Origin of the sequence: Paraburkholderia sp. 35.1 (genome assembly GCF_050436525.1) — a bacterium.
Classification (GTDB): domain Bacteria; phylum Pseudomonadota; class Gammaproteobacteria; order Burkholderiales; family Burkholderiaceae; genus Paraburkholderia; species Paraburkholderia tuberum.
In genome coordinates, this window is sequence record NZ_JBNDMJ010000002.1 from 402123 (window position 1) to 458841 (window position 56719).

A 56719-nucleotide genomic window follows, 5' to 3' on the forward strand; every position below is an offset into this window, starting at 1 on the left:
ACCGGATGCGACACGGCTTCGTCGTGTACGTTCACGGTGCCGTCGTTGAGTGTGAAACGTTTGATCGCGACGTCGAACGGCGGGGCCGCCTTTTCGGCGGCGGCGGTTTTGGCGTTGGCATTCGCGTCCGCGGTTTCCTTTGCCGTGGTTTTTTCCGGCGCGGGCGCGAACATATGCTCGACGCTCAATACGCCGTCCTTGTCGCGCGCGAGGCTCGCGCTCGGCGCGTCGATGCGGATATCGTCGAAGTGATAGATGCTCTTCAACGGTTCGAGCGATGCCGCCGCCACATGCACGGCGCGCGCCGCGAAAAACGGCGCCTTGCCCTGATCCTGCACGTTGACGTCGTTCAGATCGACGGTGCCGGCGACGCGCAGCGACGGCGTGTCGTTCGACATCTCGAAGTTCAGCTTCAGGTCGGTGGACAGCTTGCCCGACTGCACGATCACCGGCAGCTTCGACGGCGCGTAAGACACCAGCTTCGGCACGTCGAGCTCGCTGAAGCGCAGCGACACTTCCGACTCGCGCGATGCCGCGAACGGCTTGGTCCTGCCGTCGATCGCGAGCTGACTGTCGCCGTCGATGCGCGCGCGCAGCAACGGCTCGACGAAGATATCGGTCTTCGACGGCAGCGTCGCGATGAACGGAATGCCCAGCTTCCATTGATCGATCACGTGGCTCGTGCCGAGCAGCCGGTCGTCGAACCTGATCTGGCCGTTTTCGACACGAATGTTGGAGACGGAGAACTGCGTCGGCTTGCTATTCGGTTTTGCCGGCTGATTCGCGAATTTCTCGATCAGGTCGCTGAAATTGAAGTGCTGCGCATCGAGGCGAACGATATGAAAGCGCGGCGAATCGACCTGCACTTCGTCGACGATGGGCGCGCCGCGAAACAGCGAACTCCACGACGGCTTCACGATGAGCCGCGAAATATCGACGAAGTCGCCCGCGCCGCCGCGCTCGCCGATATGCACGTTGTCGGCCTCGAAACGCAGTGTGTACGGATTGAGCGCGATGCGGCCGATCGACGCCGGCCGGTCGAGCTGCTTGCTCAGTTGCTGGCTGGCGATGTGGCGAATCAGCGGCGGCGCCGCGAAAAAACCGAGCAGGCCGAACAGGACGACGAAGATCAGCAGACCGACGAGAATCCGTCGCGTACGGCGCGACTGCGCGACTGCGCGCACGGTCTGTATGGAGAAGGCTAACGATGCTTTATTGAGGCTTGCCATGCTCGATGTGGAGGAATGCGGCGGCAAGCCCGCCGCGAAAAACAGAGATCCCGCAAGCGGCAGTATAAGGCGTGAATCAATGGTTAGACAGGAATGTCAGGCCCGCCTTGACGATTCGTGCTGCTGACTGACTGGCTTTCCCGCGAACGAGATTTTCGCGAGCGTCAGATAACGAAACCGGCCGGCGCGCGGTTTGCCCGCGCGCCGTTCACATCATTGCCGCACGACCGGCGGCGGCTGCCAGCTGCCGTCGGTGGCTTGCGGCTTCGGCGCATACAGGCGTAGCACCAGCTGCATGTCCGCGCGCGGTGCGGGCAGCCAGTTACCGGTCCGGCTGCGCGTCGACGACACGACCACGTCGAGCGAACCATCGCGATTGCGGCGCGCGCCATTGCGATCGCCAACCGCGAGCCGCGCCGGCGCGTTCTCGCTCAGCGCGCCATCCTTCGTATACGCGGTGATCGTCCAGAAACCGCGCACGGGCGGCAGCTGGTTCGCCGCGAAGTGGATCACATAGCGATTCGCGCCGTTCAGCGTGTTGCCGTCGCTGTCCTGCGTGACGAACGCGCGTACTTCGTCGTCCTTCGTACCGAGGCCCAACTGTGTGCTCGCCGCATACGCGCGCAACCCATAGTCGGGACCGTAGTTGCCGACGGTATCGCCGAACCAGCTCCAGCCGTTCGCGCTCAGCAGATTCGACGGCGGCGTCGCGACGCGATCGCGACCGTCGGCGAGACCGGCCGCGAGCGCATCGGATGACTTCGGCAGCTTCACAGGATCGCCCGGCGTCACGCCGAGATCGGCGAGAAATTTGAGCGCGTGCGGATCGGCCGGTGTCGGCGGATTGTCAGGCAACGCGTCGGCGAGACGGCCGAAGAAGCCGCTCGCGTCGAGCGCGGCGACCTGCTGCGCCGGCGTGCCGCTCGGGCCCGCGACGCCGCTTGCGTACCCGCGCGGCGGCACCGCCGGCTCCGCGTCGCCGACGAACACGCTCAGCGGCTCCAGACGGATCGCGTGCTGCAGCTTGCGCACCGCGTTCAGATCGTGCGCGCCGTTCGACTGGATGCGCACGCTGATCCATGCGTTGCGCGTCGGCACTTCGACGCGCTTTGCGCCCTTCGGCAGCTCGCCCTTCCAGCCCGGTGCGACGAACGCGATCGTCTGCGCGCGCAAGCCCTTCACGGTGCCCGTGCCCGCGGCGAACTGCGGCCCGGTCGACCACGCGACGTTGGTCCACATGTCGAGCACGCGCGCATCGACATAACGGCCATGCGAATCAGGTAGCGCCAGGATCACCGGCTCGGCGGCAAGGTCGAGCCAGCCGGTCGAGTCGAGCGTGTCGAGGCTCGGCTGCGGCGGATTGGTCGCGCCGATCGGCGGCAGCGCCTGCGCGTGACGCAGCGTGTTGAACGGCGCCTGACCCGGCTCGGTGCCGACCGCCGCATCGCGCGCGGCGCTCATCAGCACGAGCGGATAGCCGAATACGTAGGAGTCGGCGACTTCGTCCTTGATCCAGCCGGTGCGTTGTTGCGTCGCGATGGGGGTCGACGCACAGCTGGCCAGCAGTGCCAGACCCGCGAGCGACGCGCAGGTTCGTTGAAGCAAAAACAGTTCTCGGAGATTTTTTATCATTCGTTCAGAGTGCGGAACGTGCAGTCCTATGGGGGATGCCGGTGTGCAGCGCCTGGTGCATGCGCGGTTCTCCCGAAACACTGCGCAGCGAGTCCGCGGATTGCGATTCCGACAACATCGCGTTGTATCGTATCCTTGCTAGTCAGGCAAGCACAAAGCAGGGAATTGTGGCTGACAGCGCGCAGGCGCGTCACCGATGTGACAATCGGCGTCGCTGTCACATTATGTTCCCGCGCCAACGGCTCGCGCGAGCGCGCCATGCTTTTTTGATTCGCGCATTCGTCGATCCGCCAGCCTGGCCGTTCGCCTCCACTCTTTCGTCCTCCTGCATTCGGAATACTTCAATGTACATGCCCGCCCATTTCGAAGAGAACCGTCCAGGGGTTCTTCATCGCCTGATCGCCGAGCACCCGTTCGGCGCGCTGATTACGCACGGCCCCAACGGGCTCGATGCGAATCATCTGCCGTTCGAGGCGCAGGCGGATGCGGCGGATTCGTCACGTCTGGTGCTGCGCGCGCACGTCGCGCGGGCGAACCCCGTCTGGCAGGAAGCCGCGACCCATCCCGAAGCGCTCGTGATCTTCCAGGGGCCGGCCGCCTATATTTCCCCGAGCTGGTATCCGAGCAAACACGAAACGCACAAGCAGGTGCCGACCTACAACTATATGGTCGTGCATGCACATGGCAGGATCGTGGTGCATGACGATGAATCGTTCGTGCGCGGTCTCGTCGCGCGACTCACGCGCGAGATGGAAGCCGGCGAGCCGGTGCCATGGAAGATGGGCGACGCGCCCGCCGACTACATCGCGCAGATGCTCGGCGCGATCGTCGGTATGGAGATCGAGGTAACGCGGCTCGTCGGCAAATGGAAGCTCGGGCAGAACAAGGCGGCCGAAGACCGGCGCGGCGCCGCGCAAACGCTGCTCGCGCGCGACGGCGATCAACAGAAGGCGGTGGGACAGGCGATGCTCGATGCGCCGCCGGCGTTCTGACGGCGGCCGCATAATCAGCCTTGACCTTCCCGTCATGGGAAGGTCGATACTGGATTCACGATGCGGCCCAATGCCGCCACGAGCCTCGCCTGCCATGACCGCACTTGCCAACCCGCAGCGTCCCGCCGACGCTGCCGCTTCTTCTTCGCCCACGCGCGTCGTCGAACTCGACATCGGCGGGATGACTTGCGCGTCGTGCGCGAGCCGCGTCGAAAAAGCACTGACCAGGCTGCCGGGAGTGGCGCGCGCGTCGGTGAATCTCGCGACCGAGCGCGCCCGCGTGGAAAGCGACGCGACGCTCGGGCCTCAGCAACTGGCCGATGCCGTGCGCAAGGCCGGATACGAAGCGACGCCGGTCGCGAACGCCGAGCTTGCCGCGCCAAGCGCGACGCAAACCGCGACACCCGCCGCGACGCCGGGAACCATTGAACTGGAGATTGGCGGCATGAGCTGCGCAGCCTGCGCGTTGCGCGTCGAAAAAGCGCTCGCGAAGGTGCCTGGGGTCGCGCGCGCGTCGGTCAATCTGGCGACCGAAACCGCCACCGCTCATCCGCAAGGCACCGCATCCGCCGATAGCGGCGCGCTGATCGCCGCCGTCAGGAAAGCCGGCTACGAAGCGACGCTGAGCGCGCCGCCCGCTGCAGCCGCTCCAGCCGAGACAACGGCCGCTATCGCCGCGTCCGGCGACGAAAGCGACATCCTCGACACGACCCACGCCCCCGTCGTCGACCGCAAACGGATTCAAACCCGCCGCGACCTCGCGAGCGTCGTTGCGTCCGCGCTGCTGACGCTGCCGCTCGTCGCACCGATGTTCGGCGAATGGTTCGGCCTCCACGCGATGCTGCCAGCCTGGCTGCAATTCGTGCTCGCGTCGATCGTGCAGTTCATATTCGGCGCGCGCTTCTATCGCGCAGCCTGGCGCGCGGTGCGCGCCGGCGCGGGCAACATGGACCTGCTGGTCGCGCTCGGCACATCGGCGGCGTACGGCATCAGCGTCTACGAACTCGCGATGCATCCGGCCGACACGATGCATCTGTACTTCGAGGCATCGGCGGTCGTGATCACGCTGGTGCGCTTCGGCAAGTGGCTCGAGGCGCGCGCCAAGCGCCAGACCACCGACGCGATCCGCGCGCTCAACGCGCTGCGCCCCGAGCGCGCGCGCATCCGCGACGGCGCCGGCGAACGTGAGGTGCCGCTCGCGCAGGTGCGGGTCGGCACCGTCGTGATCGTGCGGCCGGGCGAGCGCGTACCGGTCGACGGCGCGGTGCTCGAAGGCCGCACGCATATCGACGAAGCGCTGATCACCGGCGAAAGCCTACCGGTGCCGAAACAGACCGGCGACGCCGTCACGGCCGGCTCGATCAACGGCGAAGGCGCGCTCGTGGTGACGACCACCGCGATCGGCGCGGAGACCACACTGGCGCGCATCATCCGGCTCGTCGAAAGCGCGCAGGCCGAGAAGGCGCCGATCCAGCGGCTCGTCGACCGCGTCAGCGAAGTCTTCGTGCCGACGATTCTCGCGCTCGCCGCGCTGACGCTGATCGGCTGGCTGCTCGCCGCCGCGGGCGCGCAAACCGCGATCCTGAACGCGGTCGCGGTGTTGGTGATCGCCTGCCCGTGCGCGCTCGGCCTCGCGACGCCCGCCGCGATCATGGCCGGCACCGGCGTCGCCGCGCGCCACGGCGTGCTGATCAAGGACGCGGAAGCGCTGGAAATCGCGCATCGCGTGTCGATTGTCGCGTTCGACAAAACCGGCACGCTGACGCTCGGCCAACCATCGGTAACGGCGTTCGAGCCGATCGGCGGCTTGAGCCGCGACCAAGCGCTCGCGCTCGCGGCGGCGGTGCAGCAGCATAGCGATCATCCGCTCGCGCGAGCGGTGATGCGCGCGCACGAGGCTCAGCTCGGGCAAATGGCCGGCGAACACAAGGGCGGGCCAAGCGCCACCGCCGCTCGCGCCGTCGCTGGCCGGGGCGTCGAAGCCGACGTCGACGGCCGCACGCTCGCCCTCGGCAGCACGCGCTGGCTGCGCGAGCTCGACCTCGCGCTGCCGACCGCGCTTGCCGCGCGCGCGCAGGCACTCGAAGCGGCGGGCAACACGGTGTCGTGGCTGATGACGCGCGCGCCTCACGCCCCCGAAGCGCTCGCGCTGATCGCGTTCGCGCGACACGGTGAAGCCGACCGCGCGCGCGGCCGTCGCGCGGCTCGCGCAGATGGGCATCCGCAGCGTGCTCGTGACTGGCGACAACCGCGGCAGTGCGGCGAGCGTCGCGCGGGCGCTCGGCATCGACGAATTCCACGCCGAGGTGCTGCCCGACGACAAGGCCCGCGTGATCCGCGACCTGAAGATGCGCCACGCCGGCATCGTCGCGATGGCGGGCGACGGCATCAACGACGCGCCCGCGCTCGCCGCCGCCGACATCGGCATCGCGATGGCCAGCGGCACCGACGTCGCCATGCACGCCGCCGGCATCACGCTGATGCGCGGCGACCCGGCGCTCGTCGCCGACGCGATCGACATCTCCCGCAGAACCTGGCGCAAGATCCAGCAGAACCTGTTCTGGGCATTCGTCTACAACCTGATCGGCATTCCGCTGGCCGCGTTCGGCTTGCTGAATCCGATGCTCGCGGGCGCGGCGATGGCGATTTCGAGCGTCAGCGTCGTCACCAATGCGTTGTTACTGCGGACGTGGCGAAGCGCGCCCGGCCGAACCGTCGATCCGGTGCGCTGAGCAACGCAGCAACACCTTTCGCATTCCGCCTCGTCCTTCTTTCGGGGGCCCGTTGTGGCCCCTTTCATCCCATTACGGGCGGCTTTCAGTCGCCCTAAAGCCGCCGTCTCCCGAGCCGTAAACCAGTAAATCGATGCCGTTCGCGGCCATGCCCGCCCCGCGCGTCGCCTGTCCCCTTTTCGCGCCTGCCCATGAACTCTCTCTTCTTGCGCCGCGCCAGCGTCGGCGCGCGGCTTGCCGTGCTCTCGTGCGTGCTGGTCGCGTTGATTTTCAGCACCTTCGCGTGGGCGTTCGCGCGCGCCGCCGGCGACCAGGTGCGCGACCAGGTGCTCGCCCGCATCGCCGAAAAAGACCGCTCGATCGCCGCGATGATCGAGCTGTTCGACAAGGCGCTGTCGGCCGAAGTCGATCGGTCGATGGCGCTGTTCGCGAGCTTCCTGCCCACCGACTTCTCGCTCGACGACACGCAGAAAGTCGACATCGGGAGCACCGCGACGCCGACTTTCAAGGCCGGCGGCAAGGTGCTGAATCTCGACTTCACGATTCCCGACCAGTTCCTCGAACGCAGCGGCGCGGTCGCGACCGTGTTTGCGCGCAGCGGCGACGACTTCGTGCGCGTGACCACCTCGCTGAAGAAGCAGGACGGCACCCGAGCGGTCGGCACGCTGCTCGACCGCAAGGGGCCGGCGTATGCGCCGCTGCTCGCGAACCGCTCATACACCGGCCTCGCCATGCTGTTCGGCAAGCGCATGATCACGCAGTACCGGCCGATCGCCGACGCGAGCGGCCGCGTGATCGGCGCGCTGTTCGTCGGCGTCGACGTGGACAAGGAGATCCAGTCGGTCCAGGACGGCATTCACGCGCTGAAGATCGGCGCGGGCGGCTATTACTTCGTGCTCGACGCGTCGAGCGGCGCGGAGCGCGGCAAGCTGCTCGTGCATCCGGCCGCCGCGGGCCAGAAAGCCGACGACGCCAACGCGCCGTATCAGCGCATGCTCGACATGAAGCAGGGCGAGCTCGACTACCGCTCGGCCGACTCGACGCTCGGCGAGAGCGACGCCCGCGACAAGTTCGTGTCGTTCGTCACGGTGCCGGAGTGGCAGTGGCTCGTCGGCGGCGTCGCGCCGCGCGACGAAGTGATGGCCGAGGTCGTGCGCACCCGCAACGCCTTCCTGCTGCTCGGCCTCGCGCTGGTCGGCCTGTTCGCGATCGTGTTCCTCGTCGCGGTGCGGCGGCTCGTCAGCCGTCCGCTCGACGAAGCCGCGCGTGCGTCGGAGCGTCTCGCCGCGGGCGATCTGAGCGTGCGCGTCGCGCAGCACGGCCGCGCGCGCGCCGACGAGATCGGCCGCCTGATGCTGGCGATCGACGGCATCGGCGAAGGCCTCGCGCGCATCGTCGCGCAGGTGCGCAACGCGTCGGCCGACATGTCGGCGGGCACCGAGAAGATCGCCACCGGCAGCGGCGACATCGCGATGCGCATCGCGACCCAGGCGAGCAGCCTCGAAGAAACCGCGGCGAGCATGGAGCAGATCACGTCGACCGTGCAGCAGAATGCCGATCACGCGACCGAAGCGAACACCCTCGTCACCCACGCCGCCGACGCCGCGCTCGAAGGCGGCCGCGCGGTCGAGCGCGTGGTGTCGACGATGGGCGAGATCGGCCGCTCGTCGCAGAAGATCGCCGAGATCACGACGGTGATCGAGGGCATCGCCTTCCAGACCAACATCCTCGCGTTGAACGCGGCCGTCGAAGCGGCGCGCGCGGGCGAGCACGGCAAGGGCTTCGCGGTCGTCGCGTCGGAAGTGCGCGCGCTCGCGCAGCGCAGCGCGGCGGCGGTGAAGGAGATCGAGGGGGTGATCGCGGCGTCGAGCGCGAACGTCGACAGCGGTTTTCGCATTGCCGAAGAAGCGAGCGCGACGATGCAGGGAATCGTCACTCAGGTCGGTCAGGTCCGCGCGATCATGAGCGAGATCAATGTCGCGTCGCGCGAGCAGTCGGGCGGCATCGAGCAGGTCAACCTGGCGGTCACGCAGATCGGCGAGGCGACGCAGCAGAATGCGACGATCGTCGTCGATGCGCAAGCCGCGGCGGCCGAGTTGCGCGAGCAAGCTGCGCGGCTCGCGCAGCTGGTCAGCGTGTTCAAGCTCGAAGGCGAGCGCGGCTGACGGATCTGCTTAATGTGGACGGCGGCGGACGGCGGCCGCCGCGCTCAGAACTCGACGTCCAGTTCATCGATCTCCTCGACCTCCTGACGCGCGAGCGCGATCCACTCGCGCATTTCGGGCAGCGCCATGATGCGCTGCCCGTATTCGACCATATCCGGATCGAGTTGCACGTCATAGGTCACGAAACGCGTAACCACCGGTGCGTACATCGCGTCCGCGGCGGTCCGCTCGCCGAACAGGAACGGGCCGCCGTACTCCTTCAGACATTCACGCCAGATCGTCACGATCCGCTCGATATCCGATTGCGCGCGCGCCCATACCTTGAAGCCCGGGAAATGCGCCTTCAGGTTCATCGGCAGCGCCGAACGCAACGACGCAAACCCCGAATGCATCTCGCCGCAGATAGAGCGGCAATGCGCGCGGGCGCGGATCTCGTGCGGCAACAGCGCGGCTTGCGGCTTCAGCTCGTGCAGATATTCGGCGATCGACAGCGTGTCCCAAACCTTGACGCCGTCGTGTACGAGGCATGGCACCAGAATCGACGGCGACAGCAGCAGTAGTTCGGCGCGCGTCGCGGGGTCGTCGATCGGCACCACGATTTCTTCGAACGGCAAGCCGCTGAACTTCGTCAGCAGCCAGCCGCGCAGCGACCACGACGAATAATTCCTGCTGCTTATCGTGAGCGTAGTATTTCCCATACGTGTGTCCTCCAGATCGGGCATCGCGCCGCGCGTGCCTGCACCCATGCACGCCGCGGTGCGCGCGCGCACCAAAACGCGGCAAGGCCGGCCCATTTCGCCTACGCATGCAAGTGATATGCCGACCCACGCAGATATGACGCGATACAGGGCAACGCGCGCCAGCGCCTGGCGCACCACTTGCTTTTATTCGAGTTCCTGTCTTTCTGGCGCATTCGAGTGAAAGTATGAATCTGTTCGCCTATCCTGCCTATCAGGCCTGCGCCGACCTGCTGCTACCGCTGCGGCACGGCGCGGCGCTGGCGAACCGTTCGCTCGATGCATGGTCCGCATTCGCCGCTACGCCGCACGGACGCTCGCTGCGCGCGACGTGCGAACTTCTGATGCTCGGCGGACTCACGCCGAAACGGCCGCCGTTCGGCATCGATAGCGTCGTCACCGAAGGCGAGCCGGTCGCGGTGGTCGAGGAAGTCGTCGCGCGCACGCCGTTCTGCTCGCTGCTGCATTTTCGCAAGGACGCCGTGCTTTCAACGCCGCAGCCGCGCGTGCTGATGATCGCGCCAATGTCGGGCCACTTCGCGACGCTGCTGCGCGCAACCGTGCGCACGATGCTGACCGAGCACGACGTCTATATCACCGACTGGCACAACCCGCGCGACGTACCGCTCGGCGAAGGCCGCTTCGGCTTCGACGAATTCGTGCGCCACGTGATCGACTTCACCGCGACGATCGGGTCCGGCACGCATCTGCTCGCGGTCTGTCAACCGACCGTCGCGGCGCTCGCCGCCGTCGCGCTGATGGCCGCCGACGACCATCCCGCGCAGCCGGCCAGCATGACGCTGATGGCCGGCCCGATCGACACGCGCATCAATCCAACGCGCGTCAACGAACTGGCCAGGAGCCGGCCGATCGAGTGGTTCGAGCGCAATCTGATCAGCGCGGTGCCGTTCGGGTTTGCCGGCGCGCAGCGTCGCGTGTATCCGGGTTTCGTGCAGCTGGCCGCGTTCATGGCGATGAATCCGAGCCGCCACGCCGACTCGTTCGAAACGATGTACTACGAGCGCGGCAAGGGCGATCCGCAGAAAGCCGACACGATTCGCACGTTCTACGAAGAGTACTTCGCGACGATGGATCTGACCGCCGACTTCTATCTGGAGACCGTCGACACCGTGTTCCAGCAGCATGCGCTGCCGTTACGCGCGCTCGAAGTCGAGGGGCGTCTGGTGGAGCCGTCGAAGATTCGCCGCACCGCATTGCTGACCGTGGAAGGTGAAAAGGACGATATCTGCGCGGTCGGTCAGACGCTCGCCGCGCAGGACATGTGCGATCGTCTGCGGCCGTATCTGAAGACGCATCACGTGCAAACGGGCGTCGGCCACTACGGCGTGTTCAGCGGACGTCGCTGGGAGCGGGAGATTTATCCGCGCGTGCGGGCCGTGATTTACGACAATGAACCGCGCGCGGTGCTCGTCAGCTCGCGTGCGCGCCCGATCCAGCCGGTGCCCGCGGCGATTGCGGCGGAAGTCACGGCGGCCGCGCCGGTCGCGGCTGCGGTCGTCGAGGTTGAAGTGGATGCGCCCGTGGGCGGGAGCGGCAACAGTGACTCCGCGGCAATAACGTCCGCGCAGTCCCCACGCAAGCCGCCGCCGGTGACACCCTGAGCGATCCGCTACTCAGCGGAAGCCGCTGAGGGCCAGTTCAGGCCGTTGGCCGGATCATCTGGAACATCTCGCCGATCTGCGCATAGTCGGCGCGATAACCCGCGCGCATGATCGGCTGCGCGGCGTGCGTATCGAACAGGCCGTCCTTCAGATACGCGCCGTCGATATGCACGCCGACCACCTGGCCGAGCGACAGATAGTTGTCCATCGGCTTGCCGTCGACATCATGCAGACGCACGATCTGCAGCAGCTTGCATTCGAGCGCCGCCGGCGATTCGGCCACGTGCGGCACCGCCACGTTGCGGCCCGGCGCCGGCGTGAGCCCGGCCAATGCGAACTCGTCGACCTGCGGCGCGACCGGCGCCGACGAGCGGTTCATCTGCTCCGCGAGCGGCCGGGTGGCGAGATTCCAAACGAATTCGCCGGTCGCCTCGATGTTGGCGAGGCTGTCCTTGCGGCCCTCGCTGCTAAAACCGATGATCGGCGGAAAGGTCGCGAACGCGCCGAAAAAGCTGTATGGCGCGAGATTGAGCGTGCCTTCGGCATCGCGCGACGAAATCCAGCCGATCAGCCGCGGCGCGACGATCGCCTTGAAAGGATCGTGCGGCAGGCCGTGACCGGCGGCGGGATCGTAGAAGTAGTGAGGCATGAAGTGGCTTGGGGTTGGCTTGGAGTTGATTTAGGTTCGCTTGCGACGCGTGTGGCAGTTAGCGCGAAAAGCGGCGGAGTACCAGGCACGGAACGGCTATTTATACCGCACTAGCCGCGCCCGATCACGCACTTGCGCCCTTCCTTTACCCGCGCGATGCGCGCTTCATCCCAGTCATGAAACCCCGCGCCGCTGCGCACGCCGACACGCCCCGCGTCGACCTGCGCGCGCAGCAGATCGATCACGTCCTCGTCTTTCGCGAGTTTCGGCATCAGATGCGACGCGATGTCGACGAACGTGTCGAGTCCGCCCATGTCCGCGCCCTCGAATGGTCCGACGATGCCCCAGCGACGTCCCAGCGAAGCTTTCATCACGCGATCGACGACCTCGGGCGTCGCTGCCCCCGAACGCACGATGTGCAACGCCTCGCGCAGTACCGCGAACTGCAGCCGATTACCGACGAAGCCCGGAATCGCCTTCGCGAGCACGACCGGCTCCATGCCGATCGCGCTCATCAGTCCGGCGGTTTGCCGCACGACTTCGGGCGCGGTCTCGGTGCCCGGCACGACCTCGACGAGCGGAATCATGTGCGGCGGGTTCCAGAAATGCGCGATCACGAAGCGTTCTTTCGCGCGCAGCGGGGTGGCAAGCTGGTCGGGCGGGAAGCCGCTGGTGTTGCTCGCGAGGATCGCATCATCGGCGAGCAGGCTGGTCAGCGTCGCGTAGAGGCGGTGTTTGAGTTCGAGCACTTCGGGAATCGCCTCGATCACGAAGCGCGCTTGCCCGATCGCATCGAGTTGGGCATTGGTTTCGATGCGCGCGAGCGCCGCCTGTTTGGCAGCATCGTCGATACGGCCCGCGTCGATCAGTTCGTCGAGCACGGCTTGCGCTTTCGGCGCGACGCTCGCGAGTCGCGCTGGATCAACGTCGTGAACGATCGTCCGGTATCCATGCAACGCGGCCTGCGTCGCAATGCCGACGCCCATCAGTCCCGTGCCCACCACCCCTATCGCTACATCCTGTGTCGTCTTGTCCACACGCGCTCCCGCTGCCGTCGATGAAAGCCCCGAAGCATAGCGCAGCACGCGCAATACCACGGTCGGACTCGCACGCCCAAATGCGACGAAGCCGGCCTTCCCCTCGAGGGAAGACCGGCTTCGTGGACTTACGCCGCCTGTTGCGACGCCATCAGGCGCGCTTTAGTAGCGCGGGGGCGGGGTGCGGTGATCGTCGCCGCGGTGGTGCGGATCGTAGTCGTGCGGATGATGGCGCATCCACTCGTCGTGCTCCCAGTAGCGGTGGCCGTCCCAGTAACGATCGCCGTGCCAGCCGATGTTGATCGACACGCCCACCGGCATCATATGCGGTTGGCCGTACACGACTGGTGCCGGACCGTGTTCGACGATCACGCGGTCTTGCGCGAATGCGCTACCAGCCGCGACGAGTGCGCCGCCCGCGAGCAGCGTTGCGATCAGCGAGCGCGATGCCTTGCCAAAGTTTTTCATAATGACCTCCCGTCAAAGTTTTATTCCAGGCCAGCGTCCGTGTTTGCTCGGATCGTGCGATTCGCTTCGCTTGTGAGCCGAACCAGACGCCGTACGCTTGAGACTCACTTTAGCGGCCCGAATCGCGCGAAGACGTTAGCACTTGTAAGCGAGCATTTCATAGATGGGGCCTGTTGATGGAAGCGCGGTGTCGCTTTCGCGCTTCATTCAACAAAGGTTTACGGGCAATGCCTTCATTCGACTCGCTGAATCAGCGTGAAAGCCGGTTACATTCATTTCGGCCCCGAAATAATTCGCAAGGAGTCGGACAGACACTGGAGGCCTGGCGCTGGTACGTCTGTCTCGTCGCGCAATGGTGCATTGCGACAAGAGAGCCCCGAAAAACAAAAAGCCACGATCCGCATTTCGCGAATAGTGGCTCAATGAGAAGCGCACTCGAGGTGCGCGCCCCGGCGCGTTGTCGCGCGCTCGGGAGGTGCGGCTGGTTTTTAGTCCGTCAGCTTGATGCCGAACAGCGTGGCCTGCGCGCGGCGCAGACGCTCTGCTTCACGGGCGCGCGCTGCGTACGAGTAGTCCGAATCCAGCGGCAGATGGGGCGACGCAAAGAGGTCGCTGACCTGTTGGAACAGTGCAAAGATGTAGCTCATGGCGACTCCCGGTTAGTGACTGCGTTGCTAGGGTTTTCCCTTAGTTGTGATTATAGGGGTTTTCCCTAGAGAAAAGCTAGTGCACTGCAGCAAATTTTCGCTGCGGCGGGTTGCCGCGATGTCATTGGGCCGGGAGGCGTTGCATCGCGACAACGTCCCCGATTTAGTGACTCGGCGGCCGCCGGTGCGAAGCGGGAGCGTGCCTCGCGCGCGTCGGCGTCGCGCTGGGCTGTAGGGGCGCGGCGGGGGGCGCTGCGGTGGGGGTCGTGGCGGCGGGCGCCGAGGCGGCGTTCGCTGTCGCCGTATGCACGTCGAGCAGGCTCACCATCGCCGCTTGCTGGTTCTGCATCATCTGTTCGATGCGGTGTTGCTGCGCCGTCGTCTCGCGCGTGAGGCGCATCAGCAGCAGCGTCTGCGCGATGCCGATCGCCACTGTCACCAGCAGCGCACCGACCACGATCGACAGCATCCATTTCACGCGCCGCGAATGATCGGTCGCGGCGCGGCGTTGATCGGCGATCACGCCATAGAGCGCATCGACCGTATCGGCGAACGCGGTGGCACGCGCGCGGTCGAGTTCCGGCTCCGAGCGTAGCGCGGCGGCGGCCGCGTCGGTGCGGCGCGCGTCACGCGAGGAAGTGGCGAATCCGGCGTGGTTGTCTGCGGACGAGGACCGGGGTGTCGTCAGCAGCGCGGTGGCGGAGAGCTTGTCGTCCTGTTTCGTGGTCACGGCCTCTGGCGAGGCGGATTGCGTACGCGTCGCGGGCTCGTCGGCGGACTGGCTCATGCTACTGCCGTCGGTCGCAGCGGACGTTGCAAGGGAAGCCGGGGCGGTAGCCGCTGCGGCATCGCGCGATGCCGTCGCGGCTTTCGCGAACGTCGCGGCGAAACGCTGCTGTGGCTTGCCCGCGCCCGCCGTCGCAGCCGACTCCGCTTCGGCCGCCTGGCGCAACGCGGTCACGCTGCGCGCGACGGTCGCGGCGGCCATCGCCGAACTGGGCGGCGCGGATGGCTCACGCGACGTTGCCGCGGGCTTGTGGTCGGTGTTTGCTGCGGCGTTCGGCGCTGAGCCGTCGGGGGCGCCGTTCGCGGGCTCGTTTGCGGGCTTGTTTGCAGACGCATCCGCAACCGCCATCACCGGCTCGACGTCAAACCCGCTCAACTGCCCGTTCACCGGCATCGGCGCATCCAGCTTCGCCGCACGCGGTGCGCGGCGCGCAGTTTTGTCGAGCAACCCGTGTTCATCGAATACGCCGACCGCCTGCAGCACCACGTCCGGCAGTTCGAAGCCGTGCAGCGTGCCTTGGCGGACGTCGATGTTCATCGCCTCGAGCGTCGCGCGGGTCGGATCGTCGGGGAACAGGTCGAGCGTGCTGTCGTCGCGCGCGACGCCGCTCAGTTGCGCGAGGCGTTGCGCCGAGCGCGCCGCGCGCGCCAGCTTGTTTTCGGTTTCGGTGGAGACGGCGCCCTGGCGCTGCTTCTTCGAAGCGACGCGCGGGGGCATGGACTGCGGGGATGCTACGGAATCTGCCATAGAGGAAAAAGCGGTCGTCGCCAGGAACGGGGCGCCGGATGCCGCTTGTCATTGCCATTGGAATATTTAGAGCCGGCATTGTCGCATGGCGCTCCGCCCGTGCCGAAGCCATTCCCCGTCGATTTGCGCCCTTTCGCGCGCCTCGCGCCTTTCACGACCTCGCGTCGTCGCCCTGGAATTCCCGGACGCCCTGCCATTGCCGAAGCCGAGCGCAGGTCGACTCGCATTGCGCATTCGACACGCGATGCAGCGTGATGATCACTTCGTCGCACTCGTTCACATCGTCGCTTTGCTGCATCACGAATTACGCGGACACGATCATGATGAGCGCCGAGCCCACGCAGACCAACATGTGCGTGCGCAAGCCCGCCGCCCACGACAACCGCTCCCGCTCGTAGCCGATCACGCTGCCGAGCATCGCGGCCAGCACGAGACGGGAAATGAGTTCGAGATTACCGGGCATCGTTGTTCCTCCTTATCCGAAATGAGCGGCGGAGGCAGCTCAGTGCGCCTCGCGTTGCGCATTCCATGCGGCTCGTGCATCTGTCGCGCCTGATGCGTCTGTCGCCCCGCGTCGGCGTCGAGCATTTCGGATGCTTGACCCAAGCTGTCAGCGCGAGGCGTTTGCTTTATGCTAGGCCGCACACCGCAGCAGTCTCGGCGAGCGGAATCCTGAACCGCCGCCCTGAACGCTGCCTCGACACACTGCGCGCGTTGCGCGCCCGAACCAACCGACGATGCCAAGCACGCCCCCTCCCCCTGCTTCGACGACCACCGCCGCGACCGCGCTGCGCGAGCACTTCGCGAACGTGGTGCTGCCGATGTGGCGCGGACCCGGCTTCAATCACGCGTTGCAGCTGCCCTACGAAGCGCTCGACGCCACCGGAGGCGAGCCGCTGCCCGCGCAACGCTATCGGGCGATGGCATGCGCGCGGCAGCTGTTCACGTTTGCACAAGCGGGCGACATGGAACACGCGCGCGTGCTGTTCGATTCGCTGACCCGCTCCTTTCGGGACGCCGACCACGGCGGATGGTTCTACAGCGTCGACGCGCTCGGCCTGCCGCTCGACACCACCAAGGACCTCTATACGCACGCGTTCGTCGTGTTCGCGTGCGCGGAATACGCGCGGCGCTCCGACGACCTCGACGCGCTGAAGCTCGTGCACAGCACGACCGCGCTGATCCAGTCGAACTTCGCGGCCGACGGCGATCTGTTCAACGCCGCGCTCAACCTCGACTTTTCGAAGGTCACCGCCACGCCGTTGCAGAATCCGCTGATGCACCTGACCGAAGCGTGGCTCGCCGCCTGCGAGGCGACGCGCGACAACGTCTTCGGCGCCGCGTTGCGCCGCCTCGCTGGCGCGGTCGCGCGACACTTCGTGCATGCGCCGAGCGGCTGTATCGCCGAATTGCCGATCGGCGCGAGCGGCAACCGCCTGGAGCCGGGACATCAGTTCGAGTGGTACTGGTTGGTCAGGCAGGCGGGCGCGCTGCTCGACGGCACGGGGCTAACCGACGCGCTGGCGCGCGCCTTCACCTTCGCGCAGCAGCATGGTGTGGACCCGGACAACGGCGGCGTGTGCGCATCGCTCGACGAGGCTGGCAAGGTCAGCGACGCGACCCAGCGGATCTGGGCGCAGACGGAATATCTGCGCGCGCTCGCCAGTCACGACGATCCGGTTGTGCGCGCGGCGCTGCCGCAACAGATCGCACGTTTTCAGCGATGCTTTTTGCATGAACACGGCTGGTTCGAATGCAAGACATCGAGCGGCGAAATTGCACGTACGGACATGCCGTCAACGACGCCTTATCATCTGGCCACCGCCTACGCGGCGCTGCCTGTGGACGCCGGATTTCGAGCGGGAACTTAGCCGAATTTGGCCAGTGATAGATGAAGTTCCACGCTTGATCGCCTCAACAAAGTGCGGCACGCACGGACGAATGTCCGCCGCCGGGTCGCGAGAGAAATTTGATGTTGCTGGTAAACCCTGGCGCAAAAAAGTTCTCGTCAGACGTTCTCAAAGCGCGCAAAAACATCAAAACCGGGGAATACCCGGACGCAGGTTGATTGGCGTCTGTCATAAAGACGTGATACAACTCTCCCCTCGCGCTCGCTCTCGCATTGGTGCGATCGCGGTCGCGATGCAATACACAACATTTATTTGGATCAAAAATGGCAACAGGTACTGTTAAGTGGTTTAACGATGCAAAGGGCTTTGGCTTCATCACCCCGGACGACGGCGGCGAAGACCTGTTTGCACACTTCTCGGAAATCCAGTCTTCGGGCTTCAAGTCCTTGCAGGAAAACCAGAAAGTGTCGTTCGAAGTCAAGCAAGGCCCGAAGGGCAAGCAGGCTGCAAACATCCAGCCGGTCTAAGTTCCTTCGGGTACTTTGAGACAGACTTGGACGTCACGATAGGCGCCTCTACAGGCGCTTGCGTCTAATGCAAAATGGCTCGCTTTACGCGGGCCATTTTCTATTTCTGCGTCCGTTTTCAAGCGTCGCCGCTTTAAAGCGCATGCATTCCGGTTAATGCGAATTCTGCGTTTGCGACGGACAGTGCTCCGCGCTGTTGCGTACGCAACACACTTTCAGAAATTTCGAACACGGAAACGGCCTGTTTCAATTGCTTGGTTTGCTGATGTAGCGAAGCCGCCGCCGCCGCGGCCTGCTCGACGAGCGCCGCGTTCTGCTGCGTCATCTCGTCCATCTGCACGACCGCCTGATTCACCTGCTCGATGCCGGTGCTCTGCTCGAGCGACGACGCGCTGATTTCGGCCATCATCTGCGTGACGCGCGAGATCGACGCCGACACATGACTCATCGCTTCGCCGGCGCGCTCGACGAGCGTCGAGCCGCCCTGAATCTCCGCGACCGATTCGCTGATCAGCGTCTTGATTTCCTTCGCCGACTGCGCGCTGCGTTGCGCGAGGCCGCGCACTTCGCCGGCCACGACCGCGAAGCCGCGGCCCTGCTCGCCCGCGCGCGCCGCCTCGACGGCGGCATTCAGCGCGAGGATGTTGGTTTGGAACGCGATGCCGTCGATCACAGAGATGATCTCGGCGATCTTGTCGGAGCTCTGCGCGATGCCGCGCATCTTGTCGACCACCTGATTGACGACTTCGCTGCCGCGCGACGTCGCGTCAAGCGCGGTCTCGGCGAGCGCATTGGCTTCGCGCGCATGATCGGCGTTCTGGCGCACGGTCGCTGTGAGTTCCTCCATGCTCGATGCCGTTTCCTCGAGCGATGCCGCCTGGTTTTCGGTGCGCGCCGACAGATCGGCGTTGCCGGTCGCGATCTCGTTGGCGCCAAGATGGATCGAGTCGGCCGATTCGCGCACGCTCTTGACGGTGCGTGCGACGCTTGCCTGCATCGTCGCGAGGCCCGAGAACAGACGGCCGATTTCGTTGCTGCCGCGTGCGGCGATCGGTTGATCGAGATGGCCTTGGGCGATGCGCTCGAAGTGGCGGCCCGCTTCCTCGAGCGGTGCCACGACGCCGCGGCGCAGCGCCGTATAGACGGCGAGCGTGCCGGCGACGAGCACGAGCAAAATCACCACGCTGACGATGCGAAACGCCGCCACGCGCGCATCGATCGAATCGAGCGACGCGCGGCTCGCGGCGTCGCCGAATTGCCCAAAGTTGTGCACTTCCGCCAGATAGGCGTCCTGAAACGACTGCGTCGGCTGATCGAGGAAGGCCTGGATGTTGTTCGAGTCGAGATACTGCGCGAGCTCCGCGAGCGCGCCATGCAGCGTCTTGTAGCGTTCGGCGAGCGCGGCGGCGCGCGCGCTGTTTTCGTCGCTGGTCTTCTGCGCGCTCATGAAGGCCGCGAAAGACTGATCGGCGGCGGCGAGCTGTTCGCGAGCGTGCTGCACGATGTCCGTGGGCTCGGTGCCCCCGCGCACCATGCGCGTGCCGGCACGCGACAGGTTGATGCGCGCGTCCATCAGGCGCTGCGTCGTCTGGTTGACCGCGTCGACCTGCTTCAGCGCGATGTTCGACAGATCGCCGACGTCGTCGTGCGTGCGCGTCAGTGACCAGAAGCCCAACCCTACCGTGACGAGCTGGAAGACGCAGAACGCGGCCAGAACACATAGCAGGCCGGATGCGACCTTGATCTTGCTGAACATCGTGGACACCTGGGAACAAAGGATAACGGAGGTAAATCAGGGTTAACGGCAGGCCGATTGGCGGCTTGAGGCCAATTCCCGCAAAAAGCGCTCTACGTGCAGGTTTCATCGTCGATCGTCGCGATTGCGGTTGTTTTGCGCAACAATGCGCCGGTGGTCGCGACGAATCACCTTGCGCAGCGCAGCGGCACTTCCTAGAGTGGGTAGGGACCGCATGGCACGCGCCGCGCGGATGTTTTGTTGCACCGATGCACTACCCAGACCCTGCACGAAGGAACCACGATGACCGACCTACTCGACCGGGCGCGCGGCGCACTGCACGCCCAGCCGTTCAGCATGCTGCTAGGCGCGGAGCTGATGCACGCCGGCAGCGACGAGCTCACCCTATGTCTGCCGATTCGGGATGAACTGCGGCAGCAGCATGGCTTCGTGCATGGCGGCGTCATCAGCTATCTCGCCGACAACGCGCTGACTTTCGCGGGCGCGCTGTCGCTGGGTCCGAGAGTCGTGACCGGTGAGTACAAGATCAATTATCTGCGCCCGGCAGTGAAGGGCACGCTGATCGCGCGCGCCAGTGTGGTCTATGCGGGCAGGCATCAGGCGACCTGCCAGTGCAGCGTGTTCGTGATGGAGGGGAATCGCGAGAAGCTGGTGGCGGTCGCGCAGGGGACCGTGAATCGGATTGGAGAGAACGGGGAGCAGGAGGCGGGGGCTTAAAGCCGGGACGCCATGAAAAAAGCCGCTCCTGCGCAAAACAGGAACGGCCTTTCATTTCACAGCGATATGACGGAAAGAGAAAGCGCGTTACTCCGCCGCGTAAGTCTTCTGCGTCTGCTCGCCCAGCCCTTCGATACCCAGACGCACCGTCTGCCCCGGCTTCAGAAACACCGGGTTCGGCTTCACACCCATGCCCACGCCCGGCGGCGTGCCGGTCGAGATAACGTCGCCCGGCTGCAGGCTCATGCACTGCGACACATACGACACCAGCTTCGCGACACTGAAGATCATCGTCTTCGTGCTGCCGTTCTGGTAGCGATGGCCGTCCACTTCGAGCCACAGGCTCAGGTTCTGGGGATCGGCGACTTCGTCGCGCGTGACGACCCACGGGCCGATCGGGCCGAACGTGTCGAAGCCCTTGCCCTTGTCCCACGTGCCGCCGCGCTCGATCTGCCATTCGCGCTCCGACACGTCGTTGACGACGCAGTAGCCGGCCACATGCTCGAGCGCGTTTGCTTCGTCGACATACTTCGCCGCCTTGCCGATCACGACGCCGAGTTCCACTTCCCAGTCGGTCTTCTTCGAACCGCGCGGGATTTCGATGTCGTCGTTCGGGCCGCTGATCGCGCTCGTCCACTTGTTGAAGATGACCGGTTCCGCCGGTACCGGCAGATTCGATTCCGCCGCGTGATCCGCATAGTTCAGGCCGATGCAGATGAACTTGCCGATCTTGCCGACGCACGGTCCAACGCGCGGATTACCTTCGACGACCGGGAGCGTTGCCGGATCGAGCGCGCGCAGTTTCGCGAGACTTTCATCGCCGAGCACAGCGCCGTCGATATCGCCCACTACCTTCGACAAATCGCGAATCTTGCCTTGCGCGTCGAGCAGGCCCGGCTTTTCCTGGCCTTTCGGCCCATAACGAAGCAGTTTCATCGTTGCACTTCCCTTTACGTTCAGTAGTGTTCGGTTCGTCAGTCAATCAGAATCAGTTCGACCATCCGCCGTCGATTACATGGAGTTGGCCCGTCGTGAACGACGACTCGTCGGACGCGAGATACAGCGCGAGCGCGGCGATCTCCTCCGGCTTGCCGATGCGGCCCATCGGCTGACGCGCGACGAAGGCGGCCTGCACCGCATCGAGCGACGCGCCCTGCGCCTGAGCCTGCGCGGCGATTCGCTGTTCGAGCGACGGCGAGGACACCGTGCCCGGGCAAATCGCGTTACAGCGTACACCACGCGTGACGAAATCCGCAGCGACGGACTTCGTCAGCCCGACCACCGCGGCCTTCGACGCGCCGTACGCGAAGCGATTCGGCACGCCCTTCACGCTCGACGCCGCCGACGACATGTTGATGATCGAGCCGCCGCCTTTCTCCAGCATGGCCGGCAAGAACGCGCGAATCATACGGTACATGGCCTTCGCGTTGAGGTCGAAGGCGAAATCCCAGTCCTCTTCGCTGCATTCGAGGATATTGCCCGAGTGTACGAAGCCCGCGCAGTTGAACAGCACGTCGATCGTGCCGACTTCCGCGGCGAGCGCCTTGATCGCCGCGCCATCGAGCACGTCGAGCTTGCGCGCCTCGACCGGCTTGCCGGCGAGTCCGTCGATGCGGATATCGGTGGCGATCACGCGCGCGCCTTCGCGCGCGAACAGTTCGGCGGTGGCGAGACCGATACCTTGTCCCGCTGCGGTGATCAGGGCCGTTTTGCCGGCCAGTCTTTGTGTCATCTACGACTCCAGTTGAATGGGCTGCTAACGAAATCAAAGCCGATAAAACGCGGCGGCGTTCTCGCCGAACACGGCGTCGCGCTCGGCGTCGCTCAACGACGCGACGAGCGTGGTCGCCACCGAATGCCAGAGCAAATAGTCGCCGTTCAGTTCGAGCACCGGCCAGTCGCTGCCCCACATCAGCCGCGCGGGACCGAACGTGTTCAGCAGATGCTCGACGTAGGGCCGTAGCGTGTCCTCGGTCCAGCCGGGCGAGGCCTCGGTCGCGAGACCCGACAGCTTGCAGTGCACCTGCGGCAGCGCGGCGAGCCGCGTGATCGCGTCGCGCCATACCGGGTAGCCCGCCTGGCCGTAGCGGATCGGCGGCTTCGCGCCATGATCGACCACCATGCGCAGCGCCGGAAAACGCTGCGCGAAGATCTCGACGTATTGCACGTGACGCGCGTAGATCAGCGCATCGAACGCGAGATCGTGCGCGATCAGCGCCTCGATCGCCGGCGCGAGATCGGGGTTGGCGATCCAGCCGTCGTCGGGCAGATCCTGAAGCATCGGCCGCACGCCCTTGAACTTCGGCTCGCGCGCGAGCACCTCGATCAGATCAGGCGCGTTCGGCAACAACAGCGGCACCCAGCCGACCACGCCCGCGATCGACGGCTCGTGCCGCGCGATGTCGAGCAGGTAGCGGGTTTCGTCGAGCGTCGGCGCGGCCTGCACGACCACGGTCCGCTCGATGCCGGCCTGTTCGCGCAACGGCTTCAGATCATCAGGCCCGAACGGCCGGTAGAGGATTTTCAGTTCCGGCGTCAGCCACTCGTAGTCACCCCGCGCGGGGTCCCAGTAGTGCTGGTGAGCGTCGATCGGCATGGTCGGATCAGTCCTCGGGCGCGGGCGCACGGGGGTCGAGCAGGCCCGCGTCGCGCAGTGCGGACCACAAGGCCGCGGGGATCGGCAGCTCGAACGACGCGACGTTCTCGCGTAATTCGTCGGCGCTACGCGCGCCGGTCAGCACGGTGGCGACCGCCGGGTGCGCATACGGAAACTGCAACGCGGCGGCGGCGAGCGGCACGTCATGCGCGCGGCATACCGCCTCCAGACGCGCGACGCGCTCGATCACCTCGGGCGGCGCGGCGCCGTAATTGAACTTCAGATCGCCTTCGACGCCCCGCGCCAGAATGCCCGAATTGAACGCGCCGCCGAGCAGGATGCTGACGCCGCGCGCCTCGCAGGCGGGCAGCAGGTCGTCGAGGGTGGTCTGCTCGAGCAGCGTATAACGGCCCGCGAGCAACGCGCAATCGATATCGCACTCGGCCATCGCGTCGAGGATCACCGCGCCCTCGTTGACGCCGAGGCCGAGCGCCTTGATTGCGCCCGTCGAGCGCAGGCGCTCGAGCGCACGGAAGCCGCCCCCTTCGGTCAGTTGCCGCCAGTAGTGCGGATGCTGGTCGCCGTGCGTGACGCGACCGATGTCATGCACGAGCAGGACGTCGATATCGATGATGCCGAGGCGCTGCTGGCTGTCCTCGAACGAACGCAGAATGCCGTCGTGCGTGTAGTCGTAGATCGCTTCGAACGGCAGCGGATTCTGCCAGCCTTCGCGGTCGTCGAATGGCGACGTGCGCGGCACGAAGCGGCGGCCGACCTTGGTCGACAGCACATACTCGCCGCGCGGATAGTGGCGCAGCGCGGCGCCGAGCCGATGCTCGGCCTTGGTGTTGCCGTAGTGCGGCGCGGTGTCGAAGTAGCGCACCCCCGCGTCCCAGGCGGCGGCGATCGTCGCTTGGGCCTCCTCGTCGGACAGGTCGCGGTACAGGCCGCCGAGCGGCGCCGTGCCGAGCCCCAGTCCGCTCACCTGCAACGAGCCGCGGCCGATACGGCGCCGCTGCCCGATTTTCGATACGATCGATGCCGACATGAGCGTGTCTCCAGATTTGTGGTCTTTTTACCATGCGGCGGCGAGGGTGCAGCGGTCACACTCCGCGCACCGCTTGGGAAGTGCATTCATTCACCAATAAACGTATTATTCATATTCGAATTTTTCCAAGTCAAGAAAACTACGCGGCGCGGATGCCTGGGTTTTCCCTGGACAAAGGCCATCCAGTTCGCGAAATGCTACGCACTCGCCCGCGCACACCAGATAATCAGAACTCCACACGGAATTCCCGGACCCTCACGATGGACGCCGAAGACAAGGACGACGACCGCTATCGCGCCCCCGCGCTGGATAAAGGCCTCGACATTCTCGAGCTACTGTCCGAGCAGAAGGAAGGACTCACGCGCGCCGAAATCACGCGGCAGTTGGGCCGCAACGCGAGCGAGATGTACCGGATGCTCGAACGCCTCGTCGCGCGCCAATACGTGGTGCGCTCGGCGGCCGGCGACCGCTACTCGCTGAGCCTGAAGCTGTTCGCGCTCGCGCACCGTCATCCGCCAATGAACCGGCTGATCGCAGAAGCGCTGCCGCTGATGCAGCGTTTCGCCGACGCGGCCGAGCAGTCTTGCCACCTCGTCGTCTACGACCGCGGCAACCTGCTGGTGATTGCGCAAGTCGACGGACCGGGCACATGGGGCATGTCAGTGCGGCTCGGTTCGCGGGTCGGCCTGATCGACACCGGTTCGGGGCGCGTGATGCTCGCGTTCCAGAGCGTCGAGCAGCGCCAGCAGATGCTGGCGGAGCACACGAAGGTGAAGGGCGAAGTGACGCTCGATCTCGACGCGCTGGAGGAGGCCTGCGAGCGCATCCGCGCGGCGGGCTTCTGGCAGAAGGACAGCCAGCAGACCTTCGGCGTCACCGACGTGACGTTCCCGATACTCGCGCCGTCGGGACAGGCGAGCGCGGTGCTGACCTGCCCGTATCTGCGGCGGATCGACGAATACGTCGCGCCGACGCTCGAAGCGGCCACCACGCTGCTGCGCGACACGGTGCAGGCGCTGTCGATGTTCCGCGAGCAGGCCGCGTGACAGGTAAGTTGCGCGGTAAGTTGCGCGGCGGCGTGCACGCGCACATGGTTTAGAATGGCGGCCCTTCCAAAATAACGCCGCATGACGGGCTCATGCGCGCGCATCGATTGAGCAATGGCCAAACTTCTGACCGATTCCGAATTCCAGCGTTTTTCCGAACTCCAGCAGAAGCAGTCGAGCTTCACGATCTCCGCCGAAGAAGCCGACGAGCTGCGCGACATCGTCGCCCACGCGCAGAAGCGCCGCGACGACCGCGCCGCCGCGATGCAAAGCATCGAGACCTTCATCCAGCAGTTCCACATCACGCCCGACGAGCTGTTTTCGCCCGAGCAGATCGGCGAAGCGGCGCGCACCTACGGCCTGATTCCGGCCGCGCGCAAGGAGCGCGTACTGCCGCCGTCGCTGACGTTCAACGGCAAGCCGTACCAATGGACCACCCGTGCGCTGCCCGACGAAATTCGCGTGCCGCTGTTCGACGCGTTCAAGGGCGGTGAGTCGGTGAAAGCGTTCATTTCGACGCTGAAGGACGCGAACCGCTGCGCCGCGACGATCGCGCGGCTCGAACGCGAAACCGGCGCCGTGTATGCGCAGGCATGGCTCGACGAGCTGTCGGTCACGCGCGCGCAGGTCGATGAGGCGGCACAGAAGCTGGCGGCGTGAGGCGGTGAAGCCATGCGTTGAGCGGCTCGCGACGTCAGCCGCTCAACGCGCCGGCTGGTTCTGCGCGGCGGACTTCGGGTCCGCCCCCGCCGTTTCGTCGAGCGCCATCCGCAAGCCGACCACACCGGGGTCATCGGTCCGCGTGATCGTGAAGCCGCTGGCCTTCGCGAGCGCGATCATCGCGGTGTTCTCGCGCAACGCTTCACCGATCAGCCAGTGCGTGTCGCGCGCCCGCGCGTACGCGATGATCCGCTGCATCAGCAACTGGCCGAGACGCCGCCCTTTCTGATCCGAGCGCACGGTCACCGCGAATTCGGCCGTCTCGTTGTCGGGATCGGCCACCGCACGCACCACGCCGAGCGTCTGCGCGACGCCGTCTTGGTTGTCTACCGTCGCGATCAGCGCCATTTCCCGGTCGTAGTCGATCTGCGTCATGCGCGCGAGTTGCGAGTGGTCGAACGCGCCGACCGAAGCGAAAAAACGCAGCCGCAAATCTTCCGGCGTCATCGCCTGCACGAACTCGCGATGCGCGTTTTCGTCTTCGGGGCGAATCGGCCGAACCGTTACACGCATCCCCTGCCAGTCGATCGTTTCCTCGAAGCGGCGCGGATACGGCACGATCGCGAGACGGCTGCGCTGCGCGCCGAGCCGCAACACGGGATCGACCACCGTCACGCGGTCCCGGTAGACCCTGAGCTTCAACGACAGGCCGACGATCTCGCGCACGTCGCAAACCGCTTGCGACACCGCCGTCAACGCCGCGAGCGTCGGCTCCGGCGCGACCAGCCTCGCGTAGTGCGAACGCATGACGATATCGCGCGCGAGCATCGGATTGAGCGGCGGCAGGCCGTACACGTGCAACCCGCTGGAAACGCCGTCGATCGGCGGTGCGGCGAAGCGGAACACGGGGCCGAAGTTGTCGTCGTCGTGCAGTTCGACGGCGACGTCGACGATGGGTTTTGCGGCGCCGTCGGCATCGGCGCCCGGCGCATCGGAGCCCGACGCATCGGAGCCCGACGCGTGGGCGCCCCCTCCTTGCGCACCCTCCACCCGCAACCCGAACCGCGACAGAAACCGCGCCGCCGCCGCCCCGGCCAGCTCGCTCGCGCCCGCCGCCAACGCTTCGCGAGCCTGCGCCAGAGCGGCGTCGATCGACTCGGGAATCTGCGCAGGCAGGCCTTCCGGCGTTTGCATCAGCAGTTCGCGGCCCAGCCGGTAATCGACCAGACGGGCGAAGGCGCGCGCGAGCCGCTGCGGCGTCGTGTGCACCGGGATGCCCTGCGCATGCAGCGCGTCGCGCCTCGTCGCATCGACACCGCCGAAAAAGCACGCGAGCAGCCCGCGATACGCAAAGCGCTGATGCTCGATCAGCGCCTGCGCGACGTCGTCGACGGGCGCGCCATGCGTCGATGCGTGCACCACGACGGCGGTGCCGGTCTCGCGATACTCGCCGAGCAGCTTCAGCGCGGTGCCGAAGTGCTCAGGACGCGCGCCGTCGCCGAGCAGCAGCGGATTGCCGCCGACCGCGAGCGGCAGCGCCTCGCGCAGCGCGTCCGACGCCGCGGCCGGCCACGGCGCGAGCAGGCCGCCGGCGGCGGTGAACGCGTCGCGCGCGAGCGTCGCGAGACCGCGGTCGCTGGTGATCAGCGTGGCGGTGGCGCCCGCCGCCACGCGGCCGACGCCGAGCGTTTCGATTTCGTCGAGCAGATCGTCGAGCGCGTCGACGCGCACAAGGCCCGCGCGCCGGAACGCCGCTGTGTAGAGCCCGTCGGCGGGATCGTCGCGGCCGGAGCGCAGCGCGAGCACCGGCTTGTTGCGCGCCGCCGCGCGCGCGGCCGACATGAACTTGCGCGCCGCCCGCACGCTGTCGAGTTCGAGCAGGATCGCGCGGGTGCCGGGGTCGCTCGCGAGGTAATCGAGCACGTCGCCGGCATCGACGTCGGCCTCCGCTCCGAGCGCCACCGCGTGCGAAAAACCGAGCCCGCGCGCTCGTGCCCAGCCGAGCACTGCGTTGGTCAGCGCATTCGACTGCGACACCCACGCGACGCCGCCCGCCTTGACCGTGCATGACGGCGCGCCCAGATGCGCGCCGAGCGCCGGCGACACCACGCCGAGACTGCCGGGTCCGACGATGCGCAACAGATGCGGCCGCGCCGCCGACAGCGCGTGCCGCAGTTCGAGCCGGTCTTCATCGCTGCGCACCTCGCCGACGATGATTACGGCGCGCGTGCCCATGCCACCGAGCTTATGGATCAGCGAGGGCCACGTCGCGGGTGGCGTGCAGATCACCGCGACGGTGGGCGCCTGCGGCAGATCGCCGACGTCGGGAATCACCGGGTGGACGCCGAGCGTCGCGTGCTTCGGATTGACCGGCCACAGCGGGCCGTCGAAGCCGCCTTCCAGCACACGCGCCCAGACCATCGCGCCGGTGCTGCCCGGCCGCTCGGACGCGCCGATCACGGCGACGGATTTCGGGCGAAACAAGGCGTCGAGGTTGCGAACGGTCACGGGCGCTCCATGCGGTTGGACAGGAATTGGAGCCGGCTTCGCGGCGAGGCGGGTGGTTCCGTCAGCATAGGCGAAGTCGCGCGCTAGCGCGGGACGTTGTTGCGGCGGAAAAGTAAAAAGCCGCGTCGAACGACGCGGCTTTTTTGCTTCGAAACCAGCGGACTCGCGGTTTTACATCGCCTTTCTGAACGGCGCCCCCGAGTGCTCGCGCAACTCGTTGAACACGATCTTCGGCCACGCCTTCTGCGCGACTTCGATCTCCGATACGTGCGAGGCCAGATAGGTCGGCGCATCGGACGCATCGAGCGCGATCCGCGCCGAGTACGAGTCGGTGAAGCGGCGCAGTTCGGCCGCATCGTCGCAGGTCACCCAGCGCGACAGCCGGTAACGCGCCGGCGCCATGCGCACGACGACCTTGTATTCCGTCGACAGACGGTGCGACACCACTTCGAACTGCAGCTGCCCGACCGCGCCGAGAATCATCAGACCGCCGGCTTCGGGACGGAACACCTGGATCGCGCCTTCCTCGCCGAGCTGCTTCAGCGCTTCGCCGAGCTGCTTCGCGCGCATCGGATCGACCACTTCGACGGTCTGGAAAATTTCCGGCGCGAAGAACGGCAGGCCGACGAACTGCAGCTGCTCGCCTTCGGTCAGCGTATCGCCGAGACTCAGCGTGCCATGGTTCGGAATACCGATGATGTCGCCCGGATACGCCTCGCTCACCGTCTCGCGACGCTGCGACAGGAACGTAACCACGTTGTTTGCGCGGAACGTCTTGTTCGAGCGCGTGACCTTCACCGCCATGCCGCGCTCGAAACGTCCCGAGCACACGCGGATGAACGCGACGCGGTCGCGGTGCGCGAGGTCCATGTTCGCCTGCACCTTGAACACGACGCCGGTGAACTTCGACTCTTCCGGCTGCACCGGACGCTGTACGGTCATGCGCATCGACGGCGGCGGCGCGAGGTCGACCAGCGCGTCGAGAATCTCCTTCACGCCGAAGTTGTTGATCGCCGAACCGAACAGCACCGGCGACTGCTGGCCGGCGAGGAACTGCTCACGGTCGAACTCGGGCGTCGCGCCGCTGATCAGATCGATTTCTTCCTTCGCACGCACCCACGCGTGGCCGAAACGGCGCTCGCCTTCCTCGTTGCTCAGTGCCTGCAGCGTTTCGACCGCGCCGCCGGCCGTGTCCTGACCGGCGCGGAACACGCGCACCTGATCGCGCTGGACGTCGTAGACGCCCTGGAAATCCTTGCCCATGCCGATCGGCCATGTGAAAGGCACCGCCGCCACGCCGAGGTGCTGCTCGATCTCGTCGAGCAGTTCGAGCGGCTCGCGCACTTCGCGGTCGAGCTTGTTGATGAACGTGACGATCGGCGTCTTGCGGCTGCGGCAGACTTCCAGCAGCTTCAGCGTCTGCGCTTCGACGCCGTTCGCGCCGTCGATCACCATCACGGCGGCGTCGACCGCGGTCAGCACACGGTAGGTGTCCTCGGAGAAGTCTTCGTGGCCCGGCGTGTCGAGCAGGTTGATCACGCAATCGCCGTACTCGAACTGCATCACCGAGCTCGCGACCGAAATGCCGCGTTGCTTTTCGATTTCCATCCAGTCGGACGTCGCGTAGCGGTTGCTCTTGCGGCCCTTCACGGTACCGGCGATCTGGATCGCGCCCGAGAACAGCAGCAGTTTTTCGGTGAGCGTGGTTTTACCCGCGTCCGGGTGGGAAATGACCGCGAACGTGCGGCGGCGTTTGAGTTCGGAGACTGACATCGGGTCTGGCGGTCACGGAAAGGGGTTCAGGCGGTTCCCGGCGGCCGTGGGCGGCCGGTATGCCGCGCGTGGCGCGGCGGCGTCGAGCTGCGAGAATCGGGCGCGGGCCCGGATCGGCCGGCGCTCGCGCCGCGTCCGAAAACGGGTGGCGAACGGGTCACGACCCAGCGTTCGACAATGCGGGAATCGCTGGCGCAAAAACGGCGCAAGGTGCGAATGATACACGTCTGGCGCGACGGCCGGGGGAAAGGGCTCCGGCGCCGGACGGGGCGACGGCGCGAGCGTCGGCGCGCCGCGCATGCTTGTGGCAAAGGTGAGCGTTTTCGGGACTTACGGCGGCGAATATCGATTTGCGGTCAAAGGTGAGGATCGCGAAACGCGTGCACGCACCTGCCAGGTCGCGGGCGCCACCAACGCGATGCGCAGGAAAACGGCGATAAAGCTTCGCGCCGCTATGAACAGGTTCCGGCTCGACGCCTGGAAACGTCCGCCAGCAAAGGCTGTCGCGGGTTTTCGGCGAGCGGCGCGGGGCGGTGCGGCACGATGGCGATTCGCACCCGCGGAGGTGCGTCGCGCGACAAAGCCTGGCTCACCGAAGCATCCCGCGAGATTCGAATGCATCGGTAAATATCGCCGTGTACGTTCAGGCGTCACGCAAAGGTGAGCGTTTTCGGGACCTTTGCAACGGTGCGGAACGGATCAAACCATGCATCACTTCAGAGAACACGGACGCATCGGCGCCCACGACGAAGCTCAACCTTCGATCAGAAACCGCTCGCGATTTTTGCCGACGAGCCAGGCCGGCGAGCGCCCACGGCCGCTCCAGGTTTCGCCGGTCTTCGGATTGCGGTACTTGGCGACGGACGTCGTCGTCGACGACTTGCGGCGCGGCTTCGGCGAGGCGCTCGTCAAGCCGAGTTCTTCGGCGGTCAGGTCGTATTCGGCAATCTTCTGCTTGATATCGGCGATAGCTTGCGAGACTTCTTTTTCGCGCGCGGCTGCGACTTCCTTGTGCAGTTTTTCGAGTTGCGCAGTCAGCTGTTTGTAAGAGGCCATGCCGGTGTTCCCCCCTCGGTTGGACGCACTGCGATGAATCGCGATGAATGGTTGGCGGACACTATCAGACGAATAAATCACAGGATAGTGAATCGCGCGGCCGAGCGCATGCGCGACGGCCCCGCTCAATCGTCGATCGCATCGTAGACGCGGCGTTCGAAGTCGATGGCCATCGGGAAGGGGTCGATCGAGCGGCGCTGGATCAGCATCAGGCCGATCATGTTCTCGACCGGATCGGCGAACCAGCTCGTGCCGTACGCGCCGGGCCAACCGAACGAGCCGAGCGAGCGGTAGCCGAGCGGCAATTGCTGCGCCGGATCATCGACGATCGACAGGCCGAGGCCGAAGCCTTGCGCCGCCCAGATCACGTGACCGAAGGCAGGCAGGCGGCGCTGGTCGCGGCTCAGGAAATTGCTGCGCATCAGGTCGACCGAGCGATGCGACAGCAGCCGCGTGTCGCCGACGCGGCCGCGCCCGAGCAGCAGTTGCGCGAATTGCAGATAATCCTCGGCGGTCGAGACCAACCCGCCGCCGCCGCTCTGAAAGCGTTGCGGATTGGCCCAGCGACTCGCCGCCGCATGATCCTCGACCACACGACGGCGCGTGCCGGGATCGATGTTGTACGCGGTGGCGAGGCGCGCAAGCTGTGCGTCGGGCACCCAGAACGCGGTGTCGCGCATGCCGAGAGGCGCGAAAATGCGCGTGCGGAAAAACTCCCCAAGAGTCATGCCGCTCACGCGTTCTATCAGCACGCCGAGCACGTCGGTCGCCACGCCGTAGTGCCAGCGCGAGCCGGGCTGGAACATCAGCGGCAACGCGGCGATGCGCGCGAGCCACGCGCTGTTGCCGCCGCTCGCCTCGAAGCCGTTGAACGCGGCTGCGTAGGCTTCGGCGAGCGGACCCGTCGCCGTGAAGTGATACGCGAAACCCGCGCGATGCGTGAGCAGGTCGAGCACCGTAATCGGCGCGCGTACCGGATCGGTCTGGTCGAGCGGGCCGGTCGGGTCACGCAGCACGCGCGGCGCGGCAAGCTCGGGCAGCCACCGCGAGATGGGCGCATCGAGCGCGAGGCGGTCTGCCTCGATCAGCATCATGATCGCGGCGCTCGTCACCGGCTTCGTCATCGACGCGATGCGAAACAGCGTGTCGCGCTCCATCGGCAATTGCGCGGCTTCGTCGCGTAGGCCTGCCGGTTCGAAGTAGCCGATTTCGCCGCGCCGCCATACGAGCGACACCACCCCCGCCACTTCGCCCCGCTCCACGTAGCCCTGCATCGCGTTGGTCAGCGTAGCGAGCCGGGTCGCGGCAAGTCCTGCTATCTGCATGTACATCCTGTGTCGGTAAAAGAAAACGTGCGCGCGCCCAGGTCGCTTTGGGCGATCAAACCGAAAGATAGAACCTGTCCGGCGAAAGCGCACACGACGGCTTTCCTAATTGCCGATCCCGACTGGCGGACACAATGACGACATTCAGGCTTTCTGCCGTTTTTCCAATGCGCAAAGCGCGGCATCGAGGCGTTTGACGCGGGTTGCCTGCGCCGGCACGAGAACCGCGCCGGAAACGTGCTGAAGGCGGTTACGCCAGTAAGACAAAGGAATACGGTCTTCTGCGGAAATATGGGAAATTATCTGCTCGAGATGCTCGATGTCTTTTTCGAGTTGCTGATGATTCATTGCTTTCCCCGGATTCTATTGAATTAGTGTTGAAGCAAAAAAATCGAAAGCATGAAGCCGCGTTGGCCCGCGCGGCCCAAAGTAATGCCCGCCAGCAGCGGAAAAACCTTCCTGAACTTCTTCTGCGTCGGGAAAAACCGGCAATTTCTGCTCGCCGGGTTAAATCCTAACGGTTTAAAAAAGAATACTGCCGTCAAATTTCACGTTCCGTTGCCTGCCGCACTGACTGCGTTCGACGCCCCGAAGGTAAAGATAAATCATGGTCCGGGCGCAAAGAGATAATCGGTGCGCGGTGACTCGACGTTGTAAAAATGCCGCATGCGGCCTACTTATGCAATTCGCATGCAAACCGCTTATCGGATACGCATTAGGCGCATGAATTTATGACGGCCATGTGGTAACCGGAATGGCACGAGCGTGGTCAGCGAGCGTATCGGGAATTGGCAGGGATTAACTGCGAACAGGCGAAAAAACCGAAGGCCGCCAACGGATCGGCCAGCCGCGCGCGCCGGCATTGCATCGGCACGGCGTCAGGAGCTTACTTCGCAGTCGCGCGGCAGGCGTAGATCAGGCTCAACGTACCGCCCTCGCTCGACTGGCGCACGACGTCGAACACGCCATTGCAACTGGCGGCCGCCTGTTGCGAGCACAAGTCGGAACCGACCGGGCATTGCACGAGCGTGGTCGCACGGCCGTCCGGCAGGAACAGCGGCGCGCTGCTGCTGCAACCGCCAAGCGCGACGATCGCGGCGACGGCCAGTATGTCGCGCGAGCGGCGCGCGAAGAAGGAATGGCATTTCATGGAGACCCCGGTCACGTCTTGTTTTTCGATCTCTCGATTGTGCCACGCTGCTCTCGTGCTGCGTCAGTTGGCGTGGCGCGGCTGGCCGGGCGCGGCGAGTCAAACGTCGATGCCGTGCGCGGCGATCTTCTTGTACAGCGTCGCGCGGCCCATGCCGATCTGTTTCGCCGTGTCAATGACGCGGCCGCCGTTCGCGCGCAACGCGTCGCAGAGAAAGCGCTTTTCGAACGCGGCCATCGCGTCGCTCCACGAGGTGGGTTCGGCGGTGGCGGCCACGTCCACGCCGGCGGCCGCGACAGTCGGGGTCCGCGCCGGTGCCATCGCACCGCCCTGCCCCGAGCCGATGAACGGCGCGAGCACACGCGCATCGATGCGCTCGCTGTCGGACAGCATCACGGCGCGCTCCAATGTGTTGCGCAGTTCGCGCACGTTGCCGGGCCAGTCGTACGCGCACAGCAGGCGCAACGCGTCGTCGTGCAATTCGAAGTGGCTGCCGCCGCCTGCCTGCGCGGCCAGCTCCTCGAGCATCGCGTAGGCAAGCGCCTCGATGTCGGACGGACGCTCGCGCAGCGCCGGCGCATGGATCGTCAGCACGTTGAGCCGGTAGAACAGGTCCGCGCGAAAACGCCCGGCCGCGACGAGCGCCGGCAAATCGGCCGATGTCGCCGCGATGATCCGCACATCCGCGCGCACGATCCGATTCGAGCCGAGCGGCTCGAATTCCTTGTCCTGCAGCACGCGCAGCAGCTTGCCCTGCAACGGCAGCGGCATATCGCCGATCTCGTCGAGAAACAGCGTGCCGCCGTTGGCGAGCTCGAACTTGCCGACCCGGCCCCTGCGATCCGCGCCGGTGTACGCGCCGGGTGCGGCGCCGAAGAACTCGACTTCGAGCAGCGTGTCGGGAATCGCCGCGACGTTGACGCCGACGAGCGGCTTGTGCGCGCGCGCCGAGCCGCCGTGAATCGCATGCGCGAGCAGCTCCTTGCCGGTGCCGGTTTCACCCAGCAGCAGCACCGGCGCTTCGAGTTGCGCCGCGCGCCGCGCCTGGCGCTTCACTTCGAGCGACGCCGCGCTCGTGCCGACGAAGCTGCTGAACGTATAGCGCGCGCGGCGCGCCTGCGCGAGCGACTGACGCGTCGCGATCAGCTCCTGCTGCAACCGCGAGTACTGCGAAAAGAGGGGCGACAGCGCTTTCAGCTCGTCGAACAGCGCGAAGCCGACCGCGCCGATCGTCACCCCGGCATCGTCCTTGAGCGGCAGGCGCGTGACGACGAGCGGCTCGCGATCGGTCTCCATGATGTCGAGCAGGATCGGCTTGCCGGTGTTGACGACCTCGCGCATCAGACTGTTTGGAATCACCGCTTCGCAATCCCGGCCGATCGCCTGCTGCGGGTCAGCAAAACCGAAGCGCGCCGCATACCGCTTGTTGATCCACACGACGCGCGCCTGCCCATCGACGATGAAGGTGCCTTCGCTGAAGTTTTCGAACGTGCGAAACAGCGAATCCATCGCCCGACGAAGCACGTCGTCATAGGTGGCGGGCAGGCCCGTCCAGTCGGTCAACATGCTGTCGCTGTCTCCGCTTATCGTTTTGATTGCATCAATCTCAATCGGTGGATGAATTTATCTCCAAATTGAGACACCCGATAGGCCTTATGCATCATGACTTACCCTGGTTTCAGGCGTTCTTCACCGGATGGAAGTCCCGTTTCGGAGACGCTTGGGTACAATCCGCCCACGATGCCTCGGCCCGCCGCTGCGCGGCCGCGCCATGCGCCACGGCGGGCCAGCAGCAAAACGACAGCCATGGCATGGAACCTGCGTTCCGACCGCGCCGCGCCGTCGCTCGATCGGGACGGCAAACATGTAGAACAACCGGGCTATGGAGATTCAATGACCTTTCTCATCGTTATCGCCGCGCTGGCGTTTCTGATGTTCGCTGCGTATCGCGGCTACAGCGTGATCCTGTTCGCGCCGATCGCGGCGCTCGCCGCCGTCCTGCTCACCGAGCCCGCCGCCGTCGCGCCGGTCTTCACGAGCATCTTCATGGACAAGATGGTCGGCTTCGTGAAGCTGTACTTCCCGGTGTTTCTGCTCGGCGCCGTATTCGGCAAGGTGATCGAGCTGTCGGGCTTCTCGGAGTCCATCGTCGCGGCCGCGATCCGCTATATCGGCCGCTCGCGCGCTAACGCGGTGATCGTCGCGGTGTGCGCGCTGCTCACCTACGGCGGCGTGTCGCTGTTCGTCGTCGTGTTCGCGGTCTATCCGTTCGCGGCCGAGCTGTATCGCCAGAGCAACATTCCGAAGCGGCTGATGCCCGGCGCGATCGCGCTCGGCGCGTTCTCGTTCACGATGGACTCGCTGCCCGGCACGCCGCAGATCCAGAACATCATCCCGACGACGTTCTTCAAGACCACCTCGTGGGCCGCGCCGACGCTCGGCGTGCTCGGCGCGCTGTTCATCATCGTGGTCGGTCTGTCGTATCTGGAATGGCGCCGCCGCGCCGCGATGGCGACCGGCGAGGGTTACGGCACCGACCTCGTCAACGAGCCGGAGCGCGTCGAGTCGAAGCAGTTGCCGCATCCGCTGCTGGCGGTCGCGCCGCTCGTCGTGGTCGGCGTCTCGAACTTCCTGCTGACGCGCTGGATTCCGACCTGGTACGGTCCGTCCTTCACGGTCACCCCGGACATCCTGCCGGGGCTGCATGCACCGGTCGAAACGAGCGTCAAGGCTCTCGTGGGGATTTGGGCCGTGCTGGGCGCGCTGCTGCTCGGCATCGTGATGGTCGTCGTGACGGCGTTCAGTCGCGTCAGCCAGCGCTTCGCGGTGGGCACCAAGGCGGCAGTGGCGGGCGCGCTGCTGGCGTCGCTCAACACCGCGTCGGAATATGGCTTCGGCGGTGTGATCGCGGCGCTGCCGGGCTTTCTCGTCGTCAGCAATGCGCTGAAAAGCATTCCGAATCCGCTCGTCAACGCCGCGGTGTCGGTCAGCACGCTGGCGGGCATCACGGGTTCGGCATCGGGCGGTATGAGCATTGCGCTCGCCGCGATGTCGGATACGTTCGTCAAGGGTGCGGAAGCCGCGCATATTCCGCTCGAAGTACTGCATCGCGTGGTCGCGATGGCGAGCGGCGGCATGGATACGCTACCGCACAACGGCGCGGTGATTACGCTGCTCGCCGTGACGGGTCTCACGCACCGGCAGTCGTATCGCGACATTTTCGCGGTCACCGTGATCAAGACGCTCGCGGTGTTCTTCGTGATCGCGGTGTATTACGCGACCGGCCTCGTGTGAACGCCGAACCGGAAAACAGTACTTTGATCTGATAGATCCGCATTACCCCCACCTCGACAGCCTGCCAACGAAGCACGAGGATGGGAGTCGTCAGCGCCCAATGTTGCAAGGGCAGGCTGACCCGAGTAACAACGGCGTTTAACGGCCCGTCCCTGTCCGGACGGGCTATTTTTTGCGCGCGCCGAACGCTTCCTAGCCCGCCCCCGCGTCACCCGCATGACAAAATCCGAACGCACGTCGCGCCACTGTGGGGCATGAAAAATGCATTCGTCGCGACGAGGAGTCGCGTTAAACTGGTTGCTCGCTCCGCAACCGCGAATCCGCTAGCGGCAGCGTCACACTCGACTAAAACCCCGGCGAGACAGAGGCAGACGCGACACGGCACGACGACGCGGCAGACGGCACGCCGTCCGCCCCGTACAATGGTTCCATCACCAACGCAACAAGGACAACTTCGATGCGCATCACCGGGTCCTCCGGGTCAATGGCCCTGCTCACCGAATACGACGACGCAACGGCGCGCGAACTTCGCTCGCTGCGCCTCGAATCGACCGAAGACGGCAAAGGCATCCTGCTGATCGAGGTCGATGAGCGCAAGCCGGGCATACATCGCGAAGTGCGCTACGAAATCACGCCCGCGGAGCTGATCGCCGCGATCCGCGCGCATGGTGCCGAGTTGCCGGGCGAGCAGCACAATCATCGTCAGTGAAGCAGGCGCGCGGCGGGTGTGACCGTCGCGTGACTCGGCAGCCTCTCGCGCCGGTTGCGTCGCGCTTCGACGCGTCAGCGCGGGATTATTCGCATTAGGCGCGCCTGCGCGCGTCGCCGTGCTTCCGTTTGTTCCGTTCACGCCGCCAATCCCCGCTTTCCTACGGTTTTTTGCAAGCGCCTTCGCGTCTCGTCGAGCGCGCTTACCCGGCCTTCAGCAACTTGTCACAAGCGGTTGCCACGCTTGTGTATCGAGGCATGCGGCCACATATGGCGATCTGATCGCAGCCAGAAGCCGGGCCAATTTCCGGGCCGGTTGCACGTCTCGAAAATACGTCCATAATCTTTGCATTCCCCTTTGCATTCCTTACCGCGCTGCGCCCGCAAGGGCCGCGGATGTTAAACCGATGCTACATGACCTCGTCGCGCAATATGGACCGGCGCTCGTCTTCCTCAATGTGCTGGCCGCCGCGCTCGGGCTGCCGGTGCCGGCCATGCCGTCGCTCGTGCTGTTCGGCGCGATGGCCGCGATGCACCCCGGCTCGGTCGGCACGCAACTGCTGCCGGTCCTCGTGCTGTCGATCTTCGCGACGCTGATCGGCGACAGCGCGTGGTACGTCGCGGGCCGCATCTACGGCGGCAATACGCTGAAGACGATCTGCCGGCTGTCGCTGTCGCGTGACACCTGCGTGAAAAAGACCGAGCGCTTCTTCGGCCGCTGGGGCGTGCGTGTGCTCGCGCTCGCGAAGTTCGTGCCGGGGCTGTCGATCGTGTCGATCCCGATGGCCGGCGCGATGGGCACGCGCTACCGCACCTTCCTCACCTATGACGGCGTCGGCGCCGCGCTGTGGTCCGGCACCGGGCTGATCATCGGCGCGCTGTTCGCGCGGCAGATCGACATGCTGTTCGCGATTGCCGGGCGGCTCGGGCGCACGGCGGCGCTCGTCGTCGTCGCGTTGCTGGTGCTGTACGCGGTGTACCGGTGGATCCGGCGCCGTCAGTTGATCGCGAAGCTCGCGTCCGCGCGCATCGAGGTCGACGAACTCGCGAAGCTGTTCGCGGCTGACCGGGCGCCGGTCGTGTTCGACATCCGTTCGGAGGAGAAGCGCAAGCTCGATCCGTTCGTGATCCCCGGCGCGCAATTCGCCGATGAACGGCAACTCGACGACATCGTCGCCACCTACGCGCACGATCAGAAGCTCGTGATCTACTGCTCCTGCCCGAACGAGATTTCCGCGGCATGGATGGCCAAGCAGCTCAACGAAGCCGGCTTCTCCGACGTGCTGCCGCTGCGCGGCGGCATGGAAGCCTGGCGCGATTCGGGCAAGCCGGTCGACTCGCTGCCCGCGATGCCGCCGCCGGAAGTCGCGGTCGACGACATCGCGCCCAAAGCCGTTTAGCCGTAATCAGCGGCGGCATCGTCCGCCTGACGCGCGCGGCACGGCTCGTCCCGGCGTGCGAGCGCGCATCGCGTTGCCTCGCGTTCAATCGTGCAATGAATATCGAAGGAGCGGTTCAATGCTTTCGACTCAGGACGTTTCGATTCAAGAGGTGGAAGGACAGCAGGGGGTCGTCGCCGACGCGCCGTTTTCGTCGCTATCGACGCGCATGCACCAGATGTTTCCCGCGCTCAGCTGCGCGGAGATCGACCGGCTGCGCCGCTTCGGCGAGATCGGTCACTGGAAGTCCGGCGAACTGCTGTTCGAGACCGGGCGCACCGGGCCCGGCATGTTCGTGCTGCTCGAAGGACGCGTGAAGGTCTATCAGCGTGACGGCATCGGCCGCGAAGTCTTGATCGGCGAGCATGGCGCCGGACATTTTCTGGCCGAGGTCGGGCAACTGTCGGGCAAGCCCGCGCTCGTGAACGGCCTCGCGATCAGCGCCGTCGAAGCGCTGCTGATTCCGCCCGAGCGCCTGCGCGCGCTGATCGTCGCCGAAGCGGAACTCGGCGAGCGCATCATGCGCGCGCTGATTCTGCGGCGCGTGTCACTGATCGAAAAGGGCGCGGGCGGGCCAATCCTGATCGGCAATAGCAGCGACGCACGGCTCGTGACGCTGCAAGGCTTCCTGTCGCGCAACGGCCATCCGCATTCCGTGATCGACGAACGCGACGAAGACGCGCTGCGTCTGATCGAGCAGTTCGCCGCGCAACGCGAGGACCTGCCGCTCGTGATCTGCCCGGACGGCTCGGTGCTGCGTCATCCGAGCATGCCGGAGCTTGCCACTCGCTTAGGTATGCTGCCCGATCTCGACGACACGTACGTGTACGACGTCGCGATCGTCGGCGCGGGGCCGGCGGGACTTGCCGCCGCGGTGTACGCGGCCTCCGAAGGGCTTTCGGTGATCGTGCTCGACAGCCGCGCGCCGGGCGGCCAGGCGGGCGCGAGCTCGCGCATCGAAAACTACCTCGGCTTTCCGACCGGCATCTCGGGCCAGGCGCTCGCCGGCCGCGCGTTCGTGCAGGCGCAGAAGTTCGGCGCGCACGTGGCGATCCCAGTCAACGTGAAAGCGCTGCATTGCGGGCAGTCGCCGTATCGGCTCGAGCTGAAATGCGGCGGCCACATCAGCGCGCAGGCGATCGTGATAGCGAGCGGCGCCGTGTACCGGCGCCCGGCGCTCGACGGGCTCGAGCGCTTCGACGGACGCGGCGTCTACTACTGGGCGTCGCCGGTCGAGGCGAAGCTGTGCAAGCGCCAGGAGGTCGTGCTGGTTGGCGGCGGCAATTCGGCCGGCCAGGCGATCGTCTATCTGGCGACGCACGCGGCCAAGGTTCACGTACTGATCCGCCGCAGCGGTTTCGAGGCGACCATGTCGCGCTATCTGATCGACCGCATCCGCTCGCTGCCGAACGTGTTCGTGCATCCGAATTCGGAAGTCGGCCGGCTCGAAGGCGATGAGGACGGGCTCGTGTCGGTCGCGCTGAAGCGGCCGCTGCCCGGCGGCGTCGATCACTTCGACACCCGGCATCTGTTTCTGTTCACCGGCGCGGACCCGAACACCGAATGGCTGCGCACCTGCGGCGTGCAGCTCGACGCGAAAGGCTTCGTGCTGACCGGCATCAGCGCGCATGGCTCGGCCACCGCGTGCGATCTCGGGACCACGGTCGAAGGAGTCTATGCGATCGGCGATGCGCGTGCCGGGTCGACGAAACGCGTGGCCGCGGCGGTCGGCGAAGGCGCGGCCGTGGTCGCGCAGATTCACCAGTTGCTGGCGCAGACGAGCGGTGAAGAGGTGGCGCTCGGGGCGTGAGCCTCAGAGAGCATGAAAAAAAGCACACGGTGAGTTACACAGTGCGCTTTTGTATAGCAGACGGCACGATGGCTGCGCCGGAGCGGGCCCGCGTGTTCAGCGGTCCAACTTCGCGCGCAACTCGCGCGCGGCCTCCAGCAGTCCCTCGTAACCCGAACGCGCGTGCTCCGGCAGATCGGGATCGCCGACCAGCGCGCCGAGCGTTTCGATCAGACTGTACACAATGCCTTTCGCGGCGCCCGACGCAATGCCGCCTGACGACACCTGTTGATCGACGTGACTGAGCGCCGCGTCGAGCTGCTCGATCTCGGGACGATCGTCGGAGGGCGGCTTGGGAGAAACGTCTTGCGTCATGATCGAACATCGCTCCATTGAGTGCATCGGTAAAGTTGTTATATACCGATCGTGCGCCGCCGTCTATTCGTGTTCGGCGCGACAGCTATCCACGTCAAGGCGTCCAGCGATATATCAGCAGCTTCGCGCGCGCGTCGTCTTCGACCAGCACCACGTACTCGCCGTTATCGCGCTGCACCGCGCTGATGCCGAGATACACGTCGACCCAGCCGCTCGTGCCGCCGACGCTCGCGCCCGGCGTCATGTAACCGACCGCCGTGCCGTTGCGCGCGTCGTAGACGTCGATGCGATCGGTGTACAGCTCGGCAACGAAGATATAGTTGCCCGCCACCGCGACGCCGACCGTGGTGGTCTGCGGATCGCTTTGCGTGTTCCACGGCAGCGAGACCGTGTATGTCAGCGTCGGGTTGCCGCTGCTCCAGTTGTCGTAGCGGGCCAGCACCGGACCCGCTTCCTTCCAGTGCGTCGGGTCCCACGGAATCGCACTCGTGAAACCGGACAGATACATCGTGTCGGTCGCTGCGACGTAGACGAGCCGCGCGAGCCGCGTGAATGGCGCGGGCATCGCGAACATCTTCGCACTCGCGTACGTGTAGATCGCATTGCCGGCGGAGTCGAGACCTTGCAGCGGCATCTCGCGCACGCCGCTCAATGGCGTGGCAAGCCACACGTTGCCGGGTTCGTCGACCCACCAGAAGCCGTCGCCGACCGTGCTGCCGGTCGACGGATTGCCGCTGATCTCGCTCGCGTCTACGGCGCCATTGCCATTGCTGTCGCGCCACAGCCATTCGCCGTACGTCGGTTGCGCGGCGGGCCATGCGCCGGGCAGCGGATTCTGCGCGAGCATCCCCGACGGTATCGCGATCTCGCCATGCGCGGCATCGAAGCGATAGATGTTCAGATAGTGCGCGCCCGGATCGAGCGTATAGAGAAAGCGCTGGCCATCGAATCTGCGCACCATCGGTTCGCCACGCACGCCGCGCGGCTCGTGAAAGGCGGGATCGTCGGGGTAATCGAAGCGATCGAGCGTGAACGCCGCATATGACCATTCGTGGCCGACCGGCTGCCTGTAATCGAGCGTGAAGCGCTTCGAGCCCGTGTAGATGGAAGCGGGTGTTGCAGGGTCGAACGCGCCGCTATCGACGAAGCTCAGACCGTAGAGCCGCCAGTTGAGCACGCGCGTGCCGTACACGTAGCTCTCCAGCACTGCGCCCTGCCCTACGGATGCCGAGCCGAGCGCGCGCGGTCCCTCGCCGTTTTGCGCGACGTACAGATTGCCGGCCGCGTCGACGCCGATGCCGGTGATGCCGTTGAAACGCGTATCGCCGGGCACGCCGCGCACGGGATGGAAAATGCCGTTGCGCGTGCCGATCGACGCGCCCGCCTGCATCTGGCCGCCAGCGCCCTTGTTGAACACGAGGATCTGCTGCGAAACGCCGTTGTCGGCGACCAGCAGTTGGCCGGATGGCGTCACTGTGAGGTCGCTCGGCACGGTGCCGGCGGGCAGTGTCAATGGACCGGCGAGCGCGGTGCCGTCGGCGCGGTAGTGCAGGATGCTCAGATTGCCTGTGCCGAAGCCGCTGATGATCCACAGCGTCGAGTCGGTGTCGATCGCGATGCGGGCCGGCGACGCGACGCTCCACGAACGCAGCGGCTGCATGGACTGCGCGTCGTACACCGCGATCCGGTTGCCGTACGTGTCGGCCACGTAGAGCTCGCTGTCGGTTGCGGCGAGGCCGCGAATGCTCGCGTCGGTGCCAGTCTTCACCGTATCGACCGCGACGAAACTGTTCTTCGTCGCATTCGCGCTATTGCCGATGCCGCCGGAAAACGGCGCGCCGGTCGCGAGATTCGCAAGCGTGCGTCGCGTGACGCCGTACCAGGTCTGATTGGCCGGCGGATAGTCGGCGCCGACCAGCGCATTGTTCTCGTTGCCGATCGACATCGCCGCATAGAGGTACGTCTGGTTGACGGCCACCGCGTCGCCTCCGGCCGCGCCCCAGCCATGCGTCGAACCGGCCACCGCGAGCTTGTCGCCCGCGCGATAGGCGGCGATTTCACTGCCGCTTTCGTCCCACGGCGCATTCGTATAAACGGTGCCATTGGCGCCGACGCTAATGGCCTGAATATCCTGCTGCATCCATTTGCCGTCGCCAAATCCGAAACTATTACCGATCCATGAGGTCGTGTAATTCAATTTGGATTGCGCGGAAACATTCGGCGAGATCAGGCTGTGGATTAACACCACGGCCAAGCCAAGGCGGGAAAAAGGCTTCACGGCAGTCGGTCCTTGCTAGGCGCGAGACGCGCACATCAGATTTGGCGTTTTATCCTCTCATATAAAAATAGTAAATTTATTGATGAAAAAATGATTATTGAATGCCGATTCATCCAATTCATTCGATTTGCGTCGAATCATGTTTCCGACACAATCTTTCCTTCACGAAACCGGTAAAAACCGGTTCCCGTAAAGACTCACCGATTAGAGATCCAGTTGCTTTTTCTGCTCCTGTAAATCCTCACCTTGAGCGAGACGCTCATCATGTCCGCGCCGCCCGGCGACGCTCGAAAATCCGCTGCGTCAGATCGAACGCCACCAGATTGCCGGCCACCACGAGCAATAGACCGACCACCGCGAGCGCTGACCACCGATAGCCCTCGAACAGCGTCGATGCCGCGAGCGCGACGATCGGAAACAGCACCGTGCAATAGGCGGCCCGCTCCGGGCCCATACGGCCGACGAGCATCAAGTACGCCGTAAAGCCGATCACCGAGCCGAACACCACGAGATACGCGAGCGCACCGAGATAGCGCGCCGACGGTTCCACCGCGAACGAATAGCCGACGAACAGACTACCGAGCGTCAGGACGGCAGCACCGATCAGCATCGCCCAGCTGTTGGTCGCGAACGGATGCAGGCCCATCGACTGCATGCGGCTCGACAGCAGGTTGCCGGCCGAGAAGCACAGCGTGCCGAGAAACGCGACGCCGAGCCCGAGCCATGCGGTGTGATCGCCGAGATGCCCGGCCATCTGCTGCACGAACAGACAGACGATGCCGACGAGCCCGAGCAACGCACCCGCAATCGCGCTCGGCTGCAGAGGCCGGCCCATGAACAGCCGCCCGTTGATCGAGTTCAGCAGTGGCGCGGTCGAGAACACCACCGCGACGAGCCCGCTCGGCACGAGCTGTTCGGCGTAGTAGAAGCACAGGAAATTCAGGCAGAACAGCGCGAGACCCTGCGCGGCGAGGTAGCGCCAGGCGTCGCGCGGCGGCCAGATCGGGCGGCGCATGATGCGCGCCAGTGCGAACATCAGCAGCGCGGCGATCCAGAAACGCCATGCAATCGATACCGGTGGCGGCACCGCGCCGAGTTGCCATTTGATTGCGATCCACGTGGTGCCCCAGATCAGCACGGTGATGGCATAAAGGAGGAGATTCATGGTCGGGCCTCAGACTGCAATGACGGACTGCGATGACGCGCAGCATGGAAGAAAGCCCGACTATGGAACCGCGCCGCCGCCCGCAATTGTCCAAAATTGCGCACTTTTTCGCGCCGATGCGCAGGCTGACGGGACGCGCCGTATACTGGCCGCTCAACCACCACCGTACACCGGAAAACCTCCGCGCGCCGCCGTGAACCCCACCCCGTCCGTCCCCGTGATATCCACCGCCGGCATGCCTTTTGGCCTGCAGTCGGTCTGTCACACGCTGGCCAGTGCGAACGCGCATCTGGACCGCTTCGCGTGGCTCGGCGACGGACTCGCGATCGCGCTATGGACTCGCGACACGAAGGAGGACGAGACCGTCTACGAACGGCCCGGCCATCACACGCTGTCGTGCTATCTGGACGGCGGCTATCGCACCGAGCGCCAGAAAATGCCGGGCCACTACGGCGCGCCGTCGCGGCTGTGCGCACTGCCCGGCGATCACGAATCGCGCTGGTGGGTGCGCGGCCACATGCACTTCATGCATCTGTACTTCCTGCCCGAGCACTTCACGCGACGCGCGGTGCAGGAGCTCGATCGCGAACCGCGCGAACTGACGCTCGCCGATCGCACCTATTTCGAGGACCCGCGCATTGCGAGTCTGTGTCAGTCGCTCGTCAACGAGGAGTGGGAAAGTCCCGACGGTCTGCTGCGCACCAACGAGACCGCGCACGAAGTGCTGAGCCTGCTATTGCGCGGCCAGGGCGTACGGCGCGCGAACGTGGCGCTGAAAGGCGGGCTGTCGGCCGCGACGCGGCGCCGCCTGCGCGACTATATCGACATTCATCTTGCGCAGCCGTTGACGCTCGGGGAGTTGTCGGGTGTCGCGGCGCTGTCGGAGTTTCATCTTGCGCGGATGTTTCGCGAGTCGTTCGGGTTGCCGCCCGCCGCCTGGATCGCGCGGCAGCGGCTCGATCGCGCGCGCACGCTGCTGCGCACGACGACGTTGCCGCTCGCGCAGATCGCCGGGCAGTGTGGCTATGCAAACGCGAGTCACTTTAGTCACCGGTTTCGCGAGGCTGTCGGGGTGACGCCGAGTGGGTTCCGGCAGGCTATCGGTGTTTGAGATCGCGTTTGAGTTTCGCTTTGCGGTTAGCTCCGCGTCATCGCAGCGCCATCGCCAGCACGCGCGCGACGTGGATCGCGTCGACGCCCGCGCCGTCGTGAATCTGATGCCGGCAGCTAGTCCCGTCGGCGACCATCAGCGTGGCCGCGTCCAGCTTGCGCACCGCGGGTAGCAGCGACAGCTCGGCCATCGCCTGCGAGCTCGCGTAGTGCTCCGCTTCATAGCCGAAGCTGCCGGCCATGCCGCAGCACGACGATTCGACCGTCGATACCTTCAATTCGGGAATCCACTTCAGCACGGTCTGCACCGGCGTGAATGCGTCGAACGCCTTCTGATGGCAGTGGCCGTGCACGAGTGCCTGCTGCATCGGCAGCGGCTTCAATTCGAGCTGCAATCGTCCGGCCTTTTCTTCGCGCACGAGGAATTCCTCGAATAGAAACGCGTGCTGCGCGAGGCGCTGCGCCTCTTCGCCGAAACCGTACTGCAGGAATTCATCGCGCAACGACAGCAGACACGATGGCTCCAACCCCACCACCGGCACGCCACGTTCGACGAACGGCCTGAACAGCTCGAGCATGCGCCGCGCTTCCTCTTTCGCTTCGTCGACGAGACCCGCCGCGAGAAACGTGCGGCCGCAACACACGGGACGCTCTGCCGGGCGTGCATTGAAGTGGACCGTGTAGCCCGCCGCTTCGAGCACCTGTTGCGCGGCGCGCGCGTTGTCGGGCTCGAGGTGGTTGTTGAAGGTATCGACGAACAGCAGGACTTCTTTCAGCGCGCACGCCTGCGCAGCGTTGCGTGCAGGCTTCGCGGACACCGCATCGGCCAGAAACGCCTTCTTGAACCGCGGCAAACTCCGCTCGGTCGCGAAGCCGACCGAGCGCTTGAACCACGTCGACAGCACCGGCACGTTGTCCGCGAGCGCCAGCAGCCTCGGCATGCGGCTCGCCGCGCCCGCATAGCGCGGCATGAACGCGACGAGCCTGTCGCGCAGCCGCACCCCATGCGTCTTGACACGCGCCGCCCGCGCCTCGATCTTGAACTTCGCCATATCGACGCCGGTCGGGCAATCGCGCTTGCAGCCCTTGCACGATACGCACAGGTCGAGGGTTTCCTTCACGTCATCGCTCGCGAGCCCGCTTTCGCCGAGCTGCCCCGAAATCGCGAGCCGCAACGTGTTGGCCCGCCCGCGCGTCAAATGTTGCTCGTCCTTCGTCACGCGATAGCTCGGGCACATCGTGCCCGCGTCGAACTTGCGACAGTGGCCGTTGTTGTTGCACATCTCGACCGCTTTCGCGAGGCCGCCGCTCAGATCGTCGCCGCTGCCGGGCGCGCTTTCTTCTCCCGTCAGCGGGTCGCGCTTCACGTTCCACGTCGACCAGTCGAGCGCCGTTTCGATGCGCTGTTCGCGATAGCCCGGCGCAAAGCGGAAATTGCGCGCGTCGTCCATCTTCGGCGGACGCACGATCTTGTCGGGATTGAAGCGGTTGTCCGGATCGAACAACGCCTTGATCTCGCTGAACGCCTGGTTGAGCCGCGGCCCGTATTGCCACGCGACCCATTCGCCACGGCATAGTCCGTCGCCATGCTCGCCGGAATACGCGCCCTTGTACTCACGCACGAGCGCGGCCGCTTCCTCGGCGATCGCGCGCATCTTCGTCGCGCCGTCGCGGCGCATGTCGAGAATCGGCCGCACGTGCAGCGTACCGACGCTCGCATGCGCGTACCACGTGCCTTCGGTGCCGTGGCGATGAAACACGTCGGTCAGCCGGCTCGTGTAGTCGGCCAGATGTTCGAGCGGCACCGCGCAATCTTCGATGAAAGACACCGGCTTGCCGTCGCCCTTCATGCTCATCATGATGTTGAGACCAGCCTTGCGCACTTCCCACAGCGCTTTTTGCGCATTTGCGTCCGGCATCTCGACGACCGCATCGGGCAGGCCCAACTCGCCCATCAACTCTGTGAGCTGCTTCAGCGACGCGAGCTGCGCGTCGCGATCCTCGCCCGCGAATTCGACGAGCAGAATCGCCTGCGGCTCGCCGACCAGCGCCTTCTCGATCACCGGACGAAACGCGGGATTGCTCAACGCCAGATCGATCATCGTGCGATCGACGAGTTCGACAGCGACCGGCTTCAGCTTGACGATGTGCTGCGTGAGCGCCATCGACTGCCGGAAGGTCGGAAAGTTGACCACGCCAAGCGCCTTGTGCGCGGGCAGCGGCGCGAGCTTCAACGTGATCTGCCGGCTGAATGCGAGCGTGCCTTCCGAGCCGACCAGCAGATGCGCGAGGTTCGCGCTGCCGTCATCGGTATAGGCGCGCGGATTCTGGCAATCGAACAGATCGATGTTGTAGCCCGCGACGCGGCGCAGCACCTTCGGCACGCGCGCGATGATTTCGTCACGCTCGCGCTGCGCGATCCGCGTGACGCCCGCGACGATCTGCTGCAAGCGCTCGCCTTGCGGCGGCTCGCGCAGCGACGCGAAGCGCGCTTCGCTGCCGTCGGCGAGAATCGCGTCGATCGCCTCGACGTTGTGCACCATGTTGCCGTACTCGATCGAGCGCGAGCCGCACGAGTTGTTGCCGGCCATGCCGCCGATCGTGCACTGGGCAGCCGTCGATACATCGACCGGGAACCACAGTCCATGCGGCTTCAGCCACGCGTTCAGATGATCGAGCACGACGCCGGGCTCGACCGTCACGGTGCGCGCGTCGGCATCGAACGCGACGATGTTGTTAAGCCACTTGCTCGTATCGACCACCAGCGCTTCGCCAACCGTCTGCCCACACTGGCTCGTGCCCGCGCCACGCGCGAGCAGCGGTACTTTCTCGCTGCGCGCGATCTCGAGCGCGATGCGCAGATCGTCCTGATCGCGCGGCACCACGACGCCGACCGGCGTGATCTGATAGATCGACGCATCGGTCGCGTAGCGGCCGCGGCTGGCGAGATCGAACAGCACGTCGCCGCGCAGCGCTTTGCGCAGATGCTGCGCGAGCGGACTCGTTGCGCGCGCGGCGGACGGGACCAGATGGATCGGCTTGACGAGCAAGCCCGCAGTGGGATTCGTCATTTCGTCGGCCCGTGAGGAGCGCGCCTGAACCGCGCAGCTCGAATTACCTAGTACAGCGTCAGATGCACCGGCGCGAGTCCTTCGATATGCCCGCTCACGTCGCCCGCCTCGCGCGGAAAGAACATGCCGGTGTACGAACCGGCGGTGATCACCATCTCCGGCGTCACCGCAATGCCGCGCGAACTCGCGTGATTGACGAGCCACGTCAACAGCCGCCGCGGATCGCCGGCCGGATTCGCGGGCGTCGTTTCGACGACATTGCCTGCGTTGAACGCGAAGCGCAGCGACGGCGCGACGAACGGAAAATCCTCGCGATACCGTGTGAATTCACCGACGATCAGCGCACCGTGATTTTGCAGGTCCGCAAGCTGCGCGAGTTTGTCGATGGCGGGCCACGCGGCATAGCGGCTCGCGACGATCTCGATGGTCGCGCCGATCGAGCCGATGCCCGCGAGCACTTCGTCCTCGCGGTACGGTTTCGTGGACGGCTCAAAACGCCGGCCGAAACGGAACGCGACTTCGAGTTCGAGCCCGAGCGGCGCGAAGCCTTCGCGCGACAGACGCGCGCCGTCGGCGTGCAGATCGGTGTCGGGCAATGGCGCGCCTTGAATCGGTCCACTCGCCGATTTCGCGCCGATCTTCCAGCCGCCGATTCGCGCGCCGCACGCGCTCAAGATTTCATGCTGGATTGCGTAGGCCGCGTCGGCATCGGAAGGAAGCAGCTCCGGCGGCAACGTATCGAGCACCGTGCGATTGCGACGCGCATCGGCAAGCAGCTGACTCAATGATGAAGTCATGTTTTACACGCCCATCCGGGTGGAAACGTGCGCCTTCTCCGACGCGCCAACTTCGAAGCGGCTCTCGGGCTGCATGCGGAACGCGAGCACGACGCCGATGCCCATCAGCAACATGCTGCCCACGAACGGCAGATCCCAGTTGCCAAAGCGGTCGATCAGAAAGCCGCCCATCACCGGCGAGATGATCGCGGCGAGCGCCGAGCCCGTGTTCATCATGCCGCTCGCGGTGCCGGAGAAGTCCGGCGCGATATCCATCGGGATCGCCCACATCGGGCCGATCGTCATCTCGGCGAAGAAGAAGCCCGACGCGAGACAGGCAATCGACAACGTCAGGTCATGCGTGAACATCAGAGGAATCAGCGACAGCAGGCAGAACAGCATGCACACCGACACCATCCAGCTGCGCGCGCGTTTGAGGCTGCCGGTGCGCTTGAAGATCGCATCGGTGACGATGCCGCCGAGCGTGTCGCCAATCACGCCCGCGAAGAACACGACCGACGCGAAGATCGCCGACTTCTTCAATTGCAGATGGTGGTTATGCAGGAAGTACAGCGGAATCCAGCTCAGGAACAGCCACAGCGTCCAGCCGTAGCAGAAGTAGACGATCGTGACCGGCGCCATGCGGCGAAACAGCTTGCCCCACGGCAGGCCGGAGACTTTCGGCTTCGGCGTGGGCAGCACCGCGAGTTCCTCGGGCGTGATGCGCGGATGATCTTTCGGATGCTCAGTGAACGTGAGCGCCCACGTGACCACCCACACCAGACTCAGCGCGCCGCAGATAAAGAACGATTCGCGCCAGCCCCAGTTGGTCATCACGATCACGATGAGCGCCGGCGCGACCGCGTTGCCGACTCGCGACGCCGCGTGCGTGATGCCCTGCGCGAAGCCGCGCTTTTCTTTCGCGACCCAGCGCGACATCGCCGACGTCGCGGCCGGGAACGTCGCGCCTTCACCGAAACCGAGCACGAGCCGCGCGGCAAGCAACGAAGCGAGCCCGCCCGCGAAGCCCGTGAACACCGTCGCGAGACCCCAGATGGCGCCGCAGAACAGCAGCGTGCGTCGCGCGCCGAAGCGATCGCTGACCCAGCCGCCGATCACCTGAAACAGCAGATACGGATACGCGAAGGCCGAGAACACGAGCCCGACCTCCGTATGCGTGAGATTGAATTCCTTGCCGAAACCCGCCGCCGCGGTGCTGACGTTTACGCGATCGAGGTACGTGATGAAGTACATGATGCAGAGCATCACTAGAACGATACTGGTCGCACTGGTCAAACGAAACCGCTTCATCGTCTCTCTCCATGGCATGTGTCGACGGCGCGCCTGAAGTGGCGCGCTGCGTCGTCGCCCGTCGGCCGCGAGAGCCGCTATGGACGCATTGCATGTTGTTCTGGCCGCGTTCTGCGCGCGGCTCGATGAGGGAAGCGCTCCCTGCGCCCGACAATCAAGCCGCGGCCTTCAATCCCGACGTCTTCGGTGCCTGGCTCAGCCACTCCATCGCAGCCGGCATGCCGCTTTCCGTGAGCGGCACGCCAGCAAGCCGCAGACCCATTTCGCAGCCAGCCAGTGTCGCGAGCAGCATCAGATCGTTGCAATCGCCAAGATGGCCGATGCGGAACATGCGGCCTTTCATCTTGCCGAGGCCCGTGCCGAGCGACATGTCGAAGCGTTCGTAGATCAGCTTGCGCACCGCATCGGCATCGACGCCGTCGGGCATCATCACGCCCGTCAGCACCGGGCTATAGACGGCGGGATCGGCACACTGGATTTCGAGCCCCCACGCGCGCACCGCGCGGCGCGTCGCTTCGGCAAGCCGCTCGTGGCGCGCGAACACGTTGTCGAGCCCTTCGCCGAGAATCATTTCGATCGCTTCATGCAGCCCGTACAGCAGGTTCGTGTTCGGCGTGTACGGCCAGTAGCCGGATTTGTTCATCTCGACGATTTCCGTCCAGTCCCAGAAGCTGCGCGGCAGCTTCGCGTGCTGGCTGGCGGCCATCGCCTTCGGCGAGATCGCGTTGAAGCTGATGCCCGGCGGCAGCATCAAGCCCTTTTGCGAGCCCGACACGGTCACGTCGACACCCCATTCGTCATGACGATAATCAGCGCACGCGAGACCGGAGATCGTATCGACCAGCAGCAGCGCCGGATGGCCCGCGGCGTCGATCGCGCGACGCACGGCGGCGATGTCGGACGTGACGCCGGTCGAGGTTTCGTTGTGCACCACGCAGACCGCCTTGATCGCATGCTGCGTGTCGGCGCGCAGATGCGCTTCGATCATCTGCGGCTGCACGCCGCGCCGCCAGCCTTCGATGCCTGGCAGCCCCAGGAATTCGGGCTTCAGGCCGAGCTGCTCGGCCATTTTTTTCCACAACGTCGCGAAGTGGCCGGTCTCGAACATCAGCACGTGATCGCCGGGGCTCAGCGTATTCGACAATGCGGCTTCCCATGCGCCCGTGCCGGACGCCGGATAGATGACGACCGGCTGCTGCGTCTTGAAAATCTTCTTGATGCCGTCGAGCACCTTGAGACCCAGCTCGCCGAATTCGGGTCCGCGATGGTCGATGGTCGGATAGCTCATCGCGCGGAGGATGCGATCCGGCACCGGACTCGGCCCCGGAATCTGCAGGAAGTGACGGCCAGCGGGATGAAAATCTAGCTTCAGCATCAGAGTCCTCCAATTGAATTTTGCATGCAAAAAACTATATCAGACGAACCGTGATGCTCCCAAGACGAAAATTGGCCTTTAAGGCCCGTGTTTACCCGCGTGTGCGCATGGATTAACTAATTGATATGGTTCCGATAAAATCCAGTTCATGTGAAGCTGAGGATTTTTGTATGCAAAATTCGGATTTCGACGCGGGTCTGACCGCTGCCCCGCTGATGCCGAAGGTCGAGCGTCAGCGCCTGCACGACACGGTGGTGGAGCACATCCGCCGCTTTATCGTCGAGGGAGCGCTGGAGCCCGGCAAGAAGCTGAACGAGCGGGAGTTGTGCGAAACGCTCGGCATTTCGCGCACGCCGCTGCGCGAGGCGCTGAAGGTGCTGGCTGCCGAAGGTCTGATCGAGATTTCGCCGAACCGGGGCGCGTCGGTATCGAAGATGTCGGAAGCGGAGGTGCGTGAGACCTTCGAGCTAATGAGCGGCCTCGAAGCGTTTTCCGGCGAACTCGCGGCCGAGCGCATCACCGCGGCCGAACTCGCAGAGATCAAGGCGCTGCATTACGCGATGCTGGCGTGCCGTGCGCAGAACGATCTGCCGGGCTACTACAGTCGCAACCAGGCGATCCACGACAAGATCAACGAAGCGGCGAGAAATTCGGCGCTGCGGCAGACGTATGTGTCGGTCAACCGGCGGCTGCAGGCGCTGCGCTTTCGCTCGAACTATCAGACGCCGAAGTGGGACCGCGCGATTCACGATCACGATGAAATGCTGAAGGCGCTCGAGGCTCGCGACGGCAAGAAGCTCAGCGCGATTTTGCGGCAGCATCTGCTCGATAAGCGGGATGCGGTTTTGCAGGTGCAGGTGCAGGAGGAGGTGGTCGCTTCGGCCTCCGGGTTGAAGGCGTGATGCGGACAACTGATGCCGAATCCCGCTCCTCGCCACTCCGTCGGCAACAAAACTTGTCCACCTAAATTGTTGGCAAGCCTGTGGACAACCTTCGCACAGCGAGCTTAAGTGCTTGAAGCGTGAGAACTATCCGCGCGCGGTGCATGCGTAGGCAGTGAGCGTCGCTATGGAGTCCGTGATACTGGCGAGGGGGTTCGCAAGGATGCCGTTTCACTCGCGCCGACCTCGAAGTCCAGTTGTCCACATAATTTGGGAACAAGCTTGTGGACAACCTGCGCACAGGCCTGCCAAGTGTTTGATACGGCAGGCCTATCGTGCGCGGATGCGGGAGCGGGCAGCGGCGCGGCACCTCACGCGATGCAAGCCAAGGGCCGCGCCCTCCATCCTCGATTTCACTGCGTCGTTTCACGACTGCGCAACGACTCCGGCAACCCATACAGCACGATCAGCGCGCACACCACGCTCATCGCGCCGATCACATACAGCGCCGGCGTCGTGCTGCCGGTCAGATCCTTCACACGTCCGACCGTCACCGGGCTCACGATCCCGGCGCGAACGGGCAGCCGCCAAGCCCGCCGAGCGCCGCGTCGAAACGGCGGACGCCGGTTTCATACGCGGCGAGCACGTTGGCGAGACCGAGGCCGCGCGTGTTATGAAAGTGCAGCGTGAGCGCGGCGGCCGGCAGCCGCTCGAGCGTGCGCTTGACAAGTCGCGCCACCTGGCGCGGATTCGCCATACCGGTGGTATCGGCGACGGTGATGCCCTCGATGCCCATCTCGCGATACGCGTCGACGATGCCGATCACGCGGTCTTCGTCGATGCGCCCTTCGAACGGACAGCCGAACGCGGTCGCCACGGTCGCGTTGAGCCGCACGCCCGCGGCCATCGCGCAACGCACGATGTCGTCGAACGCCGCGAGCGACGACTCGCAGCTCATGCGCATGTTCGCGCGGTTATGCGTCTAACTCGCGGACATCACGAGGTTCAGTTCGTCGGCGCGCGTGATGCGACAGCGTTTCTCCGGCCGGCGTCAGCGTCATGCCGCGCGCGTTGCGCTGGAATAGCGATGCGCCGACCGCCTGTTCGAGTTCGACCAGCCGCTTGCTGGCGGCGGACACGGCGATCGCCTCGCGCTCGGCGGCACGCGTGAGCGTGCCCTCTTCGAAGACGGCGAGAAAAAGCTGCAACGTGGTGAGGTCGAGCTTGCGGAGAAGATTTTTGATGACCATGGCGCGGCGACGAAAGTTCGGTCAGTGATAATCATCCTCTAGCTGATGGCGCACCGCCAACACGGTCACGGTTTGGCTGTCGTCGATTTCGAACAGCGAGACGTAGCCCGCGCGACCGAATGGGATCAGCAGCTCGCGCAAAAACGGCGTATCGCGCTGAACCTTTCGGCAAGTGAACGGCGACGTACGCAGCGTGGCGATACCATCGCGGATGGCTTGCAACGCGCGTTCGGCGAGCGGGAAATCCGTGTCGTCCCGCTCGAGGATGAAATCGTACAGTCTCTGCAGGTCCGCCGCCGCTGCGCGTGTGAAACGAACCTGATACGTCATCGGTGCTTCTTCGCGCGGGCCTTCGTTTTTGCTTCGCGGAGCCGCGTTTCAAGACCGGCGAGCACGTCGTCGGCCGATACGTAGTCGCCGCTTTGCTTCGCTTCAGCACGCGACTCGAGCCCTCGCACGACGAATTCACGCACATTCAGGCGCCGCGCGATGTTGTCGCGGATCGCCTGCTCGACGAAACTGGAGAGGCTTTCGCCGTCCTGCAGCACGTCCTCGGCCGCGGCCCGCAGCTCGGGCTTGACCCGAACCGACGGGAAAGTAGCGCTTTTCATCGTTCTCTCCATGCATCGCATTAGCGATGCATTATCGCGCTACCTCATTTCTGCCGCAAGCAGCCCTTCACGACTTCCACGCCGAACCCAGAATTATCGTGCAGAAATTCTCGCGATGATAATGCGGGTCTTTCAGCGCGAGCACGTCGGCCTTCACGTTGCCGAACGTCGTGTGCGGCTTGTGGATCGTGCCGTGCGCGAACGCATCGATGATACCTTCCTTGAAGTGCGCGCCGCGCGGATGCGCATGGGTGACTTCCTCGCGCCGCTGCTCGCTAAATTCGTCGTAGGCGAGACCGAGCACGTCCATTTCGACACCCGCAGTGACGAGCGCGATCACCGGCTTCATATGCTGCGGAATGCCTGGTGTCGTGTGCAGCGCGATCGCGGTCCACACCTGCTCGATGTCGTCCTCGCCGATCCGATGCCGCCGCAGAAATTCACGCGCGGCATTCGCGCCGTCGACTTCGAAGCGCTCCTGCTCGCTGCTGTATGGCGCGACGAGACCCATGTCGTGAAACATCGCGCCGATGTACAGCAGTTCGGGGTCGTACTTCAGCTGCTTGCGTTGCCCGGCCAGCGCGCCGAACAGAAACACGCGCCGCGAATGGTGATACAGCAACTCCGTTTCGGTGTCGCGCACGAGCTCGGTGGCTTCACGCGCCATCATGCTGTCGGGAATCTGGATACCTGCGATCGTCGTAGTCATGCGGCGTACTCCTTCGTATGCGAACGTGAATGTGAAAGTAATCAACGGGACGCGCGCCGCCGCTTCAGAGCGCGTTTTGGTATGCTGGTCCGCGCCGTGATGTCGATGCCTGTCGCCTGCCTGTGAGACCGCGCGTCCGACCGATCCAGTATTGGCCAGCGCGGCGCCACGAACAATTGCCGCGAGCCGTTGAACACTGCCAAACGCACAGCGTTGACTGCCGCGGCGTGCCCTTCACGTTCCCCGTCAAAGGAAGTCGTCCGATGCCCACCGTCGCGATCGCGATCTTCCCAGGAGTGCAGGCACTCGACGTCGCCGGTCCCGTCGACGTGTTCTCCGAAACGAACCGCTTCGTCGCGCCCACGCGGCACTACGAGGTCAAGCTGCTGGCCGCGGACCCGGCGCCGCTGCGCGCGTCGAACGGGATGACGCTGGTGGCGGACGCGACCTTCGAGCAGTCGCGCGAACCGTTCGATCTCGCGCTCGTCGCCGGCGGCCCCGCGCTACCGCGCAACGAAGTGCCGGACGCGCGCCTGCTCGACTGGCTCGCCAACGTCGCGACACGTTGCGCTCGGTACGGCTCGATCTGCACCGGCGCTTTCGCGCTCGGTCACGCCGGCCTGCTCGATGGGCGCCATGTGACGACGCACTGGCAGCACGCCGCGCAACTCGCCGCGCAGTTTCCGCGCGCGCGGGTCGACTTCGATCGCATCTATCTGCGCGACGGGCCGCTGGTCACCTCTGCGGGCGTGACGGCCGGCATCGATCTGTCGCTCGCGCTGGTGGCCGAGGATCACGGTGCGCATAGCGCGCTCGCGGTCGCCAAGCGGCTCGTCGTGTTCGCGCAGCGGCAAGGCGGTCAGTCGCAATTCAGCCCTATCTGACCGCGCCCGCCGACGACACCTCGCCCGCCGCGAAAGTGCAGGCGCACGTGATGGCGCGTATCCATGACAGCTTCACCGTCAAGCAACTCGCCGACGTCGCGGGCATGAGCGCGCGTAACTTCGCGCGCGTGTTCGTGCAGGAAACCGGCGTGACGCCGCATGAATTCGTCGAACGCGCGCACGTGGATGCCGCACGCAAGCTGCTCGAAAGCAGCGCCGCGGCGCTGAAGACGATCG

General features: G+C 65.3%; 45 protein-coding genes and 6 pseudogenes (2 of these 51 only partly in view). 17 read left to right on the forward strand and 34 right to left on the reverse strand.

Translation table 11 applies throughout. The annotated features are described in order from the left end of the window. Together OKW27_RS07650 and OKW27_RS07655 are read right to left on the reverse strand one after the other, a co-directional pair. Nucleotides 1-1229 carry the beginning of a DUF748 domain-containing protein gene (locus tag OKW27_RS07650; protein WP_429333094.1) on the reverse strand. Its footprint begins 2542 nt before the window's first position, so 1229 of the gene's 3771 nt are visible here — the first part of the coding sequence; it begins with the start codon at nucleotides 1227-1229; its stop codon lies off the left edge, out of view. 213 nt (nucleotides 1230-1442) lie between these two features. Beyond that, the gene (locus OKW27_RS07655; protein ID WP_429333095.1) at nucleotides 1443-2861 is read right to left on the reverse strand and encodes a DUF1254 domain-containing protein; all 1419 of its coding nucleotides are present in this window, start codon (nucleotides 2859-2861) and stop codon (nucleotides 1443-1445) included. 344 nt (nucleotides 2862-3205) lie between these two features. Between OKW27_RS07655 and OKW27_RS07660 the strand changes: the two genes are divergently transcribed. From OKW27_RS07660 to OKW27_RS07670, 3 genes and pseudogenes are all read left to right on the forward strand, one after another. Further along, complete coding sequence (locus OKW27_RS07660; protein WP_429333096.1) at nucleotides 3206-3853, forward strand: FMN-binding negative transcriptional regulator; 648 nt, start codon at nucleotides 3206-3208, stop codon at nucleotides 3851-3853. Nucleotides 3854-3947: 94 nt separating this feature from the next. Then, nucleotides 3948-6585: pseudogene (locus tag OKW27_RS07665) on the forward strand (heavy metal translocating P-type ATPase). Between the two features lie 191 nt (nucleotides 6586-6776). Then, entirely contained in the window at nucleotides 6777-8750 is a 1974-nt protein-coding gene (locus OKW27_RS07670) for a methyl-accepting chemotaxis protein (protein WP_429333097.1), read from the forward strand. A 44-nt stretch (nucleotides 8751-8794) separates the two neighbouring features. On the opposite strand, the gene OKW27_RS07675 is transcribed toward OKW27_RS07670, so the two are convergent. Further along, nucleotides 8795-9448: a glutathione S-transferase family protein gene (locus tag OKW27_RS07675; protein WP_090810346.1), complete on the reverse strand. Its 654-nt coding sequence runs from the start codon at nucleotides 9446-9448 to the stop codon at nucleotides 8795-8797. A 227-nt stretch (nucleotides 9449-9675) separates the two neighbouring features. On the opposite strand from OKW27_RS07675, the gene OKW27_RS07680 reads away from it, so the two are divergent. Then, a complete protein-coding gene (locus OKW27_RS07680) occupies nucleotides 9676-11109 on the forward strand; it encodes a polyhydroxyalkanoate depolymerase (protein ID WP_429333098.1) in 1434 nt (477 codons plus the stop codon). A gap of 37 nt (nucleotides 11110-11146) precedes the next feature. Here the strand turns inward: OKW27_RS07680 and OKW27_RS07685 are convergent, their stop codons facing one another. The 6 genes and pseudogenes from OKW27_RS07685 to OKW27_RS07710 all read right to left on the reverse strand — a co-directional run. Then, nucleotides 11147-11758: a flavin reductase family protein gene (locus OKW27_RS07685; protein ID WP_429333099.1), complete on the reverse strand. Its 612-nt coding sequence runs from the start codon at nucleotides 11756-11758 to the stop codon at nucleotides 11147-11149. A 110-nt stretch (nucleotides 11759-11868) separates the two neighbouring features. Beyond that, a complete protein-coding gene (locus OKW27_RS07690) occupies nucleotides 11869-12744 on the reverse strand; it encodes a 3-hydroxyacyl-CoA dehydrogenase family protein (protein WP_429334566.1) in 876 nt (291 codons plus the stop codon). Nucleotides 12745-12957: 213 nt separating this feature from the next. Then, nucleotides 12958-13263 carry a hypothetical protein gene (locus OKW27_RS07695; RefSeq protein WP_090808246.1) on the reverse strand — a complete coding sequence of 102 codons (306 nt, stop codon included), beginning with the start codon at nucleotides 13261-13263 and terminating at the stop codon, nucleotides 12958-12960. 488 nt (nucleotides 13264-13751) lie between these two features. Further along, on the reverse strand, nucleotides 13752-13910 hold the full coding sequence (locus OKW27_RS07700; protein WP_167368734.1) for a hypothetical protein: 159 nt from the start codon (nucleotides 13908-13910) through the stop codon (nucleotides 13752-13754). 163 nt (nucleotides 13911-14073) lie between these two features. Further along, nucleotides 14074-15444, reverse strand: coding sequence for a hypothetical protein (locus OKW27_RS07705; protein WP_429333100.1), 1371 nt, complete (start codon nucleotides 15442-15444; stop codon nucleotides 14074-14076). Between the two features lie 307 nt (nucleotides 15445-15751). Next, nucleotides 15752-15907: pseudogene (locus OKW27_RS07710) on the reverse strand (MgtC/SapB family protein); the annotation flags it as partial. A gap of 274 nt (nucleotides 15908-16181) precedes the next feature. On the opposite strand from OKW27_RS07710, the gene OKW27_RS07715 reads away from it, so the two are divergent. Both OKW27_RS07715 and OKW27_RS07720 read left to right on the forward strand, forming a co-directional pair. Next, a complete protein-coding gene (locus OKW27_RS07715) occupies nucleotides 16182-17315 on the forward strand; it encodes an AGE family epimerase/isomerase (RefSeq protein WP_429333101.1) in 1134 nt (377 codons plus the stop codon). A gap of 302 nt (nucleotides 17316-17617) precedes the next feature. Further along, entirely contained in the window at nucleotides 17618-17821 is a 204-nt protein-coding gene (locus OKW27_RS07720) for a cold-shock protein (protein WP_018424088.1), read from the forward strand. A 133-nt stretch (nucleotides 17822-17954) separates the two neighbouring features. Here the strand turns inward: OKW27_RS07720 and OKW27_RS07725 are convergent, their stop codons facing one another. Continuing rightward, nucleotides 17955-19577, reverse strand: a complete 1623-nt coding sequence (locus OKW27_RS07725; RefSeq protein WP_429333102.1) for a methyl-accepting chemotaxis protein — start codon at nucleotides 19575-19577, stop codon at nucleotides 17955-17957. Between the two features lie 282 nt (nucleotides 19578-19859). On the opposite strand from OKW27_RS07725, the gene OKW27_RS07730 reads away from it, so the two are divergent. Continuing rightward, entirely contained in the window at nucleotides 19860-20294 is a 435-nt protein-coding gene (locus tag OKW27_RS07730) for a PaaI family thioesterase (protein WP_429333103.1), read from the forward strand. Between the two features lie 87 nt (nucleotides 20295-20381). On the opposite strand, the gene OKW27_RS07735 is transcribed toward OKW27_RS07730, so the two are convergent. The 4 genes from OKW27_RS07735 to OKW27_RS07750 are packed head-to-tail and all read right to left on the reverse strand — an operon-like array spanning nucleotide 20382 to nucleotide 23938. Continuing rightward, nucleotides 20382-21230: an ureidoglycolate lyase gene (locus tag OKW27_RS07735; protein WP_429333104.1), complete on the reverse strand. Its 849-nt coding sequence runs from the start codon at nucleotides 21228-21230 to the stop codon at nucleotides 20382-20384. Between the two features lie 52 nt (nucleotides 21231-21282). Further along, nucleotides 21283-22026, reverse strand: coding sequence for an SDR family oxidoreductase (locus OKW27_RS07740; RefSeq protein ID WP_018424084.1), 744 nt, complete (start codon nucleotides 22024-22026; stop codon nucleotides 21283-21285). A 33-nt stretch (nucleotides 22027-22059) separates the two neighbouring features. Continuing rightward, the gene (locus OKW27_RS07745; protein ID WP_184073095.1) at nucleotides 22060-22890 is read right to left on the reverse strand and encodes an amidohydrolase family protein; all 831 of its coding nucleotides are present in this window, start codon (nucleotides 22888-22890) and stop codon (nucleotides 22060-22062) included. Between the two features lie 7 nt (nucleotides 22891-22897). Continuing rightward, a complete protein-coding gene (locus tag OKW27_RS07750; RefSeq protein ID WP_429333105.1) occupies nucleotides 22898-23938 on the reverse strand; it encodes an aldo/keto reductase in 1041 nt (346 codons plus the stop codon). 260 nt (nucleotides 23939-24198) lie between these two features. Between OKW27_RS07750 and OKW27_RS07755 the strand changes: the two genes are divergently transcribed. Then, nucleotides 24199-24984, forward strand: coding sequence for an IclR family transcriptional regulator (locus tag OKW27_RS07755; protein ID WP_090808230.1), 786 nt, complete (start codon nucleotides 24199-24201; stop codon nucleotides 24982-24984). 114 nt (nucleotides 24985-25098) lie between these two features. Further along, complete coding sequence (locus tag OKW27_RS07760; protein ID WP_090808228.1) at nucleotides 25099-25644, forward strand: hypothetical protein; 546 nt, start codon at nucleotides 25099-25101, stop codon at nucleotides 25642-25644. A gap of 42 nt (nucleotides 25645-25686) precedes the next feature. Here OKW27_RS07760 and OKW27_RS07765 read toward each other — a convergent pair whose 3' ends face one another. The 5 genes from OKW27_RS07765 to OKW27_RS07785 all read right to left on the reverse strand — a co-directional run bounded on the left by OKW27_RS07765 (nucleotide 25687) and on the right by OKW27_RS07785 (nucleotide 32654). Further along, entirely contained in the window at nucleotides 25687-28152 is a 2466-nt protein-coding gene (locus tag OKW27_RS07765; RefSeq protein ID WP_429333106.1) for a GNAT family N-acetyltransferase, read from the reverse strand. A gap of 171 nt (nucleotides 28153-28323) precedes the next feature. Next, the gene (locus tag OKW27_RS07770; protein ID WP_090808225.1) at nucleotides 28324-29925 is read right to left on the reverse strand and encodes a peptide chain release factor 3; all 1602 of its coding nucleotides are present in this window, start codon (nucleotides 29923-29925) and stop codon (nucleotides 28324-28326) included. Nucleotides 29926-30678: 753 nt separating this feature from the next. Beyond that, complete coding sequence (locus OKW27_RS07775; RefSeq protein ID WP_184057608.1) at nucleotides 30679-30981, reverse strand: H-NS family nucleoid-associated regulatory protein; 303 nt, start codon at nucleotides 30979-30981, stop codon at nucleotides 30679-30681. A gap of 125 nt (nucleotides 30982-31106) precedes the next feature. Then, nucleotides 31107-32306 carry a serine hydrolase domain-containing protein gene (locus tag OKW27_RS07780; protein WP_429333107.1) on the reverse strand — a complete coding sequence of 400 codons (1200 nt, stop codon included), beginning with the start codon at nucleotides 32304-32306 and terminating at the stop codon, nucleotides 31107-31109. Between the two features lie 144 nt (nucleotides 32307-32450). After that, entirely contained in the window at nucleotides 32451-32654 is a 204-nt protein-coding gene (locus OKW27_RS07785; RefSeq protein WP_090808221.1) for a hypothetical protein, read from the reverse strand. Between the two features lie 51 nt (nucleotides 32655-32705). On the opposite strand from OKW27_RS07785, the gene OKW27_RS07790 reads away from it, so the two are divergent. After that, nucleotides 32706-32936, forward strand: coding sequence for a hypothetical protein (locus OKW27_RS07790; RefSeq protein ID WP_429333108.1), 231 nt, complete (start codon nucleotides 32706-32708; stop codon nucleotides 32934-32936). Nucleotides 32937-33192: 256 nt separating this feature from the next. On the opposite strand, the gene OKW27_RS07795 is transcribed toward OKW27_RS07790, so the two are convergent. Both OKW27_RS07795 and OKW27_RS07800 read right to left on the reverse strand, forming a co-directional pair. Then, complete coding sequence (locus OKW27_RS07795) at nucleotides 33193-33456, reverse strand: hypothetical protein (protein ID WP_429333109.1); 264 nt, start codon at nucleotides 33454-33456, stop codon at nucleotides 33193-33195. Between the two features lie 99 nt (nucleotides 33457-33555). Beyond that, nucleotides 33556-35022: a sigma-54 interaction domain-containing protein gene (locus tag OKW27_RS07800; protein WP_429333110.1), complete on the reverse strand. Its 1467-nt coding sequence runs from the start codon at nucleotides 35020-35022 to the stop codon at nucleotides 33556-33558. Nucleotides 35023-35349: 327 nt separating this feature from the next. On the opposite strand from OKW27_RS07800, the gene OKW27_RS07805 reads away from it, so the two are divergent. The 4 genes from OKW27_RS07805 to OKW27_RS07820 all read left to right on the forward strand — a co-directional run bounded on the left by OKW27_RS07805 (nucleotide 35350) and on the right by OKW27_RS07820 (nucleotide 40707). Further along, on the forward strand, nucleotides 35350-36750 hold the full coding sequence (locus tag OKW27_RS07805) for a GntP family permease (protein WP_090810341.1): 1401 nt from the start codon (nucleotides 35350-35352) through the stop codon (nucleotides 36748-36750). 457 nt (nucleotides 36751-37207) lie between these two features. Continuing rightward, nucleotides 37208-37459, forward strand: a complete 252-nt coding sequence (locus OKW27_RS07810) for a hypothetical protein (RefSeq protein WP_008921056.1) — start codon at nucleotides 37208-37210, stop codon at nucleotides 37457-37459. 406 nt (nucleotides 37460-37865) lie between these two features. Further along, the gene (locus tag OKW27_RS07815; RefSeq protein ID WP_090808214.1) at nucleotides 37866-38858 is read left to right on the forward strand and encodes a DedA family protein/thiosulfate sulfurtransferase GlpE; all 993 of its coding nucleotides are present in this window, start codon (nucleotides 37866-37868) and stop codon (nucleotides 38856-38858) included. A 118-nt stretch (nucleotides 38859-38976) separates the two neighbouring features. Continuing rightward, the gene (locus OKW27_RS07820) at nucleotides 38977-40707 is read left to right on the forward strand and encodes an FAD-dependent oxidoreductase (RefSeq protein WP_429333111.1); all 1731 of its coding nucleotides are present in this window, start codon (nucleotides 38977-38979) and stop codon (nucleotides 40705-40707) included. 96 nt (nucleotides 40708-40803) lie between these two features. Here the strand turns inward: OKW27_RS07820 and OKW27_RS07825 are convergent, their stop codons facing one another. The 3 genes from OKW27_RS07825 to OKW27_RS07835 all read right to left on the reverse strand — a co-directional run bounded on the left by OKW27_RS07825 (nucleotide 40804) and on the right by OKW27_RS07835 (nucleotide 44504). Next, the gene (locus OKW27_RS07825) at nucleotides 40804-41061 is read right to left on the reverse strand and encodes a hypothetical protein (protein WP_018424067.1); all 258 of its coding nucleotides are present in this window, start codon (nucleotides 41059-41061) and stop codon (nucleotides 40804-40806) included. A gap of 94 nt (nucleotides 41062-41155) precedes the next feature. Then, entirely contained in the window at nucleotides 41156-43339 is a 2184-nt protein-coding gene (locus OKW27_RS07830; RefSeq protein ID WP_429333112.1) for a hypothetical protein, read from the reverse strand. Nucleotides 43340-43601: 262 nt separating this feature from the next. Continuing rightward, nucleotides 43602-44504 carry a DMT family transporter gene (locus OKW27_RS07835; RefSeq protein ID WP_429333113.1) on the reverse strand — a complete coding sequence of 301 codons (903 nt, stop codon included), beginning with the start codon at nucleotides 44502-44504 and terminating at the stop codon, nucleotides 43602-43604. Between the two features lie 235 nt (nucleotides 44505-44739). On the opposite strand from OKW27_RS07835, the gene OKW27_RS07840 reads away from it, so the two are divergent. After that, a complete protein-coding gene (locus OKW27_RS07840) occupies nucleotides 44740-45615 on the forward strand; it encodes a helix-turn-helix domain-containing protein (protein ID WP_090808206.1) in 876 nt (291 codons plus the stop codon). 37 nt (nucleotides 45616-45652) lie between these two features. Here OKW27_RS07840 and OKW27_RS07845 read toward each other — a convergent pair whose 3' ends face one another. From OKW27_RS07845 to OKW27_RS07860, 4 genes are all read right to left on the reverse strand, one after another. Next, entirely contained in the window at nucleotides 45653-48685 is a 3033-nt protein-coding gene (locus OKW27_RS07845; protein WP_429333114.1) for an FAD-binding and (Fe-S)-binding domain-containing protein, read from the reverse strand. A gap of 47 nt (nucleotides 48686-48732) precedes the next feature. Continuing rightward, nucleotides 48733-49482: a 2-keto-4-pentenoate hydratase gene (locus OKW27_RS07850; protein WP_429333115.1), complete on the reverse strand. Its 750-nt coding sequence runs from the start codon at nucleotides 49480-49482 to the stop codon at nucleotides 48733-48735. A gap of 3 nt (nucleotides 49483-49485) precedes the next feature. Further along, complete coding sequence (locus OKW27_RS07855) at nucleotides 49486-50772, reverse strand: MFS transporter (RefSeq protein ID WP_429333116.1); 1287 nt, start codon at nucleotides 50770-50772, stop codon at nucleotides 49486-49488. A 154-nt stretch (nucleotides 50773-50926) separates the two neighbouring features. Beyond that, nucleotides 50927-52147 carry a pyridoxal-phosphate-dependent aminotransferase family protein gene (locus OKW27_RS07860; protein ID WP_429333117.1) on the reverse strand — a complete coding sequence of 407 codons (1221 nt, stop codon included), beginning with the start codon at nucleotides 52145-52147 and terminating at the stop codon, nucleotides 50927-50929. A gap of 170 nt (nucleotides 52148-52317) precedes the next feature. Here OKW27_RS07860 and OKW27_RS07865 point away from each other — a divergent pair, with 170 nt between their 5' ends. After that, entirely contained in the window at nucleotides 52318-53049 is a 732-nt protein-coding gene (locus OKW27_RS07865) for a GntR family transcriptional regulator (protein WP_187612458.1), read from the forward strand. 392 nt (nucleotides 53050-53441) lie between these two features. On the opposite strand, the pseudogene OKW27_RS07870 reads toward OKW27_RS07865, so the two are convergent. The 6 genes and pseudogenes from OKW27_RS07870 to OKW27_RS07895 all read right to left on the reverse strand — a co-directional run. After that, nucleotides 53442-53597, reverse strand: a pseudogene (locus tag OKW27_RS07870) (MFS transporter); the annotation flags it as partial. After that, nucleotides 53591-54049, reverse strand: a pseudogene (locus OKW27_RS07875) (hydroxymethylglutaryl-CoA lyase); the annotation flags it as partial. The pseudogenes OKW27_RS07875 and OKW27_RS07870, both read right to left, overlap by 7 nt. Then, nucleotides 54042-54278, reverse strand: a pseudogene (locus OKW27_RS07880) (LysR family transcriptional regulator); the annotation flags it as partial. The pseudogenes OKW27_RS07875 and OKW27_RS07880, both read right to left, overlap by 8 nt. A gap of 21 nt (nucleotides 54279-54299) precedes the next feature. Then, entirely contained in the window at nucleotides 54300-54608 is a 309-nt protein-coding gene (locus OKW27_RS07885; RefSeq protein WP_090808193.1) for a type II toxin-antitoxin system RelE/ParE family toxin, read from the reverse strand. Then, nucleotides 54605-54889, reverse strand: a complete 285-nt coding sequence (locus OKW27_RS07890; protein ID WP_090808191.1) for a YlcI/YnfO family protein — start codon at nucleotides 54887-54889, stop codon at nucleotides 54605-54607. The genes OKW27_RS07885 and OKW27_RS07890 overlap by 4 nt, the downstream gene beginning before the upstream one ends. A 67-nt stretch (nucleotides 54890-54956) precedes the next feature. Further along, nucleotides 54957-55598, reverse strand: coding sequence for an HD domain-containing protein (locus OKW27_RS07895; RefSeq protein ID WP_429333118.1), 642 nt, complete (start codon nucleotides 55596-55598; stop codon nucleotides 54957-54959). A 263-nt stretch (nucleotides 55599-55861) separates the two neighbouring features. Between OKW27_RS07895 and OKW27_RS07900 the strand changes: the two are divergent. Beyond that, nucleotides 55862-56719: pseudogene (locus OKW27_RS07900) on the forward strand (GlxA family transcriptional regulator); it runs 104 nt beyond the window's last position.

What these genes read in the sequence shown, in the direction of transcription:
- OKW27_RS07655 (WP_429333095.1), bottom strand. Translation starts at nt 2,861, where the DNA reads ATGATAAAAAATCTCCGAGAACTGTTTTTGCTTCAACGAACCTGCGCG.
- OKW27_RS07660 (WP_429333096.1), top strand. Translation starts at nt 3,206, where the DNA reads ATGTACATGCCCGCCCATTTCGAAGAGAACCGTCCAGGGGTTCTTCAT.
- OKW27_RS07670 (WP_429333097.1), top strand. Translation starts at nt 6,777, where the DNA reads ATGAACTCTCTCTTCTTGCGCCGCGCCAGCGTCGGCGCGCGGCTTGCC.
- OKW27_RS07675 (WP_090810346.1), bottom strand. Translation starts at nt 9,448, where the DNA reads ATGGGAAATACTACGCTCACGATAAGCAGCAGGAATTATTCGTCGTGG.
- OKW27_RS07680 (WP_429333098.1), top strand. Translation starts at nt 9,676, where the DNA reads ATGAATCTGTTCGCCTATCCTGCCTATCAGGCCTGCGCCGACCTGCTG.
- OKW27_RS07685 (WP_429333099.1), bottom strand. Translation starts at nt 11,758, where the DNA reads ATGCCTCACTACTTCTACGATCCCGCCGCCGGTCACGGCCTGCCGCAC.
- OKW27_RS07690 (WP_429334566.1), bottom strand. Translation starts at nt 12,744, where the DNA reads ATGGGCGTCGGCATTGCGACGCAGGCCGCGTTGCATGGATACCGGACG.
- OKW27_RS07695 (WP_090808246.1), bottom strand. Translation starts at nt 13,263, where the DNA reads ATGAAAAACTTTGGCAAGGCATCGCGCTCGCTGATCGCAACGCTGCTC.
- OKW27_RS07700 (WP_167368734.1), bottom strand. Translation starts at nt 13,910, where the DNA reads ATGAGCTACATCTTTGCACTGTTCCAACAGGTCAGCGACCTCTTTGCG.
- OKW27_RS07705 (WP_429333100.1), bottom strand. Translation starts at nt 15,444, where the DNA reads ATGGCAGATTCCGTAGCATCCCCGCAGTCCATGCCCCCGCGCGTCGCT.
- OKW27_RS07715 (WP_429333101.1), top strand. Translation starts at nt 16,182, where the DNA reads ATGCCAAGCACGCCCCCTCCCCCTGCTTCGACGACCACCGCCGCGACC.
- OKW27_RS07720 (WP_018424088.1), top strand. Translation starts at nt 17,618, where the DNA reads ATGGCAACAGGTACTGTTAAGTGGTTTAACGATGCAAAGGGCTTTGGC.
- OKW27_RS07725 (WP_429333102.1), bottom strand. Translation starts at nt 19,577, where the DNA reads ATGTTCAGCAAGATCAAGGTCGCATCCGGCCTGCTATGTGTTCTGGCC.
- OKW27_RS07730 (WP_429333103.1), top strand. Translation starts at nt 19,860, where the DNA reads ATGACCGACCTACTCGACCGGGCGCGCGGCGCACTGCACGCCCAGCCG.
- OKW27_RS07735 (WP_429333104.1), bottom strand. Translation starts at nt 21,230, where the DNA reads ATGAAACTGCTTCGTTATGGGCCGAAAGGCCAGGAAAAGCCGGGCCTG.
- OKW27_RS07740 (WP_018424084.1), bottom strand. Translation starts at nt 22,026, where the DNA reads ATGACACAAAGACTGGCCGGCAAAACGGCCCTGATCACCGCAGCGGGA.
- OKW27_RS07745 (WP_184073095.1), bottom strand. Translation starts at nt 22,890, where the DNA reads ATGCCGATCGACGCTCACCAGCACTACTGGGACCCCGCGCGGGGTGAC.
- OKW27_RS07750 (WP_429333105.1), bottom strand. Translation starts at nt 23,938, where the DNA reads ATGTCGGCATCGATCGTATCGAAAATCGGGCAGCGGCGCCGTATCGGC.
- OKW27_RS07755 (WP_090808230.1), top strand. Translation starts at nt 24,199, where the DNA reads ATGGACGCCGAAGACAAGGACGACGACCGCTATCGCGCCCCCGCGCTG.
- OKW27_RS07760 (WP_090808228.1), top strand. Translation starts at nt 25,099, where the DNA reads ATGGCCAAACTTCTGACCGATTCCGAATTCCAGCGTTTTTCCGAACTC.
- OKW27_RS07770 (WP_090808225.1), bottom strand. Translation starts at nt 29,925, where the DNA reads ATGTCAGTCTCCGAACTCAAACGCCGCCGCACGTTCGCGGTCATTTCC.
- OKW27_RS07775 (WP_184057608.1), bottom strand. Translation starts at nt 30,981, where the DNA reads ATGGCCTCTTACAAACAGCTGACTGCGCAACTCGAAAAACTGCACAAG.
- OKW27_RS07780 (WP_429333107.1), bottom strand. Translation starts at nt 32,306, where the DNA reads ATGCAGATAGCAGGACTTGCCGCGACCCGGCTCGCTACGCTGACCAAC.
- OKW27_RS07785 (WP_090808221.1), bottom strand. Translation starts at nt 32,654, where the DNA reads ATGAATCATCAGCAACTCGAAAAAGACATCGAGCATCTCGAGCAGATA.
- OKW27_RS07790 (WP_429333108.1), top strand. Translation starts at nt 32,706, where the DNA reads ATGAAGCCGCGTTGGCCCGCGCGGCCCAAAGTAATGCCCGCCAGCAGC.
- OKW27_RS07795 (WP_429333109.1), bottom strand. Translation starts at nt 33,456, where the DNA reads ATGAAATGCCATTCCTTCTTCGCGCGCCGCTCGCGCGACATACTGGCC.
- OKW27_RS07800 (WP_429333110.1), bottom strand. Translation starts at nt 35,022, where the DNA reads ATGTTGACCGACTGGACGGGCCTGCCCGCCACCTATGACGACGTGCTT.
- OKW27_RS07805 (WP_090810341.1), top strand. Translation starts at nt 35,350, where the DNA reads ATGACCTTTCTCATCGTTATCGCCGCGCTGGCGTTTCTGATGTTCGCT.
- OKW27_RS07810 (WP_008921056.1), top strand. Translation starts at nt 37,208, where the DNA reads ATGCGCATCACCGGGTCCTCCGGGTCAATGGCCCTGCTCACCGAATAC.
- OKW27_RS07815 (WP_090808214.1), top strand. Translation starts at nt 37,866, where the DNA reads ATGCTACATGACCTCGTCGCGCAATATGGACCGGCGCTCGTCTTCCTC.
- OKW27_RS07820 (WP_429333111.1), top strand. Translation starts at nt 38,977, where the DNA reads ATGCTTTCGACTCAGGACGTTTCGATTCAAGAGGTGGAAGGACAGCAG.
- OKW27_RS07825 (WP_018424067.1), bottom strand. Translation starts at nt 41,061, where the DNA reads ATGACGCAAGACGTTTCTCCCAAGCCGCCCTCCGACGATCGTCCCGAG.
- OKW27_RS07835 (WP_429333113.1), bottom strand. Translation starts at nt 44,504, where the DNA reads ATGAATCTCCTCCTTTATGCCATCACCGTGCTGATCTGGGGCACCACG.
- OKW27_RS07840 (WP_090808206.1), top strand. Translation starts at nt 44,740, where the DNA reads ATGCCTTTTGGCCTGCAGTCGGTCTGTCACACGCTGGCCAGTGCGAAC.
- OKW27_RS07845 (WP_429333114.1), bottom strand. Translation starts at nt 48,685, where the DNA reads ATGACGAATCCCACTGCGGGCTTGCTCGTCAAGCCGATCCATCTGGTC.
- OKW27_RS07850 (WP_429333115.1), bottom strand. Translation starts at nt 49,482, where the DNA reads ATGACTTCATCATTGAGTCAGCTGCTTGCCGATGCGCGTCGCAATCGC.
- OKW27_RS07855 (WP_429333116.1), bottom strand. Translation starts at nt 50,772, where the DNA reads ATGAAGCGGTTTCGTTTGACCAGTGCGACCAGTATCGTTCTAGTGATG.
- OKW27_RS07860 (WP_429333117.1), bottom strand. Translation starts at nt 52,147, where the DNA reads ATGCTGAAGCTAGATTTTCATCCCGCTGGCCGTCACTTCCTGCAGATT.
- OKW27_RS07865 (WP_187612458.1), top strand. Translation starts at nt 52,318, where the DNA reads ATGCAAAATTCGGATTTCGACGCGGGTCTGACCGCTGCCCCGCTGATG.
- OKW27_RS07885 (WP_090808193.1), bottom strand. Translation starts at nt 54,608, where the DNA reads ATGACGTATCAGGTTCGTTTCACACGCGCAGCGGCGGCGGACCTGCAG.
- OKW27_RS07890 (WP_090808191.1), bottom strand. Translation starts at nt 54,889, where the DNA reads ATGAAAAGCGCTACTTTCCCGTCGGTTCGGGTCAAGCCCGAGCTGCGG.
- OKW27_RS07895 (WP_429333118.1), bottom strand. Translation starts at nt 55,598, where the DNA reads ATGACTACGACGATCGCAGGTATCCAGATTCCCGACAGCATGATGGCG.